This is a genomic window from Thalassobaculum fulvum (genome assembly GCF_014652915.1).
Taxonomy (GTDB): Bacteria; Pseudomonadota; Alphaproteobacteria; order Thalassobaculales; family Thalassobaculaceae; genus Thalassobaculum_A; species Thalassobaculum_A fulvum.
In genome coordinates, this window is the sequence record NZ_BMZS01000003.1 from 1 (window position 1) to 55,968 (window position 55,968).

At 70.3% G+C, this 55,968-nt stretch carries 55 protein-coding genes (1 of these 55 only partly in view); 27 read left to right on the plus strand and 28 right to left on the minus strand.

Features of this window, described 5'->3' with window-relative positions; genetic code table 11:
* Nucleotides 1-114 precede the first annotated feature (114 nt).
* Nucleotides 115-1,410: an aspartate aminotransferase family protein gene (locus IE246_RS06320; RefSeq protein ID WP_189988124.1), complete on the minus strand. Its 1,296-nt coding sequence runs from the start codon at nt 1,408-1,410 to the stop codon at nt 115-117.
* A 107-nt stretch (nt 1,411-1,517) separates the two neighbouring features.
* Here IE246_RS06320 and IE246_RS06325 point away from each other — a divergent pair, with 107 nt between their 5' ends.
* From IE246_RS06325 to IE246_RS06350, 6 genes are all read left to right on the plus strand, one after another.
* On the plus strand, nt 1,518-2,402 hold the full coding sequence (locus tag IE246_RS06325) for a LysR substrate-binding domain-containing protein (protein ID WP_189988125.1): 885 nt from the start codon (nt 1,518-1,520) through the stop codon (nt 2,400-2,402).
* Nucleotides 2,403-2,459: 57 nt separating this feature from the next.
* A complete protein-coding gene (locus tag IE246_RS06330) occupies nt 2,460-3,344 on the plus strand; it encodes a LysR substrate-binding domain-containing protein (protein WP_189988126.1) in 885 nt (294 codons plus the stop codon).
* Nucleotides 3,345-3,448: 104 nt separating this feature from the next.
* Nucleotides 3,449-4,531: an NAD(P)H-dependent flavin oxidoreductase gene (locus IE246_RS06335; protein ID WP_189988127.1), complete on the plus strand. Its 1,083-nt coding sequence runs from the start codon at nt 3,449-3,451 to the stop codon at nt 4,529-4,531.
* Nucleotides 4,532-4,574: 43 nt separating this feature from the next.
* A complete protein-coding gene (locus tag IE246_RS06340) occupies nt 4,575-5,276 on the plus strand; it encodes a TetR/AcrR family transcriptional regulator (protein WP_189988128.1) in 702 nt (233 codons plus the stop codon).
* 120 nt (nt 5,277-5,396) lie between these two features.
* Entirely contained in the window at nt 5,397-6,032 is a 636-nt protein-coding gene (gene upp / locus IE246_RS06345; RefSeq protein WP_189988129.1) for a uracil phosphoribosyltransferase, read from the plus strand.
* A complete protein-coding gene (locus tag IE246_RS06350; RefSeq protein WP_189988130.1) occupies nt 6,029-6,865 on the plus strand; it encodes an FG-GAP-like repeat-containing protein in 837 nt (278 codons plus the stop codon). The genes upp and IE246_RS06350 overlap by 4 nt, the downstream gene beginning before the upstream one ends.
* Here IE246_RS06350 and msrQ read toward each other — a convergent pair.
* Nucleotides 6,862-7,749 (minus strand): protein-methionine-sulfoxide reductase heme-binding subunit MsrQ, encoded by an 888-nt coding sequence (gene msrQ, locus IE246_RS06355; RefSeq protein WP_229836545.1) that lies wholly within the window; start codon nt 7,747-7,749, stop codon nt 6,862-6,864. The genes IE246_RS06350 and msrQ overlap by 4 nt on opposite strands.
* Nucleotides 7,750-8,068: 319 nt before the next feature.
* On the opposite strand from msrQ, the gene IE246_RS06360 reads away from it, so the two are divergent.
* The 5 genes from IE246_RS06360 to IE246_RS06380 all read left to right on the plus strand — a co-directional run bounded on the left by IE246_RS06360 (nt 8,069) and on the right by IE246_RS06380 (nt 12,550).
* On the plus strand, nt 8,069-9,028 hold the full coding sequence (locus IE246_RS06360; RefSeq protein ID WP_229836548.1) for a TRAP transporter substrate-binding protein: 960 nt from the start codon (nt 8,069-8,071) through the stop codon (nt 9,026-9,028).
* Between the two features lie 109 nt (nt 9,029-9,137).
* A complete protein-coding gene (locus IE246_RS06365) occupies nt 9,138-9,659 on the plus strand; it encodes a TRAP transporter small permease (protein ID WP_189988132.1) in 522 nt (173 codons plus the stop codon).
* Complete coding sequence (locus IE246_RS06370) at nt 9,659-10,966, plus strand: TRAP transporter large permease (RefSeq protein ID WP_189988133.1); 1,308 nt, start codon at nt 9,659-9,661, stop codon at nt 10,964-10,966. Before IE246_RS06365 ends, IE246_RS06370 begins: the two co-directional genes overlap by 1 nt.
* 7 nt (nt 10,967-10,973) lie before the next feature.
* Nucleotides 10,974-11,648, plus strand: a complete 675-nt coding sequence (locus tag IE246_RS06375) for an aspartate/glutamate racemase family protein (protein WP_189988134.1) — start codon at nt 10,974-10,976, stop codon at nt 11,646-11,648.
* Nucleotides 11,645-12,550 carry a polysaccharide deacetylase family protein gene (locus IE246_RS06380; RefSeq protein WP_189988135.1) on the plus strand — a complete coding sequence of 302 codons (906 nt, stop codon included), beginning with the start codon at nt 11,645-11,647 and terminating at the stop codon, nt 12,548-12,550. The genes IE246_RS06375 and IE246_RS06380 overlap by 4 nt, the downstream gene beginning before the upstream one ends.
* On the opposite strand, the gene IE246_RS06385 is transcribed toward IE246_RS06380, so the two are convergent.
* The gene (locus IE246_RS06385) at nt 12,547-12,804 is read right to left on the minus strand and encodes a hypothetical protein (protein ID WP_189988136.1); all 258 of its coding nucleotides are present in this window, start codon (nt 12,802-12,804) and stop codon (nt 12,547-12,549) included. The two genes, IE246_RS06380 and IE246_RS06385, sit on opposite strands and share 4 nt — an antisense overlap.
* Before the next feature lie 281 nt (nt 12,805-13,085).
* Nucleotides 13,086-13,949, minus strand: a complete 864-nt coding sequence (locus IE246_RS06390; protein WP_189988137.1) for a MurR/RpiR family transcriptional regulator — start codon at nt 13,947-13,949, stop codon at nt 13,086-13,088.
* A 129-nt stretch (nt 13,950-14,078) separates the two neighbouring features.
* On the opposite strand from IE246_RS06390, the gene IE246_RS06395 reads away from it, so the two are divergent.
* From IE246_RS06395 to IE246_RS06430, 8 genes are all read left to right on the plus strand, one after another.
* Nucleotides 14,079-15,113: an ABC transporter ATP-binding protein gene (locus IE246_RS06395; RefSeq protein WP_189988138.1), complete on the plus strand. Its 1,035-nt coding sequence runs from the start codon at nt 14,079-14,081 to the stop codon at nt 15,111-15,113.
* Nucleotides 15,114-15,154: 41 nt separating this feature from the next.
* Nucleotides 15,155-16,447 carry an ABC transporter substrate-binding protein gene (locus tag IE246_RS06400; protein WP_189988139.1) on the plus strand — a complete coding sequence of 431 codons (1,293 nt, stop codon included), beginning with the start codon at nt 15,155-15,157 and terminating at the stop codon, nt 16,445-16,447.
* Nucleotides 16,448-16,685: 238 nt separating this feature from the next.
* Nucleotides 16,686-17,567, plus strand: a complete 882-nt coding sequence (locus IE246_RS06405; RefSeq protein WP_189988140.1) for an ABC transporter permease — start codon at nt 16,686-16,688, stop codon at nt 17,565-17,567.
* A gap of 1 nt (nt 17,568) precedes the next feature.
* The gene (locus IE246_RS06410) at nt 17,569-18,468 is read left to right on the plus strand and encodes an ABC transporter permease (RefSeq protein ID WP_189988141.1); all 900 of its coding nucleotides are present in this window, start codon (nt 17,569-17,571) and stop codon (nt 18,466-18,468) included.
* A gap of 204 nt (nt 18,469-18,672) precedes the next feature.
* The gene (locus tag IE246_RS06415; RefSeq protein WP_189988142.1) at nt 18,673-19,404 is read left to right on the plus strand and encodes an aspartate/glutamate racemase family protein; all 732 of its coding nucleotides are present in this window, start codon (nt 18,673-18,675) and stop codon (nt 19,402-19,404) included.
* Nucleotides 19,401-20,336, plus strand: a complete 936-nt coding sequence (puuE, locus tag IE246_RS06420; RefSeq protein WP_444545902.1) for an allantoinase PuuE — start codon at nt 19,401-19,403, stop codon at nt 20,334-20,336. The genes IE246_RS06415 and puuE overlap by 4 nt, the downstream gene beginning before the upstream one ends.
* Nucleotides 20,333-21,214 carry a GNAT family N-acetyltransferase gene (locus IE246_RS06425; RefSeq protein WP_229836551.1) on the plus strand — a complete coding sequence of 294 codons (882 nt, stop codon included), beginning with the start codon at nt 20,333-20,335 and terminating at the stop codon, nt 21,212-21,214. Before puuE ends, IE246_RS06425 begins: the two co-directional genes overlap by 4 nt.
* 158 nt (nt 21,215-21,372) lie before the next feature.
* Complete coding sequence (locus IE246_RS06430) at nt 21,373-22,623, plus strand: M20/M25/M40 family metallo-hydrolase (RefSeq protein ID WP_189988145.1); 1,251 nt, start codon at nt 21,373-21,375, stop codon at nt 22,621-22,623.
* Here the strand turns inward: IE246_RS06430 and IE246_RS06435 are convergent.
* From IE246_RS06435 to IE246_RS06460, 6 genes are all read right to left on the minus strand, one after another.
* Nucleotides 22,613-23,260, minus strand: a complete 648-nt coding sequence (locus IE246_RS06435) for a DUF6064 family protein (protein ID WP_189988146.1) — start codon at nt 23,258-23,260, stop codon at nt 22,613-22,615. The genes IE246_RS06430 and IE246_RS06435 overlap by 11 nt on opposite strands.
* Nucleotides 23,261-24,187 carry an aldo/keto reductase gene (locus IE246_RS06440; protein ID WP_189988147.1) on the minus strand — a complete coding sequence of 309 codons (927 nt, stop codon included), beginning with the start codon at nt 24,185-24,187 and terminating at the stop codon, nt 23,261-23,263.
* A gap of 46 nt (nt 24,188-24,233) precedes the next feature.
* Complete coding sequence (locus IE246_RS06445; RefSeq protein ID WP_189988148.1) at nt 24,234-24,941, minus strand: SDR family NAD(P)-dependent oxidoreductase; 708 nt, start codon at nt 24,939-24,941, stop codon at nt 24,234-24,236.
* A 205-nt stretch (nt 24,942-25,146) separates the two neighbouring features.
* Entirely contained in the window at nt 25,147-26,064 is a 918-nt protein-coding gene (locus IE246_RS06450; RefSeq protein ID WP_189988149.1) for a DMT family transporter, read from the minus strand.
* A 16-nt stretch (nt 26,065-26,080) separates the two neighbouring features.
* Complete coding sequence (locus tag IE246_RS06455) at nt 26,081-27,583, minus strand: M81 family metallopeptidase (RefSeq protein ID WP_189988150.1); 1,503 nt, start codon at nt 27,581-27,583, stop codon at nt 26,081-26,083.
* 228 nt (nt 27,584-27,811) lie between these two features.
* A complete protein-coding gene (locus tag IE246_RS06460) occupies nt 27,812-28,279 on the minus strand; it encodes a CYTH domain-containing protein (protein WP_189988151.1) in 468 nt (155 codons plus the stop codon).
* A gap of 240 nt (nt 28,280-28,519) precedes the next feature.
* On the opposite strand from IE246_RS06460, the gene IE246_RS06465 reads away from it, so the two are divergent.
* The 3 genes from IE246_RS06465 (at nt 28,520) to IE246_RS06475 (ending at nt 32,300) form a co-directional block, all read left to right on the plus strand.
* Nucleotides 28,520-30,859, plus strand: a complete 2,340-nt coding sequence (locus IE246_RS06465) for a xanthine dehydrogenase family protein molybdopterin-binding subunit (RefSeq protein WP_189988152.1) — start codon at nt 28,520-28,522, stop codon at nt 30,857-30,859.
* Nucleotides 30,860-31,079: 220 nt separating this feature from the next.
* Complete coding sequence (locus IE246_RS06470; RefSeq protein WP_189988153.1) at nt 31,080-31,703, plus strand: glutathione S-transferase family protein; 624 nt, start codon at nt 31,080-31,082, stop codon at nt 31,701-31,703.
* A 177-nt stretch (nt 31,704-31,880) separates the two neighbouring features.
* Nucleotides 31,881-32,300, plus strand: coding sequence for a GNAT family acetyltransferase (locus IE246_RS06475; RefSeq protein WP_189988154.1), 420 nt, complete (start codon nt 31,881-31,883; stop codon nt 32,298-32,300).
* A gap of 3 nt (nt 32,301-32,303) precedes the next feature.
* Here IE246_RS06475 and IE246_RS06480 read toward each other — a convergent pair whose 3' ends face one another.
* The 9 genes from IE246_RS06480 to IE246_RS06520 all read right to left on the minus strand — a co-directional run bounded on the left by IE246_RS06480 (nt 32,304) and on the right by IE246_RS06520 (nt 41,322).
* Nucleotides 32,304-33,215 carry an aminotransferase class IV gene (locus IE246_RS06480; RefSeq protein WP_189988155.1) on the minus strand — a complete coding sequence of 304 codons (912 nt, stop codon included), beginning with the start codon at nt 33,213-33,215 and terminating at the stop codon, nt 32,304-32,306.
* 138 nt (nt 33,216-33,353) lie between these two features.
* The gene (locus IE246_RS06485) at nt 33,354-34,961 is read right to left on the minus strand and encodes an ABC transporter substrate-binding protein (protein ID WP_229836554.1); all 1,608 of its coding nucleotides are present in this window, start codon (nt 34,959-34,961) and stop codon (nt 33,354-33,356) included.
* A 66-nt stretch (nt 34,962-35,027) separates the two neighbouring features.
* On the minus strand, nt 35,028-35,921 hold the full coding sequence (locus IE246_RS06490) for an ABC transporter permease (protein WP_189988156.1): 894 nt from the start codon (nt 35,919-35,921) through the stop codon (nt 35,028-35,030).
* On the minus strand, nt 35,918-36,859 hold the full coding sequence (locus IE246_RS06495) for an ABC transporter permease (RefSeq protein ID WP_189988157.1): 942 nt from the start codon (nt 36,857-36,859) through the stop codon (nt 35,918-35,920). The genes IE246_RS06490 and IE246_RS06495 overlap by 4 nt, the downstream gene beginning before the upstream one ends.
* A gap of 221 nt (nt 36,860-37,080) precedes the next feature.
* Nucleotides 37,081-37,491 (minus strand): DUF2000 domain-containing protein, encoded by a 411-nt coding sequence (locus tag IE246_RS06500; protein WP_189988158.1) that lies wholly within the window; start codon nt 37,489-37,491, stop codon nt 37,081-37,083.
* 51 nt (nt 37,492-37,542) lie between these two features.
* Nucleotides 37,543-38,397: an AraC family transcriptional regulator gene (locus tag IE246_RS06505; protein WP_189988159.1), complete on the minus strand. Its 855-nt coding sequence runs from the start codon at nt 38,395-38,397 to the stop codon at nt 37,543-37,545.
* Between the two features lie 23 nt (nt 38,398-38,420).
* Nucleotides 38,421-39,107, minus strand: coding sequence for a phosphatase domain-containing putative toxin (locus tag IE246_RS06510; RefSeq protein ID WP_189988160.1), 687 nt, complete (start codon nt 39,105-39,107; stop codon nt 38,421-38,423).
* Nucleotides 39,104-40,138: a glycosyltransferase family 9 protein gene (locus tag IE246_RS06515; protein WP_229836557.1), complete on the minus strand. Its 1,035-nt coding sequence runs from the start codon at nt 40,136-40,138 to the stop codon at nt 39,104-39,106. The genes IE246_RS06510 and IE246_RS06515 overlap by 4 nt, the downstream gene beginning before the upstream one ends.
* On the minus strand, nt 40,135-41,322 hold the full coding sequence (locus IE246_RS06520; RefSeq protein WP_189988161.1) for an O-antigen ligase family protein: 1,188 nt from the start codon (nt 41,320-41,322) through the stop codon (nt 40,135-40,137). Before IE246_RS06520 ends, IE246_RS06515 begins: the two co-directional genes overlap by 4 nt.
* 273 nt (nt 41,323-41,595) lie before the next feature.
* On the opposite strand from IE246_RS06520, the gene IE246_RS06525 reads away from it, so the two are divergent.
* Complete coding sequence (locus IE246_RS06525) at nt 41,596-43,407, plus strand: ABC transporter ATP-binding protein (protein ID WP_189988162.1); 1,812 nt, start codon at nt 41,596-41,598, stop codon at nt 43,405-43,407.
* 16 nt (nt 43,408-43,423) lie between these two features.
* Entirely contained in the window at nt 43,424-43,900 is a 477-nt protein-coding gene (locus tag IE246_RS06530) for an anthrone oxygenase family protein (RefSeq protein ID WP_189988163.1), read from the plus strand.
* Here the strand turns inward: IE246_RS06530 and IE246_RS06535 are convergent.
* Complete coding sequence (locus IE246_RS06535) at nt 43,866-44,786, minus strand: LpxL/LpxP family acyltransferase (RefSeq protein WP_189988164.1); 921 nt, start codon at nt 44,784-44,786, stop codon at nt 43,866-43,868. The genes IE246_RS06530 and IE246_RS06535 overlap by 35 nt on opposite strands.
* Before the next feature lie 49 nt (nt 44,787-44,835).
* Nucleotides 44,836-46,077 carry an MFS transporter gene (locus IE246_RS06540; protein ID WP_189988165.1) on the minus strand — a complete coding sequence of 414 codons (1,242 nt, stop codon included), beginning with the start codon at nt 46,075-46,077 and terminating at the stop codon, nt 44,836-44,838.
* A 92-nt stretch (nt 46,078-46,169) separates the two neighbouring features.
* Here IE246_RS06540 and IE246_RS06545 point away from each other — a divergent pair, with 92 nt between their 5' ends.
* Together IE246_RS06545 and speB are read left to right on the plus strand one after the other, a co-directional pair.
* Nucleotides 46,170-46,643 carry a MarR family winged helix-turn-helix transcriptional regulator gene (locus IE246_RS06545; RefSeq protein WP_189988166.1) on the plus strand — a complete coding sequence of 158 codons (474 nt, stop codon included), beginning with the start codon at nt 46,170-46,172 and terminating at the stop codon, nt 46,641-46,643.
* Nucleotides 46,644-46,769: 126 nt separating this feature from the next.
* Entirely contained in the window at nt 46,770-47,852 is a 1,083-nt protein-coding gene (gene speB / locus IE246_RS06550; RefSeq protein WP_189988167.1) for an agmatinase, read from the plus strand.
* Here the strand turns inward: speB and IE246_RS06555 are convergent.
* Nucleotides 47,833-48,123 carry a PDDEXK family nuclease gene (locus tag IE246_RS06555; RefSeq protein WP_189988168.1) on the minus strand — a complete coding sequence of 97 codons (291 nt, stop codon included), beginning with the start codon at nt 48,121-48,123 and terminating at the stop codon, nt 47,833-47,835. The two genes, speB and IE246_RS06555, sit on opposite strands and share 20 nt — an antisense overlap.
* A 119-nt stretch (nt 48,124-48,242) precedes the next feature.
* On the opposite strand from IE246_RS06555, the gene IE246_RS06560 reads away from it, so the two are divergent.
* A complete protein-coding gene (locus tag IE246_RS06560) occupies nt 48,243-48,875 on the plus strand; it encodes a carbonic anhydrase (RefSeq protein ID WP_189988169.1) in 633 nt (210 codons plus the stop codon).
* 22 nt (nt 48,876-48,897) lie between these two features.
* On the opposite strand, the gene IE246_RS06565 is transcribed toward IE246_RS06560, so the two are convergent.
* From IE246_RS06565 to IE246_RS06590, 6 genes are all read right to left on the minus strand, one after another.
* Nucleotides 48,898-50,040 (minus strand): 2OG-Fe(II) oxygenase, encoded by a 1,143-nt coding sequence (locus IE246_RS06565; protein ID WP_189988170.1) that lies wholly within the window; start codon nt 50,038-50,040, stop codon nt 48,898-48,900.
* A 7-nt stretch (nt 50,041-50,047) separates the two neighbouring features.
* Nucleotides 50,048-50,857, minus strand: coding sequence for a hypothetical protein (locus tag IE246_RS06570; RefSeq protein ID WP_189988171.1), 810 nt, complete (start codon nt 50,855-50,857; stop codon nt 50,048-50,050).
* Nucleotides 50,841-51,371, minus strand: coding sequence for an RNA polymerase sigma factor (locus tag IE246_RS06575; protein WP_189988172.1), 531 nt, complete (start codon nt 51,369-51,371; stop codon nt 50,841-50,843). The genes IE246_RS06570 and IE246_RS06575 overlap by 17 nt, the downstream gene beginning before the upstream one ends.
* A 105-nt stretch (nt 51,372-51,476) precedes the next feature.
* Nucleotides 51,477-52,532 (minus strand): 2-oxoacid:ferredoxin oxidoreductase subunit beta, encoded by a 1,056-nt coding sequence (locus tag IE246_RS06580; protein WP_189988173.1) that lies wholly within the window; start codon nt 52,530-52,532, stop codon nt 51,477-51,479.
* On the minus strand, nt 52,529-54,388 hold the full coding sequence (locus tag IE246_RS06585; protein ID WP_189988174.1) for a 2-oxoacid:acceptor oxidoreductase subunit alpha: 1,860 nt from the start codon (nt 54,386-54,388) through the stop codon (nt 52,529-52,531). Before IE246_RS06585 ends, IE246_RS06580 begins: the two co-directional genes overlap by 4 nt.
* Nucleotides 54,373-55,968: the 3' portion of an FAD-dependent oxidoreductase gene (locus IE246_RS06590; protein ID WP_229836779.1), read on the minus strand. It continues 171 nt past the right edge of the window; only the last 1,596 of its 1,767 coding nucleotides appear in the window; the start codon falls outside the window, past its right edge — the gene reads right to left on this strand; the stop codon is at nt 54,373-54,375. The genes IE246_RS06585 and IE246_RS06590 overlap by 16 nt, the downstream gene beginning before the upstream one ends.

The following is a 55,968-nucleotide window of genomic DNA, read 5'->3' on the forward strand; positions in this document are numbered from 1 at the left end:
TCACTCTGCCTCCAAATCCAGATCGCGAACAACTCCTCGCCATCTCGAAACGGTGGCCCGCGCATACAGGAATGACGACATGAGGGGGAGTGGACCGGTGCGCTCCGCCGGGCCTCAGCCCGACACCCGCGCGATCGCCTTGCCGAGCAGCTCGACGCCGAGGTCGATCTCGTCGTCGGTCACCGTCAGCGACGGGGCGATGCGCATGGTGCCGCCGGAGCTGCCGGCCCGCACGATGTTGGCGGACAGGCCGAGCTCGAGGGTCGCGTCGGTGACGGCGTCGGAGAGCTCGCCGGCGGTCCGGCCGCCGTGGTCGGTGAACTCCAGCCCGCGCAGCAGGCCGCGGCCGCGGACGTCGCCGATGCAGGGGTGCCGCTCCTGCAAGGCCCGCAGGCCGGCGGCGAGGCGCTCGCCCGACACCCGGGCCCGCTCGGCCAGGCCGTCGCGCTGGACCACCTCCAGGACCTTGAGGCCGACGGCGGCCGGCAGCGGATCGTTGACGTGGGTGGTGTAGAACAGGAAGTCGCGCTTCTCGGCCTCGTCGGCGACCGCGTCGGAGGTCATCACCGCCGACAGCGGCAGGCCGGCGCCGAGGGTCTTGGAGAGGGTCAGGATGTCCGGCACCACGCCGTCGCGCTCGAACGCGAACATCCGGCCGGTGCGGCCGATGCCGGTCTGCGCCTCGTCCAGGATCAGCAGCATGCCGCGCGCCTCGCAGTGCGCCTTCAGCGCGGCGAGATAGCCCGGCGGCAGGTCGATCACGCCGCCCGAACTCAGGATCGGCTCGGCGATGAAGGCGGCGAGGTTGCCGGTGCACTGGCGGTCCAGCAGGTCGAAGGAATCGTCCAGCTCCCGGCGCCAGTCGACGCCCGGGAAGCGAGGGCGGTAGGCGTTCGGCGCCGGGATCGCGTAGGAGCCCGGCATCAGCGGGCCGATGCCGCGCCGCCCGGCCTTGTAGGTCGCCGAGGCGGCGGCCCCGGTCATGCCGTGCCAGGACTGGGCGAAGCCGACCACCTCCCACTTGCCGGTCACCAGCTTGGCGATCCGGATCGCCGCCTCGTTGGCCTCGCCGCCGGTCGACAGCAGGATCGAGCGCGGCAGGGCCGGTACCAGGGCGGCCAGGGCCTCGGCCAGGTCGACCACCGGGGCTGAGATCATCGAGGAGAACAGGTGGTCGAGCCGGCCGACCCAGTCGCGCACGGTGCCGACGATCTCCGGATGGCAGTGGCCGAGGATCGCGCTCATCTGTCCCGACGTGAAGTCGAGCACGCGGCGGCCGTCGGCGTCATACAGGAAGCTGCCCTCGGCGCGCACCGGCACGAACGGCACGAAGTCGCCGCCGTAACGCATCAGGTGCCGGTTGGCCCGGGCCCAGAAGCTGTCGTTCGTCCGGATCGCGGCGTCGTCCATGGCGGCCTCCTTCGGCGCGTTCGCCATCATCAGGCGGCCAGGGCCGGGATCTCCGCAAGCGCAAAGAACTCGCTGGACAGGTGAGGTGAATTCACCACTCTGTCGCCATGACCGGATCCAGCCTGCCGTTACGCGCGCTCGTGGTGTTCGAGGCGGCCGCCCGCCGGGGCAGCTTCCGCACCGCCGCCGACGAGCTCGGCCTGACGCCCTCGGCGGTCAGTCATCAGGTCCGGGCGCTGGAGGCGGGGCTCGGCATCGCGCTGTTCGAACGGGTCGGACGCGGCGTCGAGCTGTCGGACGAGGGCCGCGAGTTCTTCGCCGGCATCCGCGACGGCTTCGAGCAGCTGCGCCGCACGACCGAACGGATGGCCCGGCGCGGCCGCGGCCGGCGCACCGAGGTGGTGCGGGTGCAGACCCCGCCGTCGTTCGCCGGGCGCTGGCTGCTGCCGCGGCTGCCGGCACTGCTGGCGTCCAACCCCGGCCTGGATATCCGGGTGAACGCCGAGCGCGACCGGCATCCGGGCGACGCCGGGTTCGACCTGACGATCGTCTACGGCGACACGCGGACTTGGGCGCGGTCGGCGCAGCCGCTGCTGGAGGAAACGCTGCAGCCGCTGTGCGCGCCGGTCCTGGCCGCGGGCATCCGGATGCCGGCCGACCTGCTGGACCGGCCGCTGATCGGGACGCGCGGCAACGGCCTGTCGTGGGCCGAGTGGTTCCGGCGCCACGGCGTCGCGGGGCGACGGACCGGCCCGGCCATGGAACTCGACCCGTCCGACGTGGCGATCGACGCGGCTGTGAAGGGCCTGGGCATCGTGCTGGAGAGCGACGTCCTGACCGAGGAGGAGCGGGCGGACGGACGCCTGGTGGCGCCGCTGCCGGACCATACCGTCTCGACCGCCGCCTACTGGCTGCTGCCGGGCGGGGATGCCGGTGACCGGGCGGCCATCGGCCTGGTCCGGGGCTGGCTGCTGGCCGCGGCCGGCCGGTGATATTCCTTGTTCCGTCCGTTTGTCCCATGATCCATCTGTCCAAGTGATGGGGTTGCCATGGACGCCTCCGATCTCCGGGTGTTCGAGGCGGTCGCCAGGCTCGGCGGGATGAGCCGGGCCGCGGCCGAGCTGAACACCGTGCAGTCGAACGTCACCGCGCGCATCCGCGGGCTGGAACAGGAACTCGGCGAGCCGCTGTTCCGGCGCCACAGCCGCGGCGTCGAGCCGACCGCGGCGGGAAGGCGCCTGCTGCCCTATGCCGGGCGGGTCGCGGCCCTGCTGGCCGAGGCGGCGGCGGCAGTCCGCGACGACGGCACGCCGCGCGGGGACCTGGTGGTCGGCTCGCTGGAGACCACGGCGGCGCTGCACCTGTCGCCGGTGCTCACCGGCTACGCCCGGGCGTTCCCGGAGGTCGACCTGACCCTGCGCACCGGCACCACCGCGGAGATGATCGCGGCGGTGCTCGACCGGCAGGTCCAGGGCGCGTTCGTGTGCGGGCCGGTCGACCACCCGGATCTGGAGGTGGAGCCGGTGTTCCGGGAGGACCTTGCGGTGCTGACGGCGCCGTCGGTTCGTTCGACCGAGGCGTTGGCCGGGCGCCGCGATCTGCGGATCGTGGTGCTGCGGGCCGGCTGCTCTTACCGCCAGCGGCTGGAGGAGATCCTGGCCGCCCGCGGCGCCGTGGGCTACCGGCGGCTGGAGTTCGGAACCCTGGAGGCGATTCTCGGCGCCGTGGCGGCCGGGCTCGGCGTCACCCTGCTACCGAAGCGCCTGATCGGCCCGGTCTGGCGCGACGGCCGGGTGGCGGTTCACGAGCTGCCGGCGGCCGAAGGGCGGGTGGAGACCGTGTTCGTGCGCCGCACCGACGCGCGGGTGTCGAGCGCGCTGGCGGCGTTCCTGGAGCGCGCGCGGTCGGGGCAGCGGGCGGCGGCGGCGGAGTAGCGCCGCCATCGCTTTTTGCGATGGCGGCGATCACGACAATCCGTTTCCGGCGATGCCCTGCGCTTCCTAGGTTTGTCCGGTCGAGACAACCGAAGGAGCCGGTCATGCCGGTCCGCACCCCGTTGATGACGTTGCTCGGGATCGAGCACCCGGTGATCCAGGCGCCGATGGCCGGCGGAGGCGACACGCCGGCGATGGTCGCCGCCGTGGCCGAGGCCGGCGGCATCGGCTTCGTCGGTGCGCAGTATCTCGCCCTCGACCGGATCGGCGAGGCAGCCCGGACCATCCGCTCGCGCACCAACCGGGCGTTCGGGGTCAACCTGTTCGCCCCGCAGCCCGCGCCGCGGGTGCCGGACGACCTGCGGCCGGCCCTGGACCGGGTGGCGCCGTTCTTCGCCGAACTCGGGCTGGAGCCGCCGGAGGCGCCGACCGCTCCAGCCGATGGGTTCGAGGACCGGCTGGAAGCGGTGTTGGAGACCGGTGCCTCGGTGCTCAGCTTCACCCTCGGACTGCTGCCGGACAGCGCCGTGCAGGCCGCCAAGGCCCGCGGCATGACGGTGATCGGCACCGCCACCACGGTCGACGAGGCGGTGGCGCTGGAACGCTCCGGGGTCGACGCGATCGTCGCCCAGGGCGGCGAGGCTGGCGGCCACCGGGGTACGTTTCTCGGCGACCTAGAGTCCGGCGTGGTCGGCACCATGGCGCTGGTCCCGCAGGTGATCGACGCGGTGTCGGCGCCGGTGATCGCGTCGGGCGGCATCATGGACGGTCGCGGGATCGCCGCCGCCCTGGTGCTGGGGGCGCAGGCCGTGCAGATGGGGACGGCGTTCCTGACCTGCGCCGAGGCCGGCGTGCCGGAGGCCTACAAGGCGGCGATCCTGGGCGCCGCCGAGCACCGCACCCGGGTGACCCGGGCGTTCTCGGGGCGGCCGGCGCGCGGCATCGTCAACCGTTTCATGGACGATGTGGAGAGCGGGGCGGGGCCGGACGGCATCCTGGACTTCCCACTGCAGAACGGGTTGACGCGCCCGATGCGGACCGCCGCCGGCCAGCAGGGCAAGGCCGAGTACCTGTCGCTGTGGGCTGGCCAGGGGGTGCGGTTGGCGCGCCGGACCACCGCGTCGGAACTGATGGCGGCGCTGGCGGCGGAGACCGAGGCGGCACTGGCCCGGGCCGGCTGCGGCTGATACGGGGTTCCGGTCAACCCGGTTCGGTGCCTATTCTCTGGGCATGACCGATATCGCTTCTTCCGACGCCGGCGCAAAGCCGGCGTCTTCGTCCCGGCGCCGCGGCCGCGTCGGCGAACGCAACCGCCGTCGCATCCTGACGGCGGCCGAAAAGGTGTTCGCGCGAACTGGCTACCAGGGCGCGACGCTTGATGAAATTGCAAGAGAATCAATGCTTCCAAAGGCGAATTTGCTGTATTACTTCAAAAGCAAGGAAGCCCTGTACCACGCCGTCATCACCGACATTCTCGAGGCCTGGCTGGCGGCGCTCGGCGAGATCAGCGTGGACGACGACCCGGCCGAGGCGCTGACCGGCTATATCGAGCGCAAGATGACGCTGTCGCGCGAGCGGCCCGACGGCTCGCGGGTGTTCGCCATGGAGATCATCACCGGGGCACCGGTGATCGGCGACTACCTGCGCGGCACCCTGCGCGACTGGGTCGAGCGCCAGGGCGCGGTGTTCCGAGTCTGGCAGAGCCGCGGCATGATGGCCGACCTGCCGCCGGAGCACGTGTTCTTCGCGATCTGGGCGATGACCCAGACCTACGCCGACTTCGCGCCGCAGGTGACCGCAGTGCTGGCGGTCGACCAACTCGAGGAGAGCGACTTCCGGGTCGCCGTAGGCACCGTGACCGCCCTCGTGCTGCGCGGCCTCGGGGTGCTGCCGCAGCCGGTCGGCCGAGTCGGGCCCCGGTCGAAGGCCTGACCGCGCGGCCAACGTCGGTTGCGGCACGGGGTGCGGAACGGGGGGCGCTCGCTCCCTCTTGCCAGCCCGAGGCGGGACCGACATTTTCGGCCTGTTCCGACATCCTGAAAGGCCGCCCCGATGGAGCACCCGAACCCGGTCGTGGTCGACCATCCGCTGATCCGGCACAAGCTGACGATCATGCGCGAGGCGACGACGACGACGTCCAAGTTCCGCATGCTGCTGCGCGAGATCAGCCTGCTGCTGGCCTATGAGGTCCTGCGCGATCTCGAATGCACGTCGATCGAGATCGAGACCCCGCTGGAGCGCATGCAGGCGCCCAAGCTGGAAGGCAAGAAGCTGTGCTTCGTGTCGATCCTGCGGGCCGGCAACGGCCTGCTCGACGGCATGCTCGACCTGGTGCCGTCGGCCCGCGTCGGCCATGTCGGCCTGTACCGCGATCCGAAGTCGCTGGAGCCGGTCGAGTACTACATGAAGCTGCCGGAGCACATCGGCGACCGGCTGTGCATCGCCGTCGACCCGATGCTGGCGACCGGCAACTCGGCTGCGGCCGCCGTGCAGCGCATCAAGGACGCCGGCGCCACCCGCATCAAGTTCGTGTGCCTGCTGGCGGCACCCGAGGGCATCGCCACCTTCACCAAGGCGCATCCCGACGTGCCGGTCTACACCGCGGCGATCGACCGCGAGCTGAACGACCACGGCTACATCATGCCGGGTCTCGGCGATGCCGGCGACCGGATGTACGGCACCAAGTGACCGGGACGGGGGCCGCGCTGTCGCTCGGCGCCGGGCTGTTCGGTGTCCTGCTGGCCGCGGCTTCGGCCGCCGTGGCCGAGCGCCTGCCGGACGGGCTGGTGGCGGAAGCGGCCGGCCGGGGCGTCGTGCAGGCCTGGTACGAGCGGCCGACCGACCGCTACGACCACGGTGTCCTCGGCGACGCGATCGAGGCGGGCAGCCTCGTGGTGGTCGACCACGGGGGGCGGCGGTACGAGCACGTACTGCCGCACGACCGGGTGTTCGAGGACATCACGCCGCGGCTCGCCGACCTCGACGGTGACGGCACCAACGAGGTGGTGACGATCCGCTCGGACCTGGCGGCCGGCGCGGCGGTGGCGGTCTACGGCCTCCGGGACGGGAACCTGGCCGAGATCGCCGCGACCGAGCCGATCGGGTTGGCGAACCGCTGGCTGTCGATCGCTGCGATCGCCGACTTCCGGGGCGACGGCAGACCCCGGATCGCGGTGGTGCTGATGCCGCATCTCGCCGGACTGCTGGAACTCCTGGAGCTGCGCGACGGCCGTCTGGTTCGGGTCGCCGGCCCCGCGGGCGGATATTCCAGCCATGCGATCGGATCGCGGGTGCTGTCGCTGGCGGCGGCCGTCGACGCCGACGGCGACGGGGCGCTCGACCTCGCGGTCCCGGACCTGTCGCGCCGGCGCGTCGTACTGGTGGGCTTCGCCGACGGTTTGCACAGCATCGGGATGCACGATTTGCCGGCGCGGGTCGTCGACCGCATCCGGGTCGAGCGGCCCGATCGGCTCGCCGTGCCGCTGGAAGACGGCAAGGTAGCCGTCATCGAACTGCGCTAGCGGTGGGCCAGCGGCCCTTGCCGCCGCGCCAGGGCGCCGGCCGCCACCGCCAGCCCGGCCGCGAGAACCCACCAGGCCGGACGGATGCCGGCGTCGAAGTCGAACAGCGCCCGCACGATCACCGATGGCGGCGCGTGGAAGGCGATCGCGATCCCGACGACCTCTCCGGCGGCGGTGAGCAGTGCGGCGACGAGCGCCAGCCCGACCAGGCCGGCCGGGGCCGGATCCCCGAACCGCCGGCGCCACAGCCGGTAGGCCATCAGCCAGACGAACAGCCCGCTGAACAGGATCGGCTCGGTCACGTCGGCCTTGGTCTGCATGAAGAAGTGCACCAGGGCGAGGGCGGTGACCGGGTAGACCAGCCGGTGCAGGGCCTGCCAGCGCCGGCCGCCGAGCCGGCGCACCATGCCGTCGGTCGAGGTGGCGGCCAGGGCCGCGAGGCCGAGCAGCGCCACGAATCCGATCGTCAGGTAGAAACGCAGGACGATCTCGCTCGACACCTTGCCGAGGTCCCAGGCCTGCTCGCCGGCGTACAGCACGAGGTGCAGGGCGGTCGCCAGGAAGGCGGCGACGCCGACCATCCGGCGGACCGAGATCAGGGCGTTCCAGCGCAGGGTCCGGCGCAGCGGCGTCACCGTCAGCGAGGCCATCAGGAACACCACGGTCCACCAGCCGACCCGGTGGATCGCCAGGTTCCAGGGCCGCGGTCCCAGACTGCCGGCGACGGCGTCGGCCAGAAGCAGGGCGGCCGGCACCAGCAGGGCCGAGAACACGGCCAGCTTGAGCGCCGAGAAGCGCCCGGCGCCGTCGGTCCAGGGCAGCCAGCGCCAGGCCGGGCGACGCCCCGCCGTATCCCGCTCGGTCGTGCCGGTCGCCATCGACATGCGATCGTCTCCCCGTGGTTGCGGCCTCAACAATGAGCCGACCGGCCATCTGGTTTCAGCCCGCCTGCAAATGAACCATCCGCGGCCGTCCATGCCTGTGGTTTGTGCAACGCAGCACGCACAATCCCGTGATCCCGATCCCTGAAACCCCGGTTTCGGCGGGATTCCCGCGAGGGGTGCCGGCTGGACTCGATCTTGCTAACCTCGGGGGTCCTTTCTCGGACTATCGAGCGACCTGCCCTTCCTCTCGATCGGGTGAAGGGCGCAGGTGGCAGCATCAATAAGGAGGATTTCGGGGATGGCTTGGACACGGAATCGGGTGGCATCGGCCCTAGTCGGCGCCGCACTCACCGTCGCGAGCGGACCGGCGTTCGCGGTCGACTGGATCATGGCCTCCGGCTATTCGGAGGACAACTTCCACACCAAGAACATCCGGATGTTCATCGACGAGGTGGAGAAGAACACCAGCGTCAAGATCAACCTCAACTCGAACGACTCGCTGATCAAGCTGGACGCGATCAAGACCGCCGTCCAGCGCGGCCAGGTTCCGATCGGCGAGATCCGGCTCGGCGTCTACGGCAACGAGGATCCGATGTACATCCTCGCCGGCCTGCCGTTCATCGCCTCGACCTATTCCGAGGCCTGGATGCTGAAGGATCTCCAGAAGGGCTACTTCGACCAGAAGTTCGCCAAGGACGGCATGCGGATCCTGTACTACACGCCGTGGCCGGGGCAGGGCTTCTACACCAAGTTCCCGGTCAACTCGACCGAGGACTTCAAGGGCAAGAAGCTCCGGATCTACTCCACGGCGACCCAGAAGATGGGCGAGATGCTCGGCTTCAACGCCACCATCCTGCCGTTCGCCGAGATCCCGCAGGCGTTCTCCACCGGCCTGATCGAGGCGCTGTTCACCAGCCCGCAGACCGGCATCGACATTCAGGCCTGGGACAACACCAGCAACTTCACCTATGCCGGCGCGATCCTGTCGAAGAACGCGGTGATCGTTAGCGAGCGCTACTTCTCGGCGCTGTCGAAGGAGGACCAGGCCGGCATCCTGAAGGCGGCGGCCAATGCCGAGCTGCGCGGCTGGGAGATGAGCGCCCAGACCACCGCCGACCAGATCAAGGTTCTGGAGAAGAACGGCATGAAGACCGCGAAGGCGCCGGCCCAGGTCATCGACGCCATGAAGACGATCGGCGTGGCGATGATGGACGATTGGCGCAAGACCGCCAGCCCGGAGGCGGTGGCGGTCCTCGACCGCTATCTCGCGGTGCAGTGACGACCCTGCAGTGACGACTCTGCAGTGACTCTGCAGTGACTCTGCCGACCCCCGGTCGCCGGCAACGGCGGCCGGGCCCGTCGGCTTTCCAACCTGATCGGTGACCGCCGTGCGACGCGCACTCGACACCCTGTATCTCTGGAGCGGCTACGTGGCCGCCGTGTTCCTGGTGGCGATCGCCGCCACCATCATCGCCCAGATCGTCGGCCGGTTCTTCGGGGTCGCGATCGACTCGACGGAGAGCGCCGGCTTCAGCATGGCGGCGGCGACGTTCCTGGGGCTCGCCCATACCTTCAAGCAGGGGGCGCACATCCGGGTCAGCCTGCTGGTGGGGCTGACCAAGGGCCGGGTCCGGCAGGCGGTGGAGCTGTGGTCGGTCGGGTTCGGTGCCGCCGGCATGGCGTACTTCTCGTACTGGGCGGGCGATCTGGTCTACTACTCCTACGTCTTCCACGAGATCAGCCCCGGCCTGCTGGCGGTGCCGTTCTGGATCCCGCGGCTGGCGATGGCGCTCGGCGGGGTGATCCTGACCATCGCCCTGGTCGACGAATTCATCCGAATCCTGACGGGCGCGGTGCCGTCCTACGAGGCCAATGCCGAGACCGTCCTGTCCGGCCCGGGAGACGAGTGATGGACGCGGGTGCGATTTCCCTGATCCTGTTCGGCGCCATGCTGGCGCTGCTGGCGAGCGGCCTGTGGGTGGCGCCGGCGCTGCTGACGGTCGGCTTCATCGCGCTGGAGTTCTTCTCGCCGGCGCCGGCCGGATCGCTGCTGGCGACCACGGTGTGGGACGCCAGCTGGAACTGGGCGCTGACGGCACTGCCGCTGTTCGTGTGGATGGGCGAGATCCTGTTCCGCACGCGGCTGTCGTCGGACATGTTCAACGGCCTCGCCCCCTGGCTGTCGCGGCTGCCGGGCGGGCTGTTCCACGTCAACATCGTCGGCTGCGGCGTGATGGCCGCGGTCGCCGGGTCGAGCGCGGTGACCTGCGCCACCGTCGGCCGGATGAGCATCCCGGAGCTCAAGAAGCGGGGCTACGACGAGGGGCTGTCGATCGGCACGCTGGCCGGCTCCGGCACCCTCGGCCTGCTGATCCCGCCGTCGATCATGCTGATCGTCTACGGCGTGATCGCCCAGCAGTCGATCTCGCGCATGTTCATCGCCGGGGTGCTGCCGGGCATCGTGATCATCGCGATCTTCATGACCTACGTGATGATCCGCACCACCATCGATCCCAGCCTGGCGCCGAAGGAGACCGAACGGACGACGCTCCGTCAGAAGCTGTGGGCCTCGCGGCTGCTGATCCCGGTCATGCTGCTGATCTTCGTGGTCATCGGCTCGATCTACGGCGGCTTCGCGACCCCGACCGAGGCGGCGACGGTCGGCGTGATCGGTGCCCTGGTTCTGGCCTGGTGGTCGAAGTCCCTGACCTGGGCGTCGTTCATGGAAGCGCTGATGGGGGCGGTGCGCACGTCGTGCATGATCGCCTTCATCCTGGCCGGCGCCGCGTTCCTGTCGATCGCCATGGGCTTCACCGGCGTGCCGCGGGTCCTGGCCGGCTACGTCGACGCGCTCGACCTGTCGCCGACCATGCTGCTGGTGGTGCTGACGATCCTGTACATCTTCCTCGGCTGCTTCCTGGACGGGGTGTCGATGATGGTGCTGACGGCGGCGGTCGTGCTGCCGATGGTCAAGGACGCCGGCATCGACCTGGTGTGGTTCGGCATCTTCACCGTGATCGTCGTCGAGATGGCCCAGATCACGCCGCCGGTCGGCTTCAACCTGTTCGTGCTGCAGGGCATGACCGGGCGCGACATCCTGCAGGTCACGAAGGCCTCGATCCCGTTCTTCTTCCTGATGCTGCTGGGCATCGTGGTGATCACCGCGGTGCCGGAGCTGGCGCTCTGGCCGGTGCAGTGGATGGTCGCGGCCCGATGAGCGCCCGATGACCACGACGGCGGTGCGACGGGTGCTGCTGGCCAACCCGAACTCCAATACCGCGGCGACCGGGCGGATGGTCGCGGCGGCGCGGGACGCGGCGCCCGACTGGCTGCGGGTCGAGGGTTACACCACGGCGGCGTCGCCGGCGCTGATCGTCGACGACGCCGGCGGCGAGGTGGCGGAGACCGCGGTGGCCGTCGCGGCCGGCCGCGATTTCGGCGGCTTCGACGGCGTCATCGTGTCGGCCTACATCGACCCCGGCATCGACCGGGTGCGGGCGGCGCTGCCGGTGCCGGTGGTCGGGATCGGCGAGGCGTCGATGCGGGCGGCCGCCGCGGTCGGGCGGTTCTCGGTGGCGATGACCACGCCCGGGCTGGTCGACTGGGTCCGGCGCTACGCCGAGCGGCTGGGGCTGGCCGCCCGGCTGGCCTCGATCCCGTGCACGACCGACGAGCCGCACGCCCTGATGGCCGACCCGGACCGGGTGCTGGCGGCGCTCGACGGGCTGATCCGCCGGGCGGTCGCCGAGGACGGCGCCGAGGCCGTGGTGATCGGCGGCGGGCCGCTGGCCGATGCCGCCCGGACCCTGGCGGCGACCTCGCCGGTGCCGCTGATAGAGCCGGTGCCGGCGGCGGTGCGGGAGATGGCGGCGCGCCTGGCAGGGGAGGAGGATCGATGAACGGCGAGCGCGACCTGCGCGGCTACGGCGACACCCGGCCCGACCCGCAATGGCCGGCCGACGCCCGGCTGGCGGTATCGTTCGTGGTCAACGTCGAGGAGGGGGCGGAGCTGTCGGTCAGTCTCGGCGACGAGCGCAACGAGCCGACCTACGAGATCGTCGAGGAGGTGGCGGGCGCTCCCGACCCCTGCAAGGACACCCATTTCGACTACGGCACCCGGGCCGGCTACTGGCGGATCATGGAGCTGTTCGACCGCTACCGCATGCCGGCGACCATGAACTGCTGCGCCCGCGCCCTGACCCTGTCGCCGTGGCTGGCCCGGGACTCGGTGGCGCGCGGCCACGAGATCGCCTGCCATTCCTACCGGTGGGAGCGGCATGCCGGCATGGCCGAGGACCACGAGCGCGCGGTGATCGCGCGCTGCGTCGCCGAGATCCGCGAGGCCGCCGGGGTCCGGCCGATCGGCTGGCACACCCGCTCGGCGCCGAGCCCGAACACCCGGCGGCTGCTGGTCGAGGAGGGCGGCTTCCTCTACGACAGCGACGCCTACAACGACGACCTGCCGTACGTCGCGACGGTCGAGGGCCGGCCGCACGTGGTGCTGCCCTACGCCTTCGACACCAACGACATGCGGTTCCAGCGCCAGGGCGGCTTCACCTTCGCCGACGATTTCGCGCGCTACTGCACCGACGCCATCGACTGGCTGTGGGAGGAGGGCGGCCGCGAGCCGAAGATGCTGTCGATCGGCCTGCACCTGCGGATCATCGGCCGGCCCGGCCGGATCGCCGGGCTGGACAAGGTGATGGCCCACATCGCGGAGAAGGGCCGGATCTGGGTCGCCCGTCGCGATCAGATCGCCCGGCACTGGCGGTCGGTCGCCGGGCTGCCGGCGTGGGACTAGCTGGTGCCGCCTTGCAGGAGGTGAAGGTCGGCGCCGCCGGCGGGGCGGTCGCCCAGGCCCTCGATCATGTCCTCGAGCGCGGGCGGCAGGCCGATGTCGTGCGCCCGCAGGCGGCGGCGCAGGCTGGCGATCGCGTTCCCCAGGTCGCCGGCCGCGTCCAGCCCGGCCTGATCGGCGATGGTGATGAGCTGGGTGAGGGCGGCGACCGAGAACACCAGGTCCCCGCGCGCCGGCAGCTCGACGCCGAAGGCCACCGGCTCTCCGGGCACACGCTTCGCAGGCGGCTTGCGGCGGCGTGCCGCCAGGTCCACCACTCGCGATCGGTCGGCGCCGCCGGGGTGCGTCATGGCCTCTGCTCCTCGTCTCTCGGCGTGCCAGCCGGGGGTGCGAATCACCCAAAATACCGCATGCGAATCGCGGAGAACAACACGACGATTCGCACCGCAGTCCGCCTCGGAGTCGCGGCACTTCCGGAAACCGGAATTTCGGTCCGGGGCGGGGCCGGTCCGCCGCGGGGAACGGGTCGCCTCGCGGCTCAGAGTTCCCCCAGGTCCCCGTGCACGTCCTCGATGGCCCGCAGCCGCTTGCGACCCTCGGCGCCGAGCTGGGCGGCGACCAGGGAACTCAGCAGATTGAGCACGCTCAGCACCGAGACGTAGCTGTCGAACAGGGCGGTGCTGCGGACGTCGCAGGCGATCGTCCACGTCGCCTTGTCGCGCAGCGCCTGGCCCGAGCGATCGGTGACCAGCAGCACCCGGGCCTTGCCGCGGGCCATGGCGGTCAGCCAGCGCTCGACCGCCGGCGGACGGCGGCGCACCGCGATGACCACCGCGACGTCCTGCTCTTCCAGGTCGGCGATGTACTCGGCGGCGGTCTCGCCGGCGCCGGGAGCGATCACCACGCGGTCGCGCACCATGATCAGCTGCCAGCGCAGGTAGGTCGCGAAGATGTGGCTGTTGCGCAGCCCGAAGATCCGGACCCGGCGGGCATTGGCCAGCGCCCGGGCGATCGAGGTGACGTCCTCGGACGGCAGGGTCTCGATGGTCCGCACCAGGTTGTCGACGTCCTTGCGCAGATGCGCCTCGAGCGCCCGCGACGGCCGGGACTCGCGCTCGTCCAGGTAGACCGGCGAGCCCCAGGCGCGGGCGTCGCGCACCAGCTTGCGGGCCTCCTCGAAATTCTCGAAGCCGAGGCGCCGGAAGAACCGGGTGCCGGCCGCCTTCGACACCCCGGCCCGCTCGGTCAGCTCGGTCGCGGAATGGGTGACCAGCAGGTGCGGCTGCTCCTGCACCAGGTCGGCCAGCCGCTTCTCGTTCGGGCTGAGCCGCTCGTAGGCCGCCACGATCCGCTGTTCCAGCGATCCGGCGGGAGGAGAGGGCGGATCGGTGATCGTCGCCATCGTGCGTAAAACTCGAATTGTGGTCTGGACAGACTGAAACCTGTGTTTCAGTATGTCCACAAAATACTGCATCGCAGCATTCGTGTGGCGGTGCAAAATCGGGGATATGGCGGTACGGGGGTAGCGTCGATGTCGGAGCCGGCCGGTCTCGAACTCGCGGCGGTGACCAAACGGTACGGACGGACCGTGGCGGTCGACGGCATATCGCTGCGCGTGCCGGCCGGGACCTATTGCTGCCTGCTGGGGCCCAGCGGCTGCGGCAAGACCTCGACCCTGCGCATGGTCGCCGGTCACGAGGAGGTCAGCGACGGCGACATCATGCTGGGCGGCGAGGTGATCAACGGCCTGCCGCCGGCGCGTCGCGGCACCGCGATGATGTTCCAGAACTACGCCCTGTTCCCGCACCTCGACTGCCTCGACAACGTCGCCTTCAGCCTGAAGATGCGTGGCATCGGCAAGGCCGATGGCCGCGAGCGGGCGCACCGGATGCTGCAGCTCGTCGAGATGGACGCTTACGCCGGGCGTCTGCCGGCGCAGCTGTCGGGCGGGCAGCAGCAGCGCGTCGCGCTGGCCCGGGCCCTGATCACCGACCCGCGGATCCTGCTGCTCGACGAGCCGCTGTCGGCGCTCGACCCGTTCCTGCGGGTGCGGATGCGCGCCGAGCTCCGGCGGTTCCAGAAGGATCTCGCCATCAGCTTCGTGCACGTCACGCACTCCCAGGAGGAGGCGATGGCGCTGGCCGACCTGATCGTGGTGATGAACGGCGGCCGCATCGAACAGGTCGGCAGCCCGCGCGAGGTGTTCAACGCCCCCTCCAGCCTGTTCGTTGCCCGCTTCATCGGCGGCCACAACGTGATCGAGGACGGCCCGGGCGCGACCGGCGGCGCGGTTGCGGTGCGCAACGATCTGGTGCGCCTGGTCGATGCGGCCACGCTTGGGGGCGGCGGGCCGGGGGACGGCGAGATCCGGCGGTCCGGCCGGGTCGCGGGTATCGAATTCCAGGGCAGCGTGGTGCGCGTCACGGTCGCGGCCGACGCGGACCTCGAGCTGACGGTGGATGTGGCGGAACGTGCGTTCTTCGACAATCCGGTGGGGCTGGGCGACCCGGTCGTCGCGGCCTGGAAACCGGAGGATGCGCACGCGCTCACGGGGGGAAGCGCCTGACCGCGAACAGGGAAAACGAGCTTCCGTTGAGGAGACCGGCAATGACGAACACCAAGAAGACGAATGCCGTCGGCATCAGCCGCCGGCGGGTCCTGAAGGGCGCGGCGGCGGCCGGCGGCCTGGCGGTCGGCAGCGGCGCGATCACCGGGTTCCCGGCGATCATCGCGGCCGAGCCGATCACGCTCCGCTACATGGGGACGGCGGTCAACCAGCACGCCGGCATCAAGGAGAAGGTGAAGGAGGATCTCGGGATCGACATCGAGTACATCCCGGTGACCTCCGACGACGTGGTGAAGCGCGCCGTCACCCAGCCGAACAGCTTCGACATCCTGGATTCCGAGTACTGGATGCTGAAGAACATCGTGCCCACCGGGAATCTCCAGGGCATGGACACCAGCAGGATCAAGGAGGCCGGCAACATCACGACGGTGTTCACCGTCGGCGAGGTGAACGGCAAGAAGATCGGCGACCAGGGCACCGCGCCGAAGAAGGTCAGCTTCCTGACCGCCAAGGACGGCAAGGATTTCGCGGCCGAGCCGACCCAGTGGATGACGCTGATCCCGACGGTCTACAACGCCGACACCCTCGGCATCCGGCCGGACCTGATCAAGCGGCCGATCGCCAGCTGGGCCGAGCTGCTGAACCCGGAGTTCAAGGGCAAGGCCTCGATCCTGAACATCCCGTCGATCGGCATCATGGACGCCGCGATGGTCGTGGAATCCATGGGCGAGTACAGGTATCCCGACAAGGGCAACATGACCAAGGAGGAGATCGACCTCACCCTGAAGGTCATGACCGAGGCCAAGAAGGCCGGCCAGTTCCGGGCGTTCTGGAAGGACTTCAACGAGTCGGTCAACCTGATGGCCTCGGGCGAGACGGTGATCCAGTCGATGTGGTCGCCGGCGGTCACCAAGGTGCGCTCGATGGGCATCCCGTGCACCTACCAGCCGCTGAAGGAAGGCTACCGCGCCTGGGCCGGCGGCCTCGGCCTGCCGAAGACCCTGTCGGGCAAGAAGCTCGACGCCGCCTACGAGTTCATCAACTGGTTCCTGGCCGGTTGGGCCGGCGCCTTCCTGAATCGCCAGGGCTACTACTCGGCGGTGCTGTCGACCGCGCAGGCCAACATGGAGGCCTACGAGTGGGACTACTGGATGCTCGGCAAGCCGGCCGCCAAGGACATCCTGGCGCCGGACGGCACCGTGATGGAGAAGGCCGGCACCGTGCGCGACGGCGGCTCGTTCGAGGACCGCATGGGGGCCGTCGCCTGCTGGAACGCGGTGATGGACGAGAACCGCTACATGGTCCGCAAGTGGAACGAGTTCATCGCGGCCTGACGATGCGGGGCGGGGAGGCGGCATCGCCGTCTCCCCGTCTTCGACCTGAGGCACGTCGCCTCGTGGGTCCCGGCTCATCCGCGCCGAGGGCGGCGCGTTTGTCCGGGATGACGACGGAAGGAAGTGGGCTGCCGCGTCACCCACCCCAGGCCGTCATCCCGGACCGACGAACCGCAGGGGCGGCGGAGCCGGGACCCACGAGGTTACGGGCGGCAGCCTATCCGGACCTGGGAAGACCATGAGCGCTTTCGGCAAGACATCGACGCCGTACTGGCAGGCCCTGCCGTTCGCGCTCGTCTTCCTGCTGTTCTTCGTGCTGCCGCTCGGGCTGATCGTGATGGTCAGCTTCTGGGACTACAACGGCTACCAGATCATTCCCGCCTTCACCGGGCAGAACTATCTAGACGTGTTCGACGGCTGCATCGCCGACTTGCCGGACCTCTGCCTGACCTTCGCCACCTATCTCAGCACGCTGGAGTTCGGGCTGATGGTCTGGGCGATCACCCTGGTCCTGGGGTTCACGGTCGCCTACTTCCTGGCGTTCCACGTCCGCACCCTGACCATGCAGATCGTGCTGTTCCTGCTGTGCACGATCCCGTTCTGGACCTCAAACGTGATCCGAATGATCTCGTGGATCCCGCTGCTCGGGCGCAACGGGCTGGTCAACGACACGCTGCTGAGACTCGGCCTGGTGAGCGAGCCGCAGGACTGGCTGCTGTACTCGCACTTCTCGGTCGTGCTGGCCTTCGTGCACCTCTACACGCTGTTCATGATCGTGCCGATCTTCAACTCGATGATGCGGATCGACCGGTCGCTGCTGGAGGCGGCGCGCGACGCCGGCGCCAGCGGCTGGCAGACCGTCTGGAACGTCGTGGTGCCGCTGTGCAAGCCGGGCATCGCCATCGGCTCGATCTTCGTGGTCACCATCGTGATGGGCGACTTCGTGACCATCGGCGTCATGGGCGGCCAGCAGATCGCCTCGATCGGCAAGATCATCCAGGTCGAGATGTCGTACCTGCAGTTCCCGGCGGCCGCCGCCAACGCGGTGGTGCTGCTGGCGGTGGTGCTGCTGATCATCTGGGGGCTGACCCGGATGATCGACATCCGGAAGGAGCTGTGACGTGACCGGACAGCCGCGCGGCGCCGCGTTCTGGATCCTGGCCCTGGTGTTCGCCCTGTTCGTGCTGTTCCTGTATGGCCCGACCATCGCCATCGTGCTGCTCAGCTTCCAGGGGCCGGACGGCGGCCTGACCTTCCCGATGAACGGCGTGTCGTTCCATTGGTTCGCCAAGCTGTACGAGGGCGTCGGCGTGGTCGACATCTGGGCGGCGTTCCGCCGCTCGATCCGGCTCGGCCTGGTGGTGATGGGCCTGACGGTGGTGCTGTCGGTGGCGGCCGGCCTGGCGTTCCGCCGGCGGTTCGCCGGGTCCGGCCCGCTGTTCTTCGTGACCGTGGCCAGCCTGATCGTGCCGTCGATCTGCGTCAGCCTCGGCATCGGTCTGGAGTTCCGACTGCTGGACGACCAGGTCAATGCCATGGGAGGCGACTTCCCGTGGCTGGTCGACGGCTTCACCACCACCATGGGGCTGTTCACCTCGGGCCTCGGCGCCCACCTGACCTGGACCCTGCCGTTCGGCCTGCTGATCATGTTCGCGGTGTTCAACCGGTTCGACCGCTCCTACGAGGAGGCGGCCCGCGACCTGGGGGCGACTGCGTGGCAGACCTTCCGCTACGTGGTGCTGCCGATCATCGGCCCCAGCCTGATCGGCGTCGCGCTGTTCGGCTTCACCCTGTCCTACGACGAGCTGGCGCGGTCGTCGCAGGCGATCGGCGACGTCAACACCCTGCCGCTGGAGCTGCAGGGCCTGACCACCACGGTGACGACGCCGGAGATCTACGCGCTGGGCACCGTCACCACGGCGGTGTCGTTCGTGGTGATCGGCTTGGCGCTGGCGCTGATCCTGTGGGCCCGCCGCCGGCAGGAGCGCAGGGGCTCGGACGCCGGGCAGGGGATGGTGTAGGGCTGGCGGTACGCTCGTCGCTTCGTGGGTCCCGGATCGTCCGCGCCGAGAGCGGCGCGTTCGTCCGGGATGACGACAGAGTAGTGAGCGGCTTGCTCTTCTTGACGTCATCCCAGACCGACGCGCCGCAGGCGTGGCGGATCCGGGACCCACGAGGTGACGGGCCCATAAACAGTGACCGAATGTCCCCGAGGAGGCCGTGCCGTGAAGATCGTCGTCGTCAACCCGAACACCACCACCGCCATGACCGAGGGGATCGGCCGGGCGGCGCGGGCGGTCGCCAGCCCTGGGACCGAGATCGTCGCCGTGAACCCGGCGGACGGCCCGGCCAGCATCGAGGGCTACTACGACGAGGCGTTCGCGGTGCCGGGCCTGCTGGCCGAGATCGCGGCGCATCCCGACGCCGACGGCTACGTGGTCGCGTGCTTCGACGATCCCGGCCTGGACGCCGCCCGCTCGGCCACCGCCCGGCCGGTGATCGGCATCGGCGAGGCCGGCTACCACGTCGCCTCCATGGTCTCGGGCCGGTTCGGGGTGATCACCACCCTGGCCCGTTCGATCGGGGCGCTCGAGGGCAATCTGCTGAAATACGGGCTCGATCGGCGGTGCTGCGGGGTGCGGGCGGTCGACCTGCCGGTACTGGCGCTGCACGACGACCCGGAGCTGACCCGCGAGCGGATCGGCACCGCGATCGAGGCGGCGAAGGCCGAGGACCGGGCCGAGGCGATCGTGCTGGGCTGTGCCGGCATGGCCGATCTCGCGGCCGACCTGACGGCCCGGCACGGCCTGCCGGTGATCGACGGCGTCGCGGCGGCGGTGAAGCTGGTGGAGGCGCTGGTCGGGCTCGGGGTGTCGACCTGTCGGATCGGCGGGTATGCGCCACCGCTGCCCAAGCACTATGCTGGCGCCTTCGCGAAATTCGCACCGTCCGAATGACGGGCCGAGGGAGGCGACAGGTGAACCCGGACTATCCCCGCGACATGATCGGCTACGGCCGCACGCCGCCGCACGCGGCGTGGCCGGACGGCGCCCGTGTGGCCCTGCAGTTCGTGATCAACTACGAGGAGGGCGGCGAGAACACCATTCTCGACGGCGACCCGGCCTCGGAGGCGTTCCTGTCCGAGATCGTCGGCGCCCAGCCGCTGGTCGGCAAGCGCAACATGAACATGGAGTCGATCTACGAGTACGGCTCGCGCGCCGGGTTCTGGCGATTGTGGCGGGCGTTCACCGCGCGCGGCCTGCCGGTCACGGTATACGGGGTGACGGCGGCCCTGGTCCGCAACCCGGAGGCGGTCGCCGCCATGAAGGAGGCGGACTGGGAGATCGCAAGCCACGCGCTGCGCTGGATCGACTACCAGGACATGCCGGTCGAGGAGGAACGGCGCCAGCTGCAGGAGGCGATCCGCCTGCACACCGAGGCCACCGGCAGCCGGCCGCTCGGCTGGTACACCGGCCGGATCAGCCCGCAGACCCGGCAGCTGGTGATGGAGGAGGGCGGCTTCCTGTACGACAGCGACAGCTATGCCGACGACCTGCCGTACTGGCTCGAGGGGCCGAACGGGCCGCATCTGGTGATCCCCTACACCCTCGACGCCAACGACATGCGGTTCGCCACCGCCCAGGGCTTCAACAGCGGCGACCAGTTCTTCGCCTATCTGCGCGACAGCCTGGACGTGCTGCGCGCCGAGGGGGCCGAGTCGCCGAAGATGATGAACGTCGGCCTGCACTGCCGGCTGGTCGGCCGGCCGGGGCGGACCGCGGCGCTGATGCGGTTCCTGGACTACGCCGCCGGGTTCGGCGACGTTTGGATCTGCCGGCGCATCGACATCGCCCGGCACTGGCACGAGAACCACAGGCCCGCATCGTGAGCGACACCGTCGAGATCAGGCCCATGACCGCCGCCGAGGTCGGCATCGCGGTGGAGTGGGCGGCGACCGAGGGCTGGAACCCGGGTCTGGAGGACGCGCCGTGCTTCATGGCCGAGGACCCGGAAGGGTTCTGGATGGCGTTCGTCGACGGCCAGCCGGCGGCCAGCATCTCGGTGGTGAACTACGGCCCGGGGTTCGGCTTCCTCGGCTTCTACATCTGCCGGCCGGAGCTGCGCGGCCGCGGCATCGGCTACCGGCTCTGGCAGGCCGGGATGGCGCACCATGGCGACCGCGTGATCGGGCTCGACGGGGTGCCGGACCAGCAGGACAACTACCGCAAGTCCGGGTTCGTGCTGGCCTACCGCAACATCCGCTACACCGGCACCGTTTCGGTCGAGGCACCGCAGGACCCGCGCCTGGTGCGGATCGGGCCGGAGCTGGTCGACGCGGTGATCGCCTACGACCGGCCGTTCTTCCCGGCCCCGCGCGACAAGTTCATGACTTGCTGGCTGGGCGGCGAGACCCGGACCGGCTGGGCGCTGGTCGAGGATGGCCGGGTCACCGGCTACGGCGTGATCCGGAGCTGCCGGGAAGGGGCGAAGATCGGCCCGCTGTTCGCCGACGATGCCCGGCGCGCGGACCTGCTGTTCCGCCGCCTCGCCGCGTCGGCGCCAGGTGGGGCGCCAGGTGGGGCGCCAGGTGGGGCGCCGGCCGGGCCGATCGTGCTCGACCCGCCGGAGCCGAACCCGGAGGCGGTGGCGCTGGCCCGCCGCTACGGCCTGGAGCCCGGCTTCGAGACCGCCCGCATGTACCGCGGTCCGGCCCCGCAGCTGCCGCTCGACCGGCTGTTCGGAGTGACCACCTTCGAGTTGGGGTGACCGTGACTGCCGTGGGTCCCGGCTCGCTGCTTTGCAGCGGCCCGGATGAGGGCATACTTCAGCAGCCTCATCCCGGCCGGAGCGGCGAAGCTGCGGAGAGCCGGGACCCAGGCTGAAATACGTGCGACGCATCCGCTATTCGAACCCGTGAGAACACCATGTCCGACACCCGCCCGTCCGATGCCCTGATCGCCCCGGTCGCTGCCGCGATCGAGCGCCGCTGGGATGCCGAGATCGAGTTCCTGCGCGCCCTGGTGCGCCAGCCGTCCGACAACCCGCCGGGCGACTGCACGCCGCACGCCGAGGTGACCGCCCGGCTGCTGGAGAGCCTCGGCTTCACGGTCGAGCGGCACGCGGTGCCGGACGACGTGGTGCAGACTGCCGGCATGATCTCCTGCACCAATCTGATCGTCCGCAAGTCGTTCGGGGACGGCCCGGTCGTGGCGCTGAACGCCCATGGCGACGTGGTTCCGCCGGGCGACGGCTGGACCCACGACCCGTACGGCGGCGAGGTGGTCGACGGGGTGATGTACGGCCGCGGCGTGGCGGTCTCGAAGTCCGATTTCGCGACCTACGCCTTCGCGCTGCTGGCGCTCGAGGCGGTGGCAGAGCGGCTGTCCGGCGCGGTCGAGCTGCACCTGACCTACGACGAGGAGACCGGCGGCGGCATCGGCCCGGCCTGGATCCTGGCGCAGGGGCTGACCCGGCCGGACTACGCGATCAGCGCCGGCTTCAGCCACGCCATCGTCACCGCCCACAACGGCGTCCTGCACCTGGAGGTGACGGTGCGCGGCCGCTCGGCCCATGCCGCCAAGCCGGACGAGGGTGCCGACGCCCTGGAGGCGATGACCACGATCCTGCAGGCGCTGTACGTCGAGCGCCGGTCGTACCCGGAGCGGGTCTCGGCGATCCCCGGTATCGGCCATCCGAACATGACGGTCGGACTGATCGAGGGCGGCATCAACACCAACGTGGTGCCGGACCGCTGCACCATCCGGCTCGACCGCCGGATGACGCCGGAGGAGGACCCGGCCGCGGTCGAGGCGCGGCTGCGAACGGTGATCGAGGGCGCGGTCGCCGGCCATGACGGGGTGTCGGTCGAGATCGCCCGGGTGCTGCTGGCCTCGCCGCTGCGCCGCCTGGACGGCGCCGAGAAGCTGATCGATCCGGTACGCCATCACGCCCGGCGGCTGCTGGCCGAGGAGGTCCCGGTCGAGGGCGTGCCGCTGTACACCGACGCCCGGCTGTACGCCGAGGCCGGGGTGCCGACCATCGGCTACGGTGCCGGCCCGCGCACCTTCCTGGACGCCAACGGCCACCGCGCCGACGAGAAGCTGGTGCTGAGCGACCTGCGGGTCGCGACCGAGGTGGTGGCGCTGGCGGTCGCCGAGGTGCTGGCTAAGGCGTAGGCGTCCGCCGGATCCGCTCGGCGACGACCACCGCCAGGATCGCCGCCGCCGGCAGCACCAGCCGCTCCGGCGTGTCGAGCGACAGGGCGGTCATGCCGGCGACCAGCGACCACATCACCGGCACGACCAGCAGGTGCGGTCGGACCGGCCGCGCGGTGAGCAGCAGGCCGAGGGTGAGCAGGGCGGTCGGGTCCGGCGCCGCGCCGACCCACGGCAGGCTCGTCCAGTCGTGGCCGGCCAGCAGGCCGAGCAGCGGGTAGCCGGCGATCGCAAGGACCGCCAGGCCGCAGCCAATCCGGCCGGCGGTGTGGTCGCCGACCCGGTAGACCAGTTGCTTGCGCCAGACGCCCGTCCACAGCAGCAGGACGGCCTGGGCGATGAAGAAGCCACCGTAGAGCGGGGCCATGAAGTCGATGGTCGCGGCGTAGCGCAGGTGGAAGACGATCCCGACCCACGCCCAGGCGGCGGCGAGGAACAGCGATGCCATCCGGTCGCCTTCGCGCACCGGCCGGGCGGCGTGGCCGAGGATCGCCACCGATACCAGGACGGCCGCCGCCGGCAGCGGCACGATCGCGGCGTTGTACCGGGCCAGCAGCGAGTCCAGGACCTCGGCGGTGTAGGGCAGGACCGGGATCACCTAGAGGTTCTCGACGTAGTCGACCATGCGCTTGCGCATCGCCGGGTCGGGCAGCGGGCCGTGCAGGGCACCCATGTTCTCGCGCATGTGGTCGACCCGGCTGGTCGCCGGGATCGCGCAGGTCACCGCCGGGTGCGAGATCACGAACTTCAGGAAGAACTGCGCCCAGTTGGCACAACCGATCTCGCCGGCCCAGCCCGGCAGCTTGTGGCGTGCGAACATCTCGAACAGCTGCTTCTGCCGGAACGGCCGGTTGACGATGACCCCGAGCCCGCGCTCGGCGGCCAGCGGCAGCAGCCGGCGCTCGGCCTCGCGGTCGACGATGTTGTAGGTGAACTGCACGAGGTCGACCGGACGCGACGCCATGATCCGCTCCATTTCGGCGTGCCGGCTGCCGTGCGAGGTTGTGATGCCGATCAGCCGGACCCGGCCGGCCTGCTTGTCGGCCAGCAGGGTCTCGAGGTGGCCCTCCCAGTTCAGCAGGTTGTGGATCTGCATGGCGTCGAACCGCTCGACACCCCACAGCCGGCGGGATTCCGCCATCTGTTCCGGCCCGTTGTTCTGCCACCAGGTCCACACCTTGGTGGCCGAGAACAGCGGCACGTCGGCCGGCAGCCGCGACAGGCAGTAGCCGATCACGTCCTCCGCCGTGCCGTACATCGGCGAGGAATCGACGACCCGGCCGCCCAGCTCGAAGAAGGTCCGCAGCACCTCCAGGCGCCGGTCGCGCAGCCCCTGGTCGTCGCCGACGTTGAAGGTGATCCAGGTTCCCATGCCGACGACGGGGACGCGTTCGCCGGTCGCCGGGATCGGGCGGGTGAGGGGCGGGGCGTCGGCGGCTCGCAGCGGTACGGTTCCGAGGCCGGCGGTCGCGGCCAGCGATGCCAGGACGGTGCGGCGGTCCGGGTGCGGGATGCGGCGGGTCATGATCGGGATATGGCGCGCCCGGCCGGCTCGGCCAACCCCGGGTTCGTCACGACAGGCCGGTCACCGGCAGCAGCGCCCCGTGCACGGCGCGGGCGTCGTCGGAGGCCAGGAACGCGATCGCCGCGGCCAGGTCGTCGAGCGCCACCCATTTGCCGGGGTCGGCCTTCGGCATGGCGGTGCGGTTCTGCGGGGTGTCGAGGATCGTCGGCAGCACGCAGTTGACGTTGATGCCCTTGCCGCGCAGCTCGGCCGACGCGCTCTCGGTCGCCCGCATCACCGCCGACTTGGCGGCGCAGTAGGCGCCCATGCCGGCTACCCCCTTGAGGGCGGCATGAGCGCCGACGGTGACGATCTTGCCGGAGCCCTGGGCGATCATGCCCGGGGTCACCGCCGCCAGCAGCGGCAGCAGCGTCCCGATGTTGAGCCGGTGCATCCGCTCCCACGCCTCGGCCTCGGTCTCGTGCACCGGCGGGCCCATGTCGAAGCCGCCGGCCAGCGCGACCGCGACGTCGATGGTGCCGATCCGGCCGGCGGCGGAGGCCAGCGCGGTCTTCACCGCGGCCGCGTCCAGCAGGTCGACGGCGATCCCGAGATGGTCGCCGGGCAACTCGCCGGCCAGCGCGGCGGCGCGCTCGGCGTCCCGGTCGATCACCACCAGCGCGGCGTCCTCGCTGGCGAACCGCGCGGCAACCGCCCGGCCGAGATTGCCGGCGGCGCCGGTGATCGCGACGACCTTGTTGGTGAAGCGGGCCATGTCGTCCTCCGATTGGCTGTCCGGGGCATCATCGTCTTGGTGGTCGGCTGCGTCGAGGGGGGCCGTCGATGCGGCCGGTGGGTCCCGGCTCTCCGTGGCTCCGCCGCTCCGGCCGGGATGAGGGGTCTACAGGCAACCCTCTCTCCGCCCCTCATCCCGGACGCGCGAAGCGCGAGCCGGGGCCCACCCGCCGCCGCGTCGCCGGCTACCGTCGCCGGCGCGGGCGGACCACGACCAGGAACACCGCAACCGCGACGCAGGCGAGCGCGGTGTAGTCGACCAGGTGCGGGGTGACGCCGAACATCAGCTGGTTCGCGAACACGCCGATCACCGGCACCATCAGGGTGCCGACGGTCGAGGCCACCACCGGCAGCATCGCCACCACGGTGAAGTACGCCCAGTAGCAGATGATCCCGGTGATCAGCATGTTGTAGGCCAGCGACAGCAGCGGGCCGACGGTGACCGTCCCGATGTTCTGCCAGTCCCATGCGACCGCGACGATGGCGATCGGGATCACGCCGATCAGGTGCTGCCAGCCGACCGCCACGGTGACCGGCATCGACAGCCGGGCGTGCTTGATCACCACGGTCCCGGCACCCCAGGACACCGCCCCGCCGAGGATCAGCAGCGGGCCGAGCGTCGAGTTGCCGAGCGCCGCCGCGTCGACCGAGAACAGCAGCGCCATGCCGACCAGCCCGACCACCAGCCCGGCGACCGCCCGGCCGCTCAGCCTCTCCTTCAGGACGACGGTGCCGATCACGGTCGCCCACAGCGGCATGGTGTAGGCGATGATGCCGGCCCGGCCGGCGTCCATCAGGGTGATGCCGTAGGCCACGAACACGTTGAACAGGGTGATGTTCAGCAGGCCGCCGACGATCAGCTGCCGCCAGGCGCCGGGCGGTACCCGCAGGGAATGGCCGTTGAACGCCGAGATCGCGAACAGCCCGGCGCAGGACACGATGCTGGCGCCGGCCCGGAACACCCAGGGCGGGATCTCCGCCAGCCCGACCTTCATGATCGGCCAGTTGAACCCCCACAGCACCGCGATCATCGCCAGCAGGCCGACGGCCAGCAGCGGGGTGCCGCTGCGTTCGGCCGGAGTTGCGGATGCGGGCTGGGACAAGGCGGGCTCCGGTCGCTCAGCGGGCGGTCGAGGTCGGCTGCAGATCCTCGTCGAGCGGGTAGATCGGCCGTCGGACGTGCTTGAAGTCGAGCATCGAGTAGTCCGAGGTGCAAACCCCGACGCCGGCGCAGTCGACGATCTGCTTGGCGATCGGCTTGAAGCCGGCGCGCCAGTGGATACGGCTCTTCAGCATCAGGTAGCGCTTGGCGGTCGGATCGATGCCCAGGCTCTGGAAGCAGGCATAGTCGTTCGGTTCCTGCTGGGTCGAGACCACGACGATCTCGACCTTGCCGGTGTCCAGGACGGCGGTCGGGCCCATGTCGTTGAGCACGCCGCGGCTCATCGGCCCGATGTTGCGGAACCGGCCGTCCGACAGCAGGCGCACCCGGCCGGTGACGGTCAGCGGCTCGCCCTTGCGACCGATCGACGGCATGTCGGTCCTGCCGCCGAGCGCCAGCGTGACGGTCGAGCCGACGCCGGCCTTCGCCATCGCCGCAACCGCGTCCGGGTCGCAGATCGCGAAAGCGGCGACGTTGTCCAGCCCGGCCTCCAGGATGCCCTTCAGCACGGTCATGCTGTCCATCGACCCGCCGGAGGCGGCGTTGTCGTAGTGGTCGAGCAGGACGATCGGGCCGTCGGTCATGGTCCGGGCGCGCGCCAGCGACTGCTCCAGCGGCTCGATCTCGTAGACGAAGGCGGCCCGCTCCTTCCAGGCCAGGTCCAGGATCTCCTTGCACAGCGCCTCGGCCCTGGCCTGGTCGCCGTCGGTCACGACCACCGCGCTGGAGCCGGCCAGCTCGATGTCGGCGTGCGGGAAGCCGGTGAAGAAGGTGGCGCTCAGCGCGCCCTCGGCCTCCATCCGCTTGCACAGCGCCTGGATCTCGCTGTTCGGGAAGTCGTCGGTGCCCTGGCGCATGACGTGCGGCAGCATCGGCCGGTTGCCCCACGCCATGGTCGGCCTGGCCTTGCCCTTCAGCATGGCGAAGATCGGCTTCGCCGCCCGCATCCCGGTCTCGTAGACGTCGATGTGCGGGTAGGTCTGGTAGCCGGCGACCACGTCGGCGTTGTCGACGATCGCCGGGTACAGGTTGGTGTGCATGTCGAGCGCGACGCCGATCGGCGTGTTCGGGGCCAGCGCCCGGACCCGCGCCAGCAAAGCGCCTTCGCCGTCCTCCAGGCTCTCGGTCACCATGGCGCCGTGCAGGTGCAGCAGGATGGCGTCGCAGCCCTTCGCCACCGCGTCGCAGATCCGGTCGGTCATGTACGCGTAGGCGGCGTCCTCGACCGGCCCGCTCGGCCAGGCGCTGGCTGCCAGCGGGGCGACCATCTCGACGCCTTCGGCCTCGCACAGCTCGATGAAGGCGCCGAGCGCGGTGCCGGTGCCGCGGAACGCCTCGATCGCCGCCTGGCCCTCGAGCGGGACCGGCTCGGGGTTGCCGCGCGAGAACCGGGCCAGCGGCGTCGGCACGGTCGAGAAGGTGTTGGTCTCGTGCTGCATCATGGCGATGACGACGCGCATGGCGGGAGCCTCCGGGGCTGGTCGGGGGAAAGACCTGGGTGGGAGGACGAGCATAGGCCCGGATCCGGGCCGGCGTCACGTATTGGGAGAATGAAGGGGCGGTTCGGTGATGGGTCCCGGCTCGCCGCTGTCGCGGCGTCCGGGATGAGGCTGTGGCGGGCGTCCTCTACTCCCTCATCCCGGCCGTAGCGGCGTAGCCGCGGAGAGCCGGGACCCACACGCCCGGTCTCAGGCGCCGCGGATCGGGTCGGTGGCGAGCTGGGCGTTGTAGTAGCGGCGCTCGTGGGTGACTTCCTCGCCGACCCAGTCCGGCAGCGTGACCGCGAAGTCCTCGCCCGGCAGCTCGACCTCGGCGATCACCAGCCCGGCGTTCTCGCCCTCGAACACGTCGACTTCCCAGACCAGCCCGGCATACGGCACCGCATAGCGCTGCTTCTCGATCACCGCGCCCTGGCGTAGTTCCAGGAGCTCCTCGGCCTCGGCGACCGGAACCTCGGTCTCGACCTCCAGGCGCGACAGTCCGGGTACCGCGCTCTTGATCGTCAGGAAGGCGGCGTCGTCGCCCTTGATGCGGACCCGCACCGACGCCTTGTCGGTCTGCGCCAGGTAGGCCTGCCGGATCCGGACCGGCAGGCCGGCGTGCCCGGTCCAGCCCCGGCCGGTCACCAGGAACTTGCGTTCGATCTCGGCGGGCATGGGGGGCCTTTCAGCAACGGCGGATTGCGGTGTCCCCTGATAGCCCAGCCCGCCGCGGCCGTCACCCACCGAGCCGTTCGCCGGCGGCAATGATGCACTGCAACAGGAGGGGTGGCGTTCGCGCGAATCCGCTCTAAAATGTATACAGACAACGTTCTCCTCGGAGCCTCGGCCGTGCCGCCGCGCAGCGTGCCGGTATCCGAAGGAACCTCACATCATCGCGCAAGCGGAGACAGCGACATGGTGAAGTTCGCAATCGGTCAGGGCGTGCATCGCGTGGAGGACAACCGGCTGCTGACCGGGGCCGGGCGGTACACGGACGACATCGAGGTCGAGGGTGCCGCGCGCGCCGCGATCCTGCGGTCGCCGGTGGCGCACGCGGTGATCAAGGGGATCGACGTCGAGGCGGCCAAGGCGGCCCCCGGCGTGATCGCGGTCTACACCGGCGCCGACGTCAAGGCCGACGGCCTCGGCGACCTGCCGTGCGTGCCGCCGGCCAACAACAAGGACGGCAGCCCGCGCGCCGACACCCCGCGGCCGATCCTGGCTCTGGACAAGGTCCGCCACGTCGGCGAGCCGGTCGCCCTGGTGATCGCCGAGACCGCGGTGCAGGCGCGCGACGCGGCCGAGTTGATCGAGGTCGACTACGACGAGCTGGAGGCGACCGTCGACACCGAGGGTGCGGTCGCCGACGGCGCGCCGCAGCTGTTCGACCACATTCCGAACAACCTGGCCTTCGACTGGCAGGACGGCGACGAGGCCGGGGTCGACGCGGCGTTCGCCAAGGCCCACAAGGTCGTGAAGGTGCGGGTGGTCAACAACCGCATCGTCGTGAACTCCATGGAAGTGCGCCCGATCGTGGCCGAGTACGACCCGGCGACCGACCGCTCGACCCTGTGGTCGTCGACCCAGGGCCCGCACGTGTTCCAGACCCTGCTGGCCGAGGCGATCCTGAAGATCGACCCGGCCAAGCTGCGCTGCCGCACCACCGACGTCGGCGGCGGCTTCGGCATGAAGATCTTCCTGTACCCGGAGCAGGCGCTCTGCACCTGGGCCTCGCGCAAGCTGAAGCGGGCGGTGAAGTACCTGCCGGAGCGCTCGGAGGCGTTCGTCAGCGACGCCCAGGGCCGCGACAACATCTCCTACGCCGAAGCCGCGGTCGACGCCGACGGCGTGATCCAGGCGCTGCGGGTGACCACCTACGCCGCCCTCGGCGGCTATCTCCACCACATGGGCGCGTTCATCCCGACCGCCGCCGGCACCCACATGCTGTCGGGCGTCTACAAGATCCCGCTGGTCTATGTGAACGTGAAGGGCGTGCTGAACAACACGGTCCCGACCGACGCCTACCGCGGCGCCGGCCGGCCGGAGGCCGCCTACCTGATCGAGCGCGTCGTCGACAGCGTCGGCTACGAGATGGGCCTGACCCCCGACGAGGTGCGGCGCCGCAACTTCATCCCGCCGGAGGCGATGCCGTACAAGACCCCGCTCGGCAACGTCTACGACACCGGCGAGTTCCAGACCCTCATGGAAGAGGCGATGGCGAAGGCCGACTGGGCCGGCTTCCCGGCGCGCCGCGAGGCGGCCAAGAAGCGCGGCATGCTGCGCGGCATCGGCATGGGCTACTACATCGAGAAGTGCGGCGGCGGCAGCCCGGAGACCGCCGACGTCCGGTTCACCGACGAGGGCAGGGTCGAGATCCGCATCGGCACCCAGTCGAACGGCCAGGGCCATGAGACCGCGTACGCCCAGATCCTGTCCGACACGATCGGGATCGACGGCGACAAGATCAGGGTGATCCAGGGCGACACCGACGAGGTGCCGAAGGGCATGACCGGCGGCTCGCGCTCGGTCCCGGTCGGCGGTGCCGCGGTGCTGCTGGCGGGCCGGCAGATCGTCGAGAAGGCCAAGAAGATCGCCGCCAACGCCATGGAGGCGGCGGCCGCCGACATCGAGTTCGCCGACGGCATCTTCACGGTCGCCGGCACCGACAAGCGCATGACCATCGAGGAGGTGGCCAAGGCCTCGAAGGAGGCGGCGAACCTGGACGACGGCATGACGCCGGGCCTCGACGAGATCCACGAGCGCAAGCCGGAGGCCGCGACCTACCCGAACGGCTGCCACATCGTCGAGCTGGAGATCGACCCCGACACCGGCACCTTCGGGATCGAGCGCTACACGATCGTCGACGACTTCGGCGAGACCATCAATCCGGCGCTGCTGGCCGGCCAGGTGCACGGCGGCATCGTCCAGGGCTACGGCCAGGCGGTCACCGAGCACACCGTGTACGAGGACGGCAGCGGCCAGCTGGTGACCGGCTCGTTCATGGACTACGGCCTGCCGCGGGCCGGCGACGTGCCGATGTTCGATTTCAACGTCCACAACGTGCGCTGCACCACCAACCCGCTCGGCATCAAGGGCTCGGGCGAGGCCGGTGCGATCGGCGCGCCGCCGGCGCTGATCTCGGCGATCGTCGACGCCCTGCACGAGACCACGGGCCTGACCCACATCGACATGCCGGCGACCCCGCTGTCGATCTGGCAGGCGCTGCAGGACGCCAGGGCCGGCAAGGCGGCCTGAGGCACTGAACCGAACGGCCGGTCGGCGGTGACGCCGGCCGGTCCTTCGCGCCTCGACATCCCCGGCTCCCCGATCGGGGCCGTCGACTTCCCGGACTCGTGAGCCCGCCGCAGGCTTGACCGCCATGGCCGCCGGGATAAGGTCGCAGCCGTCTTTCCCGGCGCGCCGTCCGCGCGCGCTGCCACGCCGCGTCGCGCGTCATCACACGAGGGGGAACCCGATGATCGAACTGTACACCTGGAAGACCTCGAACGGCCGCAAGGCCTCGATCATGCTCGAGGAGCTCGGGCTGCCCTACAACGTCCACCCGATCAACATCGGCCAGGACGACCAGTTCACCCCGGAGTTCGTGAAGATCAACCCGAACTCCAAGATCCCGGCGATCGTCGACACCGACGGCCCCGGCGGCAAGCCGTACACGCTGTTCGAGTCCGGTGCGATCCTGATGTATCTCGCCGAGAAGACCGGCAAGCTGATGCCGCAGGAGACCGCGGCGCGCTACCAGGTCATCCAGTGGCTGATGTTCCAGATGGGCGGCGTCGGCCCGATCTTCGGCCAGGTCCACCACTTCGAGCGCGCCGCCAAGGAGGACGTGCCCTACGGCAAGAAGCGCTACGGCACCGAGTGCCGGCGGCTGTACGCGGTGATGGACAAGCACCTCGAGGGCAAGAGCTTCTTCGCGAACGACGAGTACTCGATCGCCGACATCGCCATCCTGCCGTGGGTGGCGCGCTACGAGTGGCAGCAGGTCGACCTCAACGACTATCCGAACGTGAAGCGCTGGTTCGACAGCCTGATGGCCCGCCCGGCCGTGCAGCGCGGCATGGAGATCCCGGCGAGCTGACGGTAGCGCGCGGCCGGCCGGCACCCGTCGCTTCGTGGGTCCCGGCTCCGCCTCGCCTGCGGCGATGCGGTCCGGGATGAGGGAGTGTGGTGCAATCTCTTCTCCTCATCCGGGCCGTAGCGGCGAAGCCGCGGAGAGCCGGGACCCACCCGCCGCTACGTCCTGCGAAGACCAGCCATGCCCGACCCGATCGCCATCCGTCCGGTCACCGTCGCCGACCTGCCGGCCCTGCGGGCTCTGTGGGACCGCTGCGGCCTGCACCCGAGCGCGTCCGACACCGACCAACGGCTGGCCGCCCTGATCGAGTTCGCCCCGGGCCTGTTCCTGGCGGCCGAGTGCGGCGCCGAGGTGGTCGGCAGCGTGATGGCCAGCTGGGACGGGCGGCGCGGCTGGATCAACCGGCTGGCGGTCGACCCGTCGGCCCGCGGCGCCCGGCTCGGCGACCGGCTGATGGCCGAGGCCGAGGACCGCCTCAGGGCGATCGGCTGCGACAAGGTCAACCTGCTGATCGAGCCGGACAACGCCGGGGTCGAGCGGTTCTACCGTCGGCTCGGCTACGACCGGGACGAGCTGATCTTCATGGAGAAGTGGATCTAGGGGTCACAGCAGGTCGGCGACCGGCGTCAGGTGCCGGCCGGCTTCGTGCCAGGCCCAGTAGGTCTCGCGGATGCGCCGCGACACCGGCCCCGGCCGGTCGTTCGACAGGATCCGGCCGTCGATCCGCGCCGCCGGCATCACCCCGCCGGCGGTGGTCGAGGTGAAGATCTCGTCGGCCTCCAGCAGGTCGGCGCGGGTCATCGGACCGATCCGGACCGGCAGGCCGAGCTCCGCGCAGATGTCGAACACGGTCTGCCGGGTCACCCCCTCCAGGGCGCCGCGGTCCGGCGACAGCACGGTGCCGTCGCGCACCGCGAACACGTTGAAGCCGGGCCCTTCGGTCACGTAGCCGTCGGGGTCCAGCAGCACGGCGTTGTCGGCGCCGGCGGCCTCGGCCTCGAACATCGCCCGCACCAGGTCGCCCCAGTGGTAGTTCTTCACCGTCGGGTCGACGCTCTCCGACGGGATCCGGGGCGTTCCGGCGACGATCAGGTGGGCCCCGCGCTCCTGCACGTCGACCGGGATCACGTCGATCCACGGGATCGCGTAGGCGATGTAGCGGTTGGTCATCAGGCTCGGCTGCCGCGGCATGCCGGGCAGGGGGACGCCGCGGGTCGTCACCATCGCGACATAGGCGTCGTCGAGGCCGGCGCGCCGGACGCACTCGGCCAGGATCCGGGCCTGCCCGCGGCTGTCGTAGGGGATGCTCATGTGCAGGGCGGCCATCGAGCGCGCGAACCGTGCCAGGTGGTCGTCGAGCCGGAAGAACGCGCCGTGCCAGACATGCACCACGTCGTAGGTGACGTCCGACTTGGTGAAGCCCCAGTCCAGCACCGAGACCGAGGCCTGGCCGATCGGCACGTACTCGCCGCCGACGAAGGCGGCGCCGGCCGCGAACGGATTGGATTCGGTCATGGGGAACCTCTCGAGGGTGGAGCGGGCCGGATCGCGCGACGTTCGCATGCCGGCGTCGGGCCGCCAACCGGTGCCGGATAGCGAACGGGGCCGCCCGATGGGCGGCCCCGCTGCCGTTTCAGACCGGCCGGCGCGCGGTCACTTCAGCTCGATGCCCAGCCCCTTGTACAGGCCGGCACCGTAGATGCCGTGCGCCGGGATCGGCTTAAGGCGCGGGCCGGCGGCCACGAACATCGGCTCGTGGACGATCGGGATCCACACCGCGGCGTCGTGCACCTGCTTCTGGATCTTGGCGTAGGCGGCGAAGCGGTCCTCGGCGGTCAGCGCGCCGCGGCCTTCCTTCAGCCACTGGTCGGTGTCGTCGCGCGCCCAGTTGACCCGGTTCGGAGTCGGCCGGTTCTCGGACGGGAAGTACAGGTTCATGGCGTCGCCGGCCGAGACGTACGGGTACGACATGGTGAACATGTCGAAGTCCTGGGTCTTCAGCTTGCCCCAGATCACCGTGGCGTCGAACACCTGGATCTCCAGTTCGGCGCCGACCTTGCGCATGTCGCCCTGCATCGCCTCCATGATCTGCTGCCAGATATTGGTGAAGCTGTAGGCGAGCAGGTGGAGCTTCTTGCCGTCCTTGTAGCGGAAGCCGTCGTCGCCGAGCTTCCAGCCGGCCTCGTCCAGCATCGCCTTGGCCTTCTCCGGATCGTGGCCGAAGATCGACTGGTCGACGCCCTGGGCGTTGTAGTCGAGCACGTTCGGGTGGATGTAGGAGTAGGCCGGCTCGGCCTTGCCGAAGAACGGCCCCTCGGCGATCGCCTTCTGGTCGACCGCCAGGTTCAGGGCCTTGCGGACCGCGATGTCGTCGGCGATCTCGCGGGTGATCTTGAAGCCGACGAAGTAGGTCCAGAAGTAGTTCGGCGCCTTGGTGACCGAGACCTGCGGATTGGCCTCGAGCTGGTCGACCGCCCAGTACGGGATGTACTGGGTGGCGTCACCCTGGTTGGCCTGGATGCCGGCGACCCGGTTGTTGTCCTCCGGCACGATCTTCCAGATCACCTTGTCGACCTTGGCCGGCCCGGAGGTGCCGTAGAACGCCGGCCCCCACTTGTAGGCCTCGTGTTTCTTCAGAACGAGCTCGTTGCGCGGCTCCCAGGACTCGAAGCAGAACGGGCCGGTGCCGTCGAAGCCCTTGACGCCGAAGTCGTCGCCGAGCGCCTTTACCTGGTCGATGTTGATGATCGTGTGGAAGTGCTGGGTCATCTGGTACAGCAGTTCGGAGTACGGCTGCGTCAGCTCGTATTCGACCGTGTAGTCGTCGACCGCGCGGACCTCCTTGACGTCGCCGGCGCGGTTCTTGACCACGCCCTTGGTCTCCGGGTCGAGCCAGCGCTCGATCGAGGCCTTCACGTCCCTGGCGGTGAACTTCTTGCCGCTGCAGAACGTGACGTCGTCGCGCAGCTTGAAGGTGTACAGCTTGCCGTCGTCGGACACCGTCCAGGACTTGGCGAGCAGCGGGTGGACGGTCTTCAGGTCGGGGTCCAGGGCCACCAGGGTGTCGCCGACCATGAACAGCGCCTCGGCGGTCGAGCGCGCGGTCGATTTGTGCGGGTCGTAGCGGTCGGTGTCGATCGTCCGCATCACCGTCACGGACGTCTCCGCGACCGCCGGGGCGGCCCCCACGAGCACGGTTGCCGGGAGCAGGGCGGCAAGCGCCAGCGCCCCCATCGTCACGGCCGGTCTCGATGTCCTCATCGCTTCACCCTCCTTGTTGATCCGTTGGCCTCGTTGGACCGTTGGCATTCCCGGGCCCCGCACCCCTCACTGGCGGAGCCGCGGGTCGAGCACGTCGCGCAGCGCGTCGCCGAGCACGTTGAAGGCGAGCACGATCATGAAGATCGCCACGCTCGGGATCGTCGAGACGTGCGGCGCGAAGAACAGGAAGTTGCGGCCGTCGGCCGCCATGGTGCCGAGCTCGGCGGTCGGCGGCTGGGCGCCGAGGCCGATGAAGCTGAGCGCGGCGCCGAGCAGGATGGTCTGGCCGAGCTGCAGAGTCAGGTAGACGAAGATCGTCGACGCGCAGTTCGGCAGCAGGTGCCGGAACATGATGCGCATGTCGCTCATGCCGATCGCCCGGCAGGCCGAGATGAACTCCTGCTGCATCACCACCAGCGCCGCCCCGCGGGTGATGCGGGCGATCGACGGCACTGCGGCGACCGTCAGCGCGATGGTGATCGAGGTGGTCCCGGCCCCCAGCACGGCGGCGATCGCCAGGCCGAACAGGATCGAGGGGAACGACAGCAGCACGTCGACCACCCGCATGATCGGCCCTTCCATCGCGCGGAAGTATGCGGCGAGCAGCCCGAGAATCGCCCCGATGGAGCCGCCGGCCAGCACGGCGAGCAGGCCCATCGACAGGGTCGTGCGGATGCCGAACAGCAGCCGGCTGACCATGTCGCGGCCCTGGCCGTCATTGCCGAGCCAGTGCGCCTCGCTCGGCGGCTTCAGCATCATGCGCAGGTTGTTGTCATACGGGTCGTAGGGCGCGATCCAGGGCGCCAGGACGCCGAGCGCGACGACCAGCACCAGGAAGCCGGTGGCCAGCATGGCGGCCTTGTCGCGACGCAGCTTCCGCCAGATCGTCGGCCGCTTCAGGCGCTCGGTCGGGGCGTCGTCCGGCAGGATGGCGGCGGGGGTGGCTGACAGCTCGGTCATCGTGCGCGCACCCGCGGATCCAGGAAGGCGTACAGCACGTCGACCACCAGGTTGACCAGGAGGAAGGAGAGGGCGAGCACCAGGATCGCGCCCTGGGCCAGCGCGTAGTCGGCCGACACGATGGCGCCGACCGCCAGCCGGCCGACGCCGGGCCAGGCGAACATGGTCTCGGTGACCACCGCGCCGCCGAGCAGGAAGCCGATCTGCAGGCCGATCAGCGTGACCACCGGGATCAGCGAGTTGCGCAGCGCGTGGCCGACCACCACCCGGCGCTCGGACACGCCCTTGGCGCGGGCGGTCCGCACGAAGTCGCTGCCCAGCACCTCCAGCAGCGAGGTCCGGGTCATGCGCGCCACCGGGCCGATGAAGACCCCGCCGAGGGTGAGCGCCGGCAGCACGATGTGGTTCAGCCCGTCGAGCGTCCACAGCGGCCCGCCGCGGCCCTGGAACGGGAACAGCTTCCAGTGGAAACCGGCGTACTGGATCAGCATCAGGCCGAACCAGAAGATCGGCATCGACACCCCGGCGACCGAGACCGCCATGATGATGCGGTCCGAGAGCTTGCCGCGCCGCACCGCCGCCAGCGTGCCGAGCAGGATGCCGAGCGGGACCGCCCAGATCAGGCTGGCCACCATCAGCTCGACGGTCGGCCCGACGGTGTTGCCGAGCTCGGTGGCGACCGCGGTGTTGGAGATCATCGACCGGCCGAGGTCGCCCTGCAGGACCCGGCCGAGATAGATGCCGAACTGCACGATGACCGGCTCGTTGAGGCCCATGGCCTCGCGGATCGCCTCGATCTCCTGATGGGTGGCGGTCGGCCCGGCCATCACCGTCGCCGGGTCGGTCGGGACCACCTGCAGCAGCAGGAATCCGACCAGCAGGACGCCGATCAGCACCGGCACCGAGATCAGCAGGCGGTGGGCGATATGTTGTAGCACGGCGACGAGGACCCTGACGCCAGAAGGAAGGACGACCGTCGTTGGCATGGCAACGGTCGTGCCAACCGTGACACGAGTCGAGCGTGCGCGCCAAGTGTCGGAAATCGGCGCGATGCTAGGCTCATGCTATGGAACAGTCCGGCGGCTCGATTCCGCAAATGCGAACGAATTAATCAGATTGGTGCCTGATTGATCACCTGCGGGCAGGGTCGGTGAGCCCGTCAGGGGTGCAGCTTGAGGTCCTTGAGCGCCTTGTCCACGTCCCGCCGTTCGCCCAGCACGGCGAGCCCGGCGAGATCGAGGCCGTCGGTCGGCAGGGCCGCGACCACGGCGCGGTTGTCGGCGTCGTTGCCGGTCCTGAACATGCCGTCGGTGTAGACCGCCAGCGCGAGGTTGCGGTCGAGCGCCCGGCGATGGGCCTTCGTCAGGGCCCGGGCGTCGCCGGCCAGGACCACCACCGGCTGGCCGAAGATCGCGAGGTATTCGACCCCGTCGGCGTCGCGATACGGCTCGCCGATGACGCCGGGCGCGGCCGCCGCGATCCCGCTCGCCAGGAAGGCGGTGACGTTCAGCTTCTGCCAGGTCGCGAGATCGGCCCTGACGGCGATGGCGATCTTGGTGTCGAACGACATGGTCTGCTCCGGCGCCGGTGTGTCCTGAGACCACAGCTAGCAGATCCCCGGTCAGCCGGATTGGACGCTCGTGCAGATGGCCGTGCAGGCGGCCTGGAACTGACCGGGCGTGATGCCGTAGCTGGCCTTGAACCGGCGGATCAGGTGGCTCTGGTCGACGAAGCCGACCGCCGCCGCGACCTCGGCCGCCGGCTGGCCGGCCCGCAGCAGCTCGCGCGCGACCTCGAGGCGCCGGCGGGTCAGCCAGGCGTGCGGCGGCAGCCCGTAGGAGGCGGCGAAGGCGCGGCTGACCTGGAAGCGGCTGCGCCCGGCTTCGGCCGCCAGCTCCTCGAGCCGGAAGTCGCGGTCGTAGTGGGCGTGCAGAAGGTCGCGGATGCGGGCGACCGCGGCGTCCCGCGAAGTCCTCCCGGCCGGGGCCGCGGAGCGTCCGTGGCGCCGGGCCAGCGGCAGCAGGGCGTCGGCCAGCGCATGGTCGACCGCGAGCCGGCTGGCACCCGGGTCGCTCACCGCCCGGCACAGGCGGACCAGTCCGCGCGCGGTCGCGGGATCGGCGATCAGGGTATCGGCGAAGAACGGCGGATCCGCGGGTCCGCCGGCGGCATCGACCAGCAGGCTCCGCCACAGTTCGGCGTCCGGGTACAGCATCCAGTAGCCGAACCCCTCGTCGCCGGCGGCCTCGCCGTCGTGCGCCTCGTCCGGGTTCATGGCGATGACGGTGCCGGGGGTGCTGACGTGCCGGCGGCCGCGATGGCTGAAGCCCTGCCGGCCGTGCAGGGTGACGCCGATGGCGTAGGTGCCGTGGGCGTGGCGGTCGTAGGCGTGGCCGCCGAACCGGCCGTTCAACACTTCGAGGCCGGTCCCGGGGTGCCGCCAGAATCGGACCTCGTCGTGGACTGTACGGGTCATCGCGGCCTCCGACGGTGACCGGGCTACTCGCGGCGCAGGATCTTGTTGACCAGGATGCCGGCCAGCCAGTTCTCCCGGAACGCCGCGTTCAGGGCCTTTGGATCGTACTCGGTCGCGATCCACTCTCGAAAGCCGATGCCGGATTTGGCCTCGGCCGCCAGGTAGCTCTCGTAGAAGAAGTCGATCACCCCGGTCTTGGCCTGGCGGATGTGGCCGTAACGCCAGGACAGCTGGTCCATCGCCCGGCGCAGCGGCACGCCGCGGCGCTGCCACAGGTACAGCGTCGCCATGAAGCCGGTGCGGTCGGCGCCCGACTTGCAGTGCATGACCAGCGGCAGCTCCAGCCCGTCCCACAGGTCCAGGGCGGCCAGGACGGTCTCGCGGTCCAGGCACGAGCGCGAGCGGATCGGGAAGTCGATCAGGGTCAGGCCGAGCCGGGCACAGGCCTCGCGCTCCAGCCGGTAGGCGCCGCACTCGACCCGCGGGCCGCGCAGGTTGAGGATGGTCTTGACGCCCTCGGCGGCGAACCGCTCCAGGTGATGCGGGGCCGGCTGGGCGGCCCGCCACACGCCGTCGGTCACCTTGTGGCGGTGGACGTAGAAGTGTCGCAGGAAGCCGTGGTCGACGAACAGCAGGTTCAGCCAGGCGCGGCGGCGCTCGTCGGGCGTCATCGGCGGGGCCGGGGCGGCGTGGTGGGGAAGGTCGGTCATCGGCGTCCGGGGCAGGCGGCGGTCAGCAGGGTTTCGAGGGCCGCGTCCACGGCGTCGACGGGTATCGCATCCATTTCGGTGCCGCCGAAGTCCTGCGCCCTCACGATCGTCCCGCGGCTGACGAACGGCGCGAACTTCGCCGGCGGGGTCGGGCCGAACAGCGACAGCAGCGGAATGTCGGCGGCCGCCAGCATATGGCCGCCGCCGCTGTCGTTGGCAACCGCCGCGTCGAGCCGGCCGGCGACCGCGATGGTCAGCAGCGGCGATCCCGCCATCGCACCGGCCCGCGGATCCTGCAGCGGCAGCAGCGCCTGCGGCAGGGCGGTGCGGACCGCGTCGACCCATTCCGCCTCGCCGGGACCGAGCAGGAACACCGGGGTGCGGCCGCGGTCGGCAGCCCGCCGCCCGAGTTCGAGGAAGCGGTCGAGCGGCCAGCACTTGCGGCGGCCGCCGGCGCCCGGGGCGAGGCCCACGAAGGACCGTCCGTCGCCGAGGAGGGTTTCAGCCAGTGCTTCAGCGGCGGGGTCGATCGCGCGGGTCACCGTCGGGTCGGCTTGCCGGCCGGTGGCGATCTCCAGCAGGTCGAGCATCTGCCGGATCATCGCCGCCGGCCGCCGGTGGCCGCGCGGCGGTCGGCGGTCGGACAGCCAGTAGTCGGCGGCGCCCGACACGAACAGCCGGTGCGGGATCCGCCGCAGCAGCAGAGTGGTCTTGACCCGGCGCTGGGTGTCGACGACCAGGTCGAAGCGCTGCCCGGCGAGCGCGGTGCCGGCGAGCGGCGGACGCAGCAGCTCGTCCCAGCCCTGGCCGACACCGGCGTCGTCGACCACCTCGTCGATCAGCCCGTCGACCAGCGGCGCCAGTACGCCGCCGTAGGTGCTGTGGCCCTTGCCGGCGAGCCAGACGATGCGCGCGTCGGGGCAGGCGTTGCGCAGCGCCCGCACGAACGGCAGCTTCATCAGCCCGTCGCCGACCAGGTCGAGGCCGACATAGACCAGCACGCTCTCCGGCGCCTCGCGCGCGCCGGTCACGCCGAGGGCTCCGGATCGACCGGCAAGGCCGCCAGCCGCAGCAGCACGATCGTCACGCCGATCAGGCCGAGCCAGGTCTCCTGCCACAGGCCGAACGACAGCATGCCGATCACCAGCAGCGCCGACGCGGTGGTCAGCGCGATCGCCTGTGCAGCCTTGTTCAGCCGTGAGATTGCGACTGCCCCCAGCCCCAGCAGGACGAGGCCGGCGGCGATCCCGATCGCCCCGAACTCGACCCAGACCTGCAGGGCTGCGTTGTGGGCATGGGTCGACGGCGCCTTGTGGAAGCGGTAGCGGGCGCGCTGCTCGGCGGTCAGCGGCAGGTGTTTGACGGAACCGAGCCCGTGGCCGAGCCAGGGGGCGGTCCTCACCTCGCCGGCCGCATGGTCCCAGATCTCCAGCCGGTCGGTGAACGACAGCGGCATGCGGATCTCGTTGCGGGTCGCGACCTGATAGGCGGTGGCCAGGATCGGCGGTGCGGCGACGACGAAGACCAGCGCCAATACGCCGCCGGCGACCAGGACGGGCCGCGGCCAGAGGCGTGCCGCGAGGTACACCGGAACCGCGACGGCGCCCGCCACCCAGGCCGCCGCCGACTGGCCGGCCAGGACCGGGGCGGCGCCCAGCAGGACCGCCAGGACCGCCGGACCGCGCCCGACCCGGCGGGCCAGCAGGCCGGCCAGCGGGATAGCCAGCAGCAGCAGGGCCACTGCCGGGCGGTTGTTGCGGGCCGGATCGACGGTCACGCCCGACGGAATGCCGTCGGACAGGCGGTGCAACGGCGAGTCGAAGGTCAGCTCGATCATCAGGAACGCCGACCCGAGAGCCAGCCCGGCCAGTGCCCACAGGGCCGCGCGGTTCAGACGCGCGGTCCGGACGAGGCCGGTCCATCCGGCGGAGGCGAGCCAGAGCATCAGCGCCAGCATGCCGAGTTTGAGGAGTGTCTCCGCCGATCCACCGTCGCCGAGCGCGGGCGGCAGGTGGAAGACCGCGACATAGCTGGCGAAGGCGGCGAACAGCAGGGCGACCGGCGGCCACGGCCGGGCGGACCGACGGTCCTGCCACAGCGCCACCGCCAGCAGCGCCACGGCCAGGGCGATGGCGATCGGGGCCATCGCCTGCTTGGAGACGGCGGCGACGGCCGGAAACAGGAACAGCCCGGCGGACAGGACGCCGGTCGCCAATGCGCCGGCGTGTCGGCGGCCGGGTTCCTCGGGTACTGCATCAACCGGCGTGATGGCGGACCTCCCCGGCGACCGCGCGGAAGGCGCATGGCTCCGCGGGCGTCCGGCCAACAATCTGTGGCGCCATCGGACGTTCGGCACTAGGTTGAGCGGGCGGTACCCACTAACACAGCGCCTACGCGCTGGAAAGCGCGTCACGGACCGTATGGCCAAGCTCGCAAGACCCGATACCGGATGCCGCGGCGGCAGGTCGCCGGCATCGCCCGAGAGCCGATGAGCGCCCGCAAGCCCGAGAAGTCCCGGATCCCGATCGACGACCAGCGCAGCCTGCCGCTGATCCGCCGGCTGTGGCGGGAGTTCGTACGGCCCTATGCCGTCTGGCTGGTCGGCGCGGCGGTGGCGTCGGCGGTGGTGGCGGCGGCGACCGCCGGCACGGCTTGGTTGCTGGACCCGGTGGTCAACAAGGTGTTCGTCGACCGCGACCGCGACATGCTGTGGCTGATCGGCTGCGCCGTGCTGGCGATCTTCGCGGTCAAGTCGACCGCCGCCTACCTGCAGGAGGCGGTGCTGGCGTTCGTCGGGCAGCGCATCGTCGCCGACGTGCAGGACCGGCTGTTCCGGCACCTGCTGGACCAGGACGTGGCGCTGTTCCAGAGCCGGCAGACCGGCACCCTGGTCTCGCACTTCACCTTCGACGTCCAGGCGCTGCGGCAGGCGGTGTCGACCGCCCTGGTCGGGCTCGGCCGCGACGGCCTGTCGATCGTGTTCCTGGCCGGGGTGATGGTCTACCAGGACTGGCTGCTGTCCCTGATCGCGCTCGTCGTGGCGCCGATCACCGTGGCGCCGATCCAGAGGCTCGGCAAGCGCATGCGCCGGGTTTCGGGCGAGTCGCAGGAGCGCATGGGCGAGCTGACGACCCTGCTCGGCCAGGCGTTCCACGGCATCCGGGTGATCAAGGCCTACGGCATGGAGGAGGCCGAGCGCCGGCGTGTCGGCGCGGTGATCGAGGCGATGTTCCGGCTGGCGTTCCGGCAGGGCCGGGTGCGCGCCGCCGTGCAGCCGATCATCGACGTGTTCGGCGGCGTCGCGGTCGCCGGCGTGATCGTCTACGGCGGCCTGCGGGTGATGGACGGGGTCACCACGCCGGGCGCGTTCTTCTCGTTCATCGCGGCGGTGCTGATGGCCTACCAGCCGCTGCGCGGCCTGGGCAAGGTCAACACCACCCTGCAGGAGGGGCTGGCCTCGGCCGACCGGCTGTTCGCCCTGCTCGACCGGCAGTCGTCGATCGCCGACGCGCCGGGCGCGGTCGCGTTGGAACGCGCCCCGGCCGCTGTCGCGTTCGATGGCGTGAGCTTCAGCTATCCCGACGGCACCGAGGCGCTGGCCGGGCTCGACATGAAGGCGCCGGCCGGCAAGGTGACCGCCCTGGTCGGCCCGTCCGGCGCCGGTAAGAGCACCGTTCTGCAACTCATTCCGCGGTTCTACGACGTCCAGCAGGGAACCGTGAAGGTGGCCGGCCGCGACGTCCGCGAGCTGACCGTGAAGAGCCTGCGCGCCGCTATCGCGGTGGTCAGCCAGGAGGTCGTGCTGTTCGACGACACGGTCGCCGAGAACATCCGCTACGGCCGGCCGGACGCCAGCGACGACGAGGTTCGCGCCGCGGCCGAGGCGGCGGCCGCCCACGGCTTTATTTCGGAGATGCCGGACGGCTACGCCACCCGGGTCGGCGAGCACGGCCTGAAGCTGTCGGGCGGGCAGCGCCAGCGCATCGCGATCGCCCGGGCGATCCTGAAGGACGCGCCGATCCTGCTGCTCGACGAGGCGACCAGCGCGCTCGACACCGAGTCGGAGCGCCAGATCCAGGCGGCGCTCGCCCGCCTGATGGTCGGCCGCACCACCATCGTGATCGCACACCGGCTGTCGACGGTGCACGGCGCCGACGTCATCCACGCGTTCGAGCGCGGCCGGGTGGTCGAGTCCGGCACCCATGCCGAGCTGCTGGCCCGCAGCGGTCTGTACGCCCGGCTGCACGCCCTGCAGTTCCGTGAGGACGAGCGGCCGGCGGCCGCGGCGGCGGTCGGGTGAGGCGGGGAGAGGGGGCGTGACGCGGCTTCTTCACCTCGTCAGCGTCCTCCTGCTCGGCCTGCTCGCCGGCTTCTTCTACGCCTACAGCAACAGCGTGATGTGGGGCCTGGACGACTCGGCGCCCGAGGCGGCCATCGCCGCCATGCAAGGCATCAACCGGGTGGTCCGCAACCCGCTGTTCGCCGCTTCGTTCTTCGGGGCGCCGCTGGCGACCACCGTGGCGGCGGCATTCCTCTGGCGCCGGGCCGGTGCCGCGGCCGGCTTGGTCGCCGTCCTGGCGTTGGCGCTCTGCCTCCTCGCGGTCGGGATCACCGCGGTCGTGAATGTCCCGATGAACGAGGCGCTGGCGGCGTTGGATCCCGCGGCGGTCGATCCGGCCCAGGCGTGGTCTGACTACTCGGAGCGCTGGACGTTCTGGAACCACGTGCGGTTCGCCGCCTCGCTCCTGGCGTTCGCGCTCATGACGATACTGGCGCTGCGTCCGGGGCGCTGACCGCCGGCTTCTCCCGCCAGCGGCGGTGCACCCAGAACCACTGCTCGGGGCGATCGCGCACCCAGGCCTCGATGTGGTCGTTGGCGGCCTGGACCATGGCGGCGACGTCGGCCGTCCGGTCGCCGGTGGACGCGACCTCCAGCGGCGGGTCGACGGTGACCCGGAATCGCGGCCCGCCCAGGCGCTCGAACCGGATCGGCACCACCGGCAGCCCGAACCGCATGGCGAGCTGGGCGAACGCCGGGGTGGTCATGGCCGGACGGCCGAAGAACCGCGCCTCGATGCCCTCGTTCATCTTCTGGTCGATCAGGATGCCGAGCGAGCGGCCGGCCTTGATCGCCGCCATCGCCCGCCGGCCGCCCTCGGCGCCCTTCGGGATCAGCCGGCCCTCGGGATCGACCCGGCGCCGGGCCATCAGGCGGTCCACCCAGGGGTTGTTCGGAGCCCGGTAGATGTAGTCCGCGGTGAAGCCGGAGCGCAGTGCGATGGCCGGCGCGATCTCCCAGTTCGCCAGGTGGGCACCGATGAACATCACCGACTTGCCGGCGTCGTGCAGCGCCTGGATGACCTCGGTGCCCGCGACCTCGACCGCGTCCGGGTTGGCGAGCAGGGTGCGCAGATGCGGGAACTCGCCGATGTTGCGGCCGAGATTGTCCCACATGCCGTCCAGGATGCCGGCGATCTCGCCGGCGGTCTTGTCGGGGAACGCCCGTTCGAGATTGCTGCGCGCCACCCGGTGGGCGCGCAGCAGCGGACCGACGCGCCGCAGCAGCCAGCCGCCGACGGCCGAGCTGGCGGCCGGCGGCAGCAGGCCGAACAGCGAATAGAAGCCGAGGACGACGGCGGCTTCGAGCGGCTGGACGACGCGGGCGAGGAGGCGGCTCATGCCGTGGGTATTGTTCCTCGCGCCGCGCCTGTCCAGCCCTTTGGTCGGTTCAGGCGGTGGCGGGCGTCAGGCGGGCCAGCGGCTTCTCGTCGATGGCGACGTGGATGCCGGCGGCCACCAGGCCGAGCGCCACCCCGGCCCACCACACGCCGTCGTAGGAGCCGACGGTGTCGTACAGGTAGCCGCCGAGCCAGACCCCCAGGAAGCTGCCGAGCTGGTGGCTGAGGAACACCACGCCGAACAGGGTCGCCATGTAGCGGACCCCGAACACCTGCGCGACGATGCCGGTGGTCAGCGGCACGGTCGACAGCCACAGCAGCCCCATCGCCCCGGCGAACAGGTAGATCGTCAGGTCGGTCTTCGGTGCCAGCAGCAGGCCGACGATCGCGACCGAGCGCAGGAAGTAGATCCAGGCGAGCCCGGTCTTCTTGCTGAAGCGCTGGCCGAACATGCCGGAACCGAACGAGCCGGCGATGTTGAAGAACCCGACCAGCGCCAGGGCGGTGGCGCCGACCGCCGGGTCGAGGCCGAGGTCGGTGACGTAGGCCGGGAAGTGCACCGTGATGAACGCGACGTGGAAGCCGCACACGAAGAACCCGACCGTCAGCAGGACGTAGCCGCGGTGGCCGCTGGCCTCCCGCAGGGCCTGCATCAGGCTCTGGTTCTGCATCGTCTCGCCCTTCGGCGCCTGGACGTTCGGCAGCACGAAGGCCAGCGGAATCACCAGCAGTGCCGACAGCGCCAGATAGCCGAGCGCCGGCTCCCAGCCGAACTGGTGGATGAAGGCCTGGCCGAGCGGCGAGAACACCACCTGGCCGAACGAGCCCGACGCGGTCCCGAGGCCGAGCGCGAGCGAGCGGCGCTCCGGCCCGACCACCTTGGCCATCGCCGCCATCGCCAGCGAGAACGCGGTGAACGCCACGCCGAGGCCGGTCAGGACACCGCCGAACAGGTGCAGCTCGAACGCCGTGCCGGCGTGGGCGAAGCCCCAGACGCCGACCGCGTAGACCACGGCGCCGGCGGCCAGCACCCGGGACGGGCCGTAGCGATCGGCGATCATGCCGGCGATCGGGACGCCGACGCCCCACAGCAGGTTCTGGATCGCCATCGCCAGGCCGAAAGTGCTGCGGTCCCAGCCGTGCGCGACCGTCATCGGCTCCAGGAACAGCCCGAACACCGAGCGGATACCGAAGCCGACCATGGCGATCAGGCAGCCCGCCAGGATCACCACCAGGGGCGTGCGCCAGCCGTAGTCGGCGGGAGCGGGATGGGGGGACGCGGTGCTGGACATGGAAGCCTCGTGACTGGGCCGCTGGCACATCGCCGACGGATGGGATATCATACGTGCAGTTACACTGGTGTAGCTGCACGCAAGAGTCAATCATGGCCGAACCGACCGATGGCACCGGATCCGGTGCCGATACGGCATCAATCGTCGCAGAGATGCGCTGCACCGGCGCCGCGCTCCGACGGGCGACGCGACGGGTCTGCCAGTTCTACGACGACGCGCTGCGCTCGACCGGCCTCAAGCTGACCCAATACTCCGTCCTGAGCACCCTGTCCCAGGTCGAACAGCCCTCGATTACGGACCTCGCCGACCGGCTGATGATGGACCGGACCACGCTGACCCGGAACCTCGGGCCGCTGCAGAAGGCCGGCTGGGTCCGGCTCGGGCGCGGCGGCGACGCCCGGGCCCGGGTCGTCGAACTGACCCCCGAGGGTCGCCGGATGCTCGAGCGGGCCAGACCGGTCTGGCGGGAGGCGGAGCTGACGGTCCGCGACCGGCTGGGAACCGACGGCGGCGAAGCGCTGCGCCGCCTGCTGGCCGACGCCTCGGCGGTGTTCGGCGACGCGTAGCGGGGCGACGGTCGGCAGGGCGAGACGGCCGGCAGGGCGAGACGGCCGGCAGGGCGAGACGGCCGGCACCGGGTCTGCTATGTCGAAGCCGACAACCTGCAACGACCCGACGACCGGAGGCGGTCCATGGACCAGGACAAGCTGCGCGCCCTGAGGGAGAAGTACGGTCAGGCCCCGGAGGGCACGATCTTCGACCCGGAGTTCGCCGAGGTCGGCCGACGGATCTTCAAGGCCGGCCGGCGGCCGTGGCCGTTCGCCGGGGTATCGACCTTCCTGGACGCCCCACACCGGCCCTTGAAGGACGATGCGCTGGACCTGGACGGCCTGGACTACGCGCTGATCGGCGTGCCGATGGACCTCGGGGTCACCAACCGGGCAGGCTCGCGCCTGGGTCCGCGGGCGGTCCGGGCGATCGAGCGGGTCGGGCCGTACGAGCATCAGCTGAAGATCGCGCCGTTGGCCGACTGCGCGGTCGCCGACGTCGGCGACGTGATGATGCGCAGCCGCTACGACCTGGTGAGCTGCCATGCCGACATCGAAGCCTGCTTCGAGCGCGTCCGCGCCGCCGGCGTGGTGCCGCTGGCGATCGGCGGCGACCACTCGATCTCGCTGCCGATCCTGAAGGCGCTCGGGCGCGGCCGGCCGCTGGGGCTGGTCCACATCGATGCCCACTGCGACACCAGCGGGCCGTACGAGGGCGCCAAGTTCCACCATGGCGGGCCGTTCCGGCAGGCGGTGCTGGAGGGGGTGCTCGATCCCGAGCGCACCATCCAGATCGGCATCCGCGGCGCCGCCGAATACCTCTGGGAGTTCTCCTACGAGTCGGGCATGACCGTGGTGCACGCCGAGGACGTGCTGAAGCTCGGGCCGGCAGCGGTGGCGGAGAAGGCGCGGGCGGTGGTCGGCGACCAGCCGTTCTACGTGTCGTTCGACGTCGACAGCCTGGACCCGGCGTTCGCGCCCGGCACCGGCACACCGGAGATCGGCGGCATGACCTCGCTGGAGGCGCTCGAGATCCTGCGCGGCCTGGCCGGGCTGCCGATGGTCGGCGGCGACGTGGTCGAGGTGGCGCCGCAGTACGACACCAGCTCGAACACCGCCCATGCGGCGGCGCAGGTCCTGTTCACGATCTTCTGCCTGGCGCGGCTCGCCGAGCCGGCGCGCGAGGCGGCGGGCTGGTTACCGGCGATCAGCCCGGCATCAGTGTGATCACCAGATCGGCCCACTCGGAATCGAGCGGCTCCTGGCAGTGCGGTTGCCCGGCGCGGTTGTACCAGTAGGCGGCGTTCGACTCGTCGCCCTCGACGCGGTGCAGGTGGGCGTGCACCCAGGCGGCCTCCTTGCTACCGTCGGACATCACGGCCTCGTGCGCGGCCTGCCAGTCGCCGCGGCCCTGGTGCCAGAGGGCGGCGAGGGCGGGCGAGGCGCCTTCCGGCGGTGCCTCTCCGGCAAGGGAGCGGCGGAATTTGTCCAGGGGCATGGTCGGCGTCTCCTGTGTTGAGACATGGGCTTGGATGCCGCGGCTGAAGACTCTAAACCACGCAACGCCGAAGATGAACCGGGCGAGCAGAGAGGCAGGCGAATGAAGGGATCGGCCGAATGATCGAGGATCTGCTCCAGCACAACAAGACCTGGGCCGCGGAGCGGGTCGCCAGCGACCCGGACTACTTCAGGCGGCTGTCGGGGCTGCAGGCGCCGCAGTACCTGTGGATCGGCTGCTCCGACAGCCGGGTGCCGGCCAACGTGATCACCGGCCTGGAGCCCGGCGAGGTGTTCGTGCACCGCAACGTCGCGAACCTGCTGCATCCGAGCGACCTGAACGGGCTGTCGGTGCTGCAGTTCGCGGTCGAGGTCCTGCGGGTCTCTCACATCATCGTCTGCGGCCACTACGGCTGCGGCGGCGTTGCGGCTGCCGTCGACGGTCAGCGCCATGGCCTGATCGACCACTGGCTGCGCCCGATCAAGGACCTGCACGAACGGTTCGAGGCCGACCTGGCGACGCTCCCGGATGCGCGGGCGCGGCTGGCGCGGCTGTGCGAGCTGAACGTCGAGCAGACGGTCATGCGGGTGGTGCAGACGCCGGTGGTGCAGGACGCGTGGCGCAGCGGTCGACTGCTGTCGGTGCACGGCTGGGTCTACGGGCTCGACGACGGGGTGATCCGCGACCTGGGCTGCACGATCGCCAGCAACCACGACGCCCGGCGGTTCCGACGACAGCCGGTCGGCGAGTGAGGCGGGTGGCGGGCGACCGCCGTCAGGCGGGCACCGGCCCGGCGGGGGCGGCCTCGATCGTGGTCGGCGGGGTGTCGCTCAGGAACTTCAGGTTCTCGGCACGTCGGTGCGCGGCTTCGTCGTTGTACAGGAACGGCAGGGTGACGTAGCGGCGGCCCCGCGTCACCGGCAGCGCCTCGTGAAGCAGGGAGCAGGAGAACACCACGGCGCAGCCGGTCGCCGGCTTGTAGGTGTGCCTCGCGTACTCCGGAAACCGGAGGCCGCCGCCCTCGTACTCCTCGCTGTTCAGGTTGAGGCTGACGGCGAAGGCACGGTGGCAGGTCGCCTTGGTCTCGTTGTCCCGGTGGGAGCCGAAGAAGCCTTTGTCGGAGTCCTCGTAGCAAGCGACGATGTAGCGTTCGATCCGCGTGGCGTCGTAGCAGTATGCCTTGCGGATCTCGGGGACGACGCGGCGCACCAGGGCCGCACGGAGAACCATCTGCAGGTCGCGGTCGGCGATATGGATGTCCTTCCGGCGCTTCATCTTGGGATCGAGAAAGCCCTGGGTCCGCCCGTCGATGTCGCGCATGAAGCCGCTCGGAGCGGCGTTGCCGGCTTCGTAGTAGTCGATGAAGCGTCGGCAGACGGCGCGGGGCAGGACGTCCGGAATGATCAGCACCGGGGCCTGCTCCGAGACGAGACGTTCGGATTCGTGCTGCGGCAGCGTGTCCGCGGCGCCCCACAGCCGCGTTGCGAACTCCTCGACCGGCAATGCCGGGATCGTCGCGTGCAGGCGAAGGTTCCGCTCGATCAGGAGCGCGCCGATGCGCAGGACCGAGGTTCCCGGGGCGGCGCCCGAGGGCGTTGCGTCCATTTCGTACAGCCGGGCGATCGCGCGGTCGTGGTCCCAGAACAGGGTGAAATTGCTTGAGAGTTGCTGCAGCACCGGGTCTTCGAGCCCGTAGTTGTCCATGGTCACGACGAAGACCATGATGCGGTTCTGCCTGAGCCGCTCGGCCTGAGCGATCAGGACCTCCGCCAGGGCGCGTCCCGGCCCGCTGCGGACCGTGCCGACGAACGCCAGCAGCAACCGGTGGCCGGACAGAGAGTGGAAGGCGAAGCGGGGATTGATGTTGCTGTTGGCGTAAAAGGTCGGCAGGAAGTCGCCCGGTGCGAAGTGCTGCATGGTGGTCTCAGTTGTTGAGTGTCGCGGCTGCCCGCGAGGCCAGGAGGCGGACATTCGGCTCGGGTAGCGAGCCGACCAGCGCGTACGCCACGTCGCGGTGCCTGCCGAACGACACGGCCAGTCCGTCGTGCGTGGTCACCCGAGGCGCGGCACCGTCGTCGAGCGAGTCGATGGTGGGGGTGTCCAGCGACAGAATGAGCGACAGCCGCCGCGCCTCGGGGTCGGTGTAGTAGAAGACCGCCGCCGGGCCGGTATCCGTGGCCGCGACGTCGACGCGATCGAGCGAGAAGCCCTCGGACGACAGGTCCGGCGGGGTCAGCTTGTGGGCGAACAGCCTCGTCAGGCTCTCGATCACCGATGCCGATGCCTCCCGCGAGAAGGTCGGCGCAACCGAAGCGACACGGTGCACCTCGGCAGCTTCGTCGATGAACGACGACAGGGCGTCGTCCTGCTGGGGGGCCGCCCACGACGCCGCCCCCCAGCCGAGCGCCGCAGCCGCTGCGAGCCCCGCGACCTGCCGCCAGACGGTCAGCGGCGCCGGCAGCAGCTGCGACGACGCCGGGCGCCGATCGCTCGCCCGCAACGCGTTCGCCAGATCGGCACCGTACCGCGCGAGACGGGGGGGAATTTCGCGCGGCTGGAACTGCTCGCTATCCCCCAGTTCGCCGAGGGCATGGTGATCCGCCAGCAGCTGGTCGAGACGACGGCGGAGCCGTGCATCGAGTTCGGCCGCCGCCCGAACCTCCTCCATGCGGTGCGACGGAAGCTCGCCGTCGACGTAGGCGCTCAGTTCCCAGTCCTCAACCTGTCTGGACATCGTGCCCTCCAACGATCCGAAGAGACGCGGTTCCTGCGCCGTCCCCGCGGGTGAGCCGTCGCAACGCCTCGCGGCCGCGGGCCAACCGCGACCGGACCGTGCCGACCGGCAATTGCATCAGGTCGGCGATCTCGTCGGTGGTCATGCCTTCGACCGAGACGAGGACGATCACGCTGCGCTGCTCTACCGGAAGACGATCGAGCGCTGCCAGCACCCGGCGGAGCTCGAGACGGACTTCCTGCTCCGGCTGCGGTTCGAACCCGTCGCCGTTGTCGCAGATGTCCAGCGGCCGACTGCGCCGTTCCGCGGTTCGGGTCCCTGAAACGAAAGTGTTGTGCAGGATGCTGAACAGCCAGTTCCGCAGATCCCCTTCGGGACGGAACTGGTCTGCTCTGGCGATCGCCTTGACCAGCGTGTCCTGGACCAGGTCGTCGGCATCGGCGGCGTTGCGGCACAGAAAGCGAGCGTAGCGCCGCAGCCGCTGCAGGTGCGCTGTCACGTCCAGGCGAGTCATACCCAAGGGCCCCCGGAAAGGAACTTCGGGATGTATACGCGCGGGCGTGGTCCGCTTATCCGCGGGATCCGACGATGATGTCGGATTCTTCCCGGAGCCTGCAGATTATCGCAGGGCGGCGTTGATCCGGTCGAGGACGTCGGAGCCCGGGCACAGGGTCTCCTCGTCCAGCGAGTTCAGGGGCGCCTGGACCGTGCGAATGTTGCCGTGCAGGTCGTGCGGATCGGAATCGAGGTACAGAAGGCCGGTCGCCACCTCGCCTTCACGGTCCTTCTCCTGGATGTAGGCCAGGGCACCCGCCTTGTCCGAGGGATCGTAGTCCGGCGCGATCTTGGCAAGCCGCAGCGTGGTGCCGTTCGGCTGCCGGACCTCGACGGTGGTGCCCGGCGCGTACTCGGCGGTGATCGGGGCCTGGCCGGTGATGAAGTCGAGCCGGTTCACCGCCTCGTTGTGCTCGCGGACGTAGTCGTAGCTGCGGGTCGAGCCCTTGTGGTTGTTGAACGCCACGCACGGCGAGATGACGTCGAGGATCGCGGCACCCGGGTGGCTGATCGCGGCCTTGATCAGCGGCACCAGCTGATGCTTGTCGCCGGAGAACGAGCGCGCGACGAAGGTCGCCCCCATCAGGATCGCCATCGACGCGAGGTCGATGCCGCTGTCGTTGTTGACGGCACCCTTCTTGGCGACTGAGCCCTTGTCGGCGGTCGCCGAGAACTGCCCCTTGGTGAGGCCGTACACGCCGTTGTTCATGACGATGTAGACCATGTTCACGCCGCGCCGCATGACATGGGCGAACTGGCCGAGGCCGATCGAGGCGCTGTCGCCGTCGCCGGAGACCCCGAGATAGATCAGCTCGCGGTTCGCCAGGTAGGCGCCGGTCAGCACGCTCGGCATCCGGCCATGCACGGTGTTGAAGCCGTGGCTGGCGCCGAGGAAGTAGGTCGGCGCCTTCGACGAGCAGCCGATGCCGGACAGCTTGGCGACCCGGTGCGGCTCGATGGCCAGCTCGTAGCAGGCCTGGACGATCGAGGCGCTGATCGAGTCGTGGCCGCAGCCGGCGCACAGGGTGGAGACCCGGCCCTCGTAGTCGCGGCGGGTGAACCCGACGCTGTTCTTCGGCAGGCTGGGGTGATGGAGCTTCGGCTTGGTGATGTAGGTCACGAGACGGCCCTCTCGAGCGGGACGACGTGGTACTGGGCGAGCCGACGACGGATCTCGCCGAGGATGAAGTGCGCGGTGATCGGGGTGCCGTCGTAGTGCAGGACCGGGACCAGGCGGGCCGGATCGATGCCGAGTTCGGTGCTGAGCATCGTGCGCATCTGGCCGTCGCGGTTCTGTTCGACGACGAACACCTTGTCGTGCGCCAGGATGAAGTCGCGCACCTGGTCGGGGAACGGGAAGGCCCGCAGCCGCATGGCGTCGACGAGCAGGCCGTCGGCCTGCAGCCGGTCCAGCGCCTCGGTCATCGCCGGGCTGGTCGAACCGAAGTACAGCGCACCGTAACGGGTCGGGCTGTCCGCCTCGCGCACGATCGGCTGCGGCACCAGCCCCTTGGCGGTGTCGAACTTGCGGAGCAGCCGCTCCATGTTCTCGACGTAGTCGCTGCCTTCCTCGGAGTACCGGGCATAGGCGTTCTTGGTGGTGCCGCGGGTGAAGAACGCGCCCTTGCTCTTATGGGTGCCGGGCAGGGTGCGGTACGGGATGCCGTCGCCGTCGACGTCGAGGTAGCGGCCGAAGTCGCGCCCGGCCTCCAGCTCCTCGGCGGTCATCACCTTGCCGCGGTCCATGCGCTTGGCGTCGTCCCAGGCGAACGGCTCGCACAGGCGGTGGTTCATGCCGATGTCGAGATCGGTCATCACGAACACCGGGGTCTGCAGCCGGTCCGCAAGGTCGAGGGCGGCGGCCGAGAAGTCGAAGCACTCGCGCGGGTCTTCCGGGAACAGCAGCACGTGCTTGGTGTCGCCGTTCGAGGCGTAGGCGCAGGACAGCAGGTCGGCCTGCTGGGTGCGGGTCGGCATGCCGGTCGACGGGCCGCCGCGCTGCACGTTGATGATGGTGGCCGGGATCTCGGCGAAGTAGGCGAGGCCGATGAACTCGGTCATCAGGCTGATGCCGGGGCCGGAGGTCGAGGTGAAGGCGCGGGCGCCGTTCCAGCCGGCGCCGATCACCATGCCGATCGACGCCAGTTCGTCCTCGGCCTGGATGACGGCGTAGCGGGCTTCCTTGGTCTCCGGATCGTGGCGGTAGCGCCTGCAGTACGAGGCGAAGGCCTCGGCCAGCGACGACGACGGCGTGATCGGATACCAGGCGCATACCGTGGCGCCGCCGTAGACGCAGCCGAGGGCGGCGGCGGCGTTGCCCTCCACGAAGATCCGGTCGCCGACCTTGTCGCGCGCCTCGACCTTCAGCCGGCAGATCCCCGCATCGAGGTTCTGCTGCGCCCAGTCGCGCCCCAGGTTCAGCGCCTTCACGTTGGAGTCGATCAGCGCCTCCTTGCCCTTGAACTGCTCGCCGAACAGCGACTCGATGACCTTCGGGTCGATGTCCAGCAGCACCGACAGGGCGCCGACATAGATGATGTTCTTGAACAGCTGGCGCTGGCGCGGGTCGGAGTAGGTGGCATTGGTGATGGCGGTCAGCGGCACGCCGATGGTGGTGACGTCGTCGCGAAACGCGCTCGGCGGCAGCGGCCGGGTCGAGTCGTAGAACAGGTAGCCGCCCGGCGCGACCTCGGCGATGTCCTGTTCCCAGGTCTCCGGGTTCATCGCGACGATCATGTCGATCCCGCCGCGGCGGCCGAGATAGCCGTCCTCGGACACCCGTACCTCGTACCAGGTGGGCAGGCCCTGGATGTTGGACGGGAAGATGTTGCGCGGGCTGACCGGCACGCCCATGCGCAGGATCGATCGGGCGAACAGCTCGTTGGCGGATGCCGAACCGGAGCCGTTGACGTTGGCGAACTTGACGACGAAGTCGTTGGTCGCAGTCAAGGCGGTCCCTGTCAGTGCTTGCCGCATGCCCGTTCCGCGTGGCTCATTTCGATGAGGTACTTGCGCATGTCCCAAGCTCCCGTCGGACAGCGTTCGGCGCACAGCCCGCAGTGCAGGCAGACGTCCTCGTCCTTGGCCATGATCCGGCCGGTCTTCAGCCCGTCCCCGATGTAGAGGGCCTGGTCGAGGTTGGCTGCCGGCGCGTTTAGCCGGCCGCGGACCTCGTCCTCCTCACCGTCCTCGGTGAAGGTGATGCAGTCCATCGGGCAGATGTCGACGCAGGCGTCGCACTCGATGCAGAGCTGCGCCGTGAACACCGTCTGGATGTCGCAGTTGAGGCAGCGCTGCGCCTCCTTCCAGGCCAGCTCGCGGTCGAAGCCGAGCTCGACCTCCGCCCGGATGTCGCGCAGCGACTCCTCCTTCGGGCGGTGCGGCACCTTGAACCGGGCGTCCAGGGCCACGTCGTTGTCGTAGCTCCACTCGTGGATGCCCATCTTCTGGCTGACGATTTCGACCGCCGGGGCCGGGCGGACCGCCGGGTCGCCGCCGTCCAGGAAGGTGTGGATCGACACCGCGGCCTCGTGGCCGTGCGCCACCGCCCAGATGATGTTCTTCGGGCCGAACGCCGCATCGCCGCCGAAGAACACCTTGGGATGGGTCGAGCGCATGGTGGCCTCGTCGACCTTCGGCATGTCCCAGCGGTCGTCGAAGTCGAGGCCGATGTCGCGCTCGATCCACGGGAAGGCGTTTTCCTGGCCGACCGCCACCAGCACGTCGTCGCACTCGAAGAACGGGTCTTCCTCGCCGGTCGGGACCAGCTTGCGGCGGCCGTTGGCGTCATACTCGGCCTGCACCTTCTCGAAGGTCATCCCGACCAGCCTGCCGCCTTCGTGCACGAACGACTTCGGCACCAGGAAGTTGAGGATCGGGATGTCCTCGGCGATCGCGTCCTCCTTCTCCCAGGGGGACGCCTTCATCTCCTCGAAGCCGGAGCGGACGATGACCTTGACGTCGTCGCCGCCGAGCCGGCGGGCGGTGCGGCAGCAGTCCATCGCGGTGTTGCCGCCACCGAGCACGATCACGCGCCTGCCGATCTTCTCGATGTGGCCGAACGAGACGTTGGACAGCCAGTCGATGCCGATATGGATGTTGGCCGCGGCTTCCCGGCGGCCGGGGATGTCGAGATCGCGGCCGCGCGGGGCGCCGGAGCCGACGAACACCGCGTCCCAGCCTTCGTCCAGCAGGCCCTTGAGGCTGTCGACCCGGCGCTGCTGAAACGTGATGTTGCCGATGCCGGTGATGTAGCCGACCTCGTCGTCGATAACCTGCTCCGGCAGCCGGAACCGCGGGATCTGGGTGCGGATCATGCCGCCGAGCTTCGGGTCCTGGTCGAGGACCGTGACCTCGTAGCCGGTCGCCGCCAGGTCGCGCGCGACCGTCAGCGAGGCCGGCCCGCCGCCGACGCACACCACGCGCCGCCCGTTGCTGGCGGGGGCGGTCGGCAGGCGGCCGTTGAGCTCGTCCTTGTTGTCGGCGGCGACGCGTTTGAGCCGGCAGATCGCCACCGGCTCCTTGCGTCCGCCGGTCACGTCCTCGTCCTCGACCCG

Excerpts from the sequence above, each read along its gene's own strand:
- IE246_RS06320 (WP_189988124.1), bottom strand. The coding sequence starts at position 1,410 with ATGGACGACGCCGCGATCCGGACGAACGACAGCTTCTGGGCCCGGGCC.
- IE246_RS06325 (WP_189988125.1), top strand. The coding sequence starts at position 1,518 with ATGACCGGATCCAGCCTGCCGTTACGCGCGCTCGTGGTGTTCGAGGCG.
- IE246_RS06330 (WP_189988126.1), top strand. The coding sequence starts at position 2,460 with ATGGACGCCTCCGATCTCCGGGTGTTCGAGGCGGTCGCCAGGCTCGGC.
- IE246_RS06335 (WP_189988127.1), top strand. The coding sequence starts at position 3,449 with ATGCCGGTCCGCACCCCGTTGATGACGTTGCTCGGGATCGAGCACCCG.
- IE246_RS06340 (WP_189988128.1), top strand. The coding sequence starts at position 4,575 with ATGACCGATATCGCTTCTTCCGACGCCGGCGCAAAGCCGGCGTCTTCG.
- upp (WP_189988129.1), top strand. The coding sequence starts at position 5,397 with ATGGAGCACCCGAACCCGGTCGTGGTCGACCATCCGCTGATCCGGCAC.
- msrQ (WP_229836545.1), bottom strand. The coding sequence starts at position 7,749 with ATGTCGATGGCGACCGGCACGACCGAGCGGGATACGGCGGGGCGTCGC.
- IE246_RS06370 (WP_189988133.1), top strand. The coding sequence starts at position 9,659 with ATGGACGCGGGTGCGATTTCCCTGATCCTGTTCGGCGCCATGCTGGCG.
- IE246_RS06375 (WP_189988134.1), top strand. The coding sequence starts at position 10,974 with ATGACCACGACGGCGGTGCGACGGGTGCTGCTGGCCAACCCGAACTCC.
- IE246_RS06380 (WP_189988135.1), top strand. The coding sequence starts at position 11,645 with ATGAACGGCGAGCGCGACCTGCGCGGCTACGGCGACACCCGGCCCGAC.
- IE246_RS06390 (WP_189988137.1), bottom strand. The coding sequence starts at position 13,949 with ATGGCGACGATCACCGATCCGCCCTCTCCTCCCGCCGGATCGCTGGAA.
- IE246_RS06395 (WP_189988138.1), top strand. The coding sequence starts at position 14,079 with ATGTCGGAGCCGGCCGGTCTCGAACTCGCGGCGGTGACCAAACGGTAC.
- IE246_RS06400 (WP_189988139.1), top strand. The coding sequence starts at position 15,155 with ATGACGAACACCAAGAAGACGAATGCCGTCGGCATCAGCCGCCGGCGG.
- IE246_RS06405 (WP_189988140.1), top strand. The coding sequence starts at position 16,686 with ATGAGCGCTTTCGGCAAGACATCGACGCCGTACTGGCAGGCCCTGCCG.
- puuE (WP_444545902.1), top strand. The coding sequence starts at position 19,401 with ATGACGGGCCGAGGGAGGCGACAGGTGAACCCGGACTATCCCCGCGAC.
- IE246_RS06430 (WP_189988145.1), top strand. The coding sequence starts at position 21,373 with ATGTCCGACACCCGCCCGTCCGATGCCCTGATCGCCCCGGTCGCTGCC.
- IE246_RS06440 (WP_189988147.1), bottom strand. The coding sequence starts at position 24,187 with ATGACCCGCCGCATCCCGCACCCGGACCGCCGCACCGTCCTGGCATCG.
- IE246_RS06445 (WP_189988148.1), bottom strand. The coding sequence starts at position 24,941 with ATGGCCCGCTTCACCAACAAGGTCGTCGCGATCACCGGCGCCGCCGGC.
- IE246_RS06455 (WP_189988150.1), bottom strand. The coding sequence starts at position 27,583 with ATGCGCGTCGTCATCGCCATGATGCAGCACGAGACCAACACCTTCTCG.
- IE246_RS06460 (WP_189988151.1), bottom strand. The coding sequence starts at position 28,279 with ATGCCCGCCGAGATCGAACGCAAGTTCCTGGTGACCGGCCGGGGCTGG.
- IE246_RS06465 (WP_189988152.1), top strand. The coding sequence starts at position 28,520 with ATGGTGAAGTTCGCAATCGGTCAGGGCGTGCATCGCGTGGAGGACAAC.
- IE246_RS06470 (WP_189988153.1), top strand. The coding sequence starts at position 31,080 with ATGATCGAACTGTACACCTGGAAGACCTCGAACGGCCGCAAGGCCTCG.
- IE246_RS06475 (WP_189988154.1), top strand. The coding sequence starts at position 31,881 with ATGCCCGACCCGATCGCCATCCGTCCGGTCACCGTCGCCGACCTGCCG.
- IE246_RS06480 (WP_189988155.1), bottom strand. The coding sequence starts at position 33,215 with ATGACCGAATCCAATCCGTTCGCGGCCGGCGCCGCCTTCGTCGGCGGC.
- IE246_RS06485 (WP_229836554.1), bottom strand. The coding sequence starts at position 34,961 with ATGAGGACATCGAGACCGGCCGTGACGATGGGGGCGCTGGCGCTTGCC.
- IE246_RS06490 (WP_189988156.1), bottom strand. The coding sequence starts at position 35,921 with ATGACCGAGCTGTCAGCCACCCCCGCCGCCATCCTGCCGGACGACGCC.
- IE246_RS06500 (WP_189988158.1), bottom strand. The coding sequence starts at position 37,491 with ATGTCGTTCGACACCAAGATCGCCATCGCCGTCAGGGCCGATCTCGCG.
- IE246_RS06505 (WP_189988159.1), bottom strand. The coding sequence starts at position 38,397 with ATGACCCGTACAGTCCACGACGAGGTCCGATTCTGGCGGCACCCCGGG.
- IE246_RS06510 (WP_189988160.1), bottom strand. The coding sequence starts at position 39,107 with ATGACCGACCTTCCCCACCACGCCGCCCCGGCCCCGCCGATGACGCCC.
- IE246_RS06525 (WP_189988162.1), top strand. The coding sequence starts at position 41,596 with ATGAGCGCCCGCAAGCCCGAGAAGTCCCGGATCCCGATCGACGACCAG.
- IE246_RS06535 (WP_189988164.1), bottom strand. The coding sequence starts at position 44,786 with ATGAGCCGCCTCCTCGCCCGCGTCGTCCAGCCGCTCGAAGCCGCCGTC.
- IE246_RS06540 (WP_189988165.1), bottom strand. The coding sequence starts at position 46,077 with ATGTCCAGCACCGCGTCCCCCCATCCCGCTCCCGCCGACTACGGCTGG.
- IE246_RS06545 (WP_189988166.1), top strand. The coding sequence starts at position 46,170 with ATGGCCGAACCGACCGATGGCACCGGATCCGGTGCCGATACGGCATCA.
- speB (WP_189988167.1), top strand. The coding sequence starts at position 46,770 with ATGGACCAGGACAAGCTGCGCGCCCTGAGGGAGAAGTACGGTCAGGCC.
- IE246_RS06555 (WP_189988168.1), bottom strand. The coding sequence starts at position 48,123 with ATGCCCCTGGACAAATTCCGCCGCTCCCTTGCCGGAGAGGCACCGCCG.
- IE246_RS06560 (WP_189988169.1), top strand. The coding sequence starts at position 48,243 with ATGATCGAGGATCTGCTCCAGCACAACAAGACCTGGGCCGCGGAGCGG.
- IE246_RS06565 (WP_189988170.1), bottom strand. The coding sequence starts at position 50,040 with ATGCAGCACTTCGCACCGGGCGACTTCCTGCCGACCTTTTACGCCAAC.
- IE246_RS06570 (WP_189988171.1), bottom strand. The coding sequence starts at position 50,857 with ATGTCCAGACAGGTTGAGGACTGGGAACTGAGCGCCTACGTCGACGGC.
- IE246_RS06575 (WP_189988172.1), bottom strand. The coding sequence starts at position 51,371 with ATGACTCGCCTGGACGTGACAGCGCACCTGCAGCGGCTGCGGCGCTAC.
- IE246_RS06585 (WP_189988174.1), bottom strand. The coding sequence starts at position 54,388 with ATGCGGCAAGCACTGACAGGGACCGCCTTGACTGCGACCAACGACTTC.